Source organism: Pseudomonas sp. Sample_23 (genome assembly GCF_004307595.1).
Lineage (GTDB): Bacteria > Pseudomonadota > Gammaproteobacteria > Pseudomonadales > Pseudomonadaceae > Aquipseudomonas > Aquipseudomonas atacamensis.
Genome location: NZ_RCNX01000083.1, coordinates 213,426 through 271,096, shown reverse-complemented (window position 1 = coordinate 271,096; position 57,671 = coordinate 213,426). Strand labels below are relative to the sequence as shown.

Below are 57,671 nucleotides of genomic sequence, written 5' to 3'. Positions count from 1 at the left end.
TGAACGGCGTCAGTGCCTGGGCGAGGGCGCTGAGGTTCCACTGGCCCACCGGCACCTGATTGCTGAACGAGTAGCGGCCCTGATCATCGGAGTGATTGCAGATGAAATTTGCGTCGAAATCGTCGAGGAAGGCGAACGGGCCGAAGTCGAAGGTGATGCCGAGGATCGACATGTTGTCGGTATTCATTACGCCGTGGCAGAAGCCATAAGCCTGCCACTTGGCGATCAGCTCGGCGTTGCGTTCGACGATTTCGCGAAACATCGCCAGATACGGTTCCGGTTGCTCCAGGCATTCGGGGAAGTGCATCGCCAGCACATGCTCGCCAAGCTGTTTCTGCTGCTCGGGGCGCTTGGTGTAGTAGAAGTATTCGAAATGGCCGAAGCGGATATGGCTCGGCGCCAGACGCAGCACCATCGCCGCGCGTTCCTGCTTTTCCCGCCAGACCGGCGTGTCGGAGCCAATCACGCAGGCGGCCCGCGAAGATGGAATGTTCAGCGCGTACAGCGCTTCGGAAGCGAGAAACTCGCGAATCGATGAGCGCAGCACCGCGCGACCATCGCCCATGCGCGAAAACGGCGTTTGCCCGGCGCCCTTGAGGTGCAGGTCCCAGTGTTCACCGGCGTTGTTGTACACCTCGCCCAGCAGCAGACCGCGCCCGTCACCCAGTTGCGGGGTATAACCGCCGAACTGATGGCCGGAATACACCATCGCCCGTGGCTCGGCGTCGGCCCACAGCTTGTGGCCGCCGAACAGCTGCGCGAATTCTTCGGTTTCGGCGCTGGCCGCATCGAGATCAAGCAAGGCCAGAGCGGCCGGGCTGGCGACCACCAGACGCGGATTGTCGATCGGTTCGGGCAGCACGTGCGCGGAGAACGCGTCGCCCAGGCGGGCAAAGCGGTTGTCGAAAGTCAGTTCGTCGAGGGCTTTCACGGGCCGGCTCCAGCAGAATGTCCAAGCATTCTGCTGGGACCATGTCGGTTAGTCGAGTTTGCTCGGTGGCGGTTCCGGCAACGGTTTCTGCCCGTCGACGATCGGCACGATGGTTTTGTTCTCGGGTTCCACAGGCACCATCTTGTATTCCTGGCCGTGCAGGTTCTTCAGATAAACCTCCATCTGCCGGAACGAGATGTTGATGTGCTGCTTCTTGAACTCGCGATTGATGAAGCGGTTGACCTCATCCAGCACCGGGTTGCGGTCACCGAGATCGCGCACATGCATGCGCAGTTCGTGGTCGAGGGTGCTTTCGCCGAAGTTGAGGAAGTACACGTGTGGCTCAGGTTCTTTGAGCACACGCGGGTTCTCCCGGGCCGCTTTGAGCAGCAGTTCCTTGACCAGGTCCAGATCCGAACCGTAATCGACGCCCAGTTTCAGCGTGACGCGGGTGATGGTGTCGGTCAGCGACCAGTTGATCAGTTGCCCGGTGATGAACGTCTTGTTCGGGACAATGATGTCCTTGCGGTCGAAGTCGGTGATGGTCGTGGCGCGGATGCGGATCTTGCTCACCGTGCCCGAGAGGTTGCCGATGGTGATGGTGTCGCCGATTCGCACCGGGCGTTCGAAGAGGATCATGATGCCGGAGATGAAGTTGGCGAAGATCTCCTGCATACCGAAACCGAGGCCTACTGACAGCGCCGCCACCAGCCATTGCAACTTGTCCCAACTGACGCCGAGGGTCGACAGGGTGGTGACAAAACCAACGCCGGCAATCACGTAGGACAGCAGCGTCGTTGTCGCATAAGCGCTACCCTGGGCCAGGTTGAGCTTGGACAGCACGAACACTTCGAGCAGACCGGGCAAGTTGCGCGCCAGCGCGAAGGTGATGCCGATGATGATCAGCGCGCCGAGCATGTCGCCGATGCTGATCGGCACCATGCTCATGTTGGCGCCAGTGCCGCTGGTGTATTCGTAAAGGGTGATGTTGTCCAGATACGAGAACACCGAAATCAGGTCCGACCAGACCCAGTACAGCGCCGCGATGAAACCGCCGAGCAGGGCCAGACGGATCAGGCGCAGGGACTGCTCGTTGACCTTTTCAATGTCCAGCGTCGGCTCTTCGATCACCGCTTCGCCGTCGCCGGCCTCTTTTGCCGCCTGCCGTTTGGCCAGTGCGCGCTGATAAGCCAAACGCCGCGCGGCAACGCTCAAGCCACGCACGAAGGTCGCCTCGATCACCAGCCAGAACATCAGCAGGTACAGGGTGTTGATCAAGCGGTCGCTGAGTTTCAGCGCGGTGTAGTAGTAGCCGAAGCACACCGCGACAAACAGGGCGATCGGCAGCAGGGTGAACATCACTCCGACGGCTTTGCGGAACAGCGAAGCGTTCTGGTGCGTCGGGCTGCTGATCAGCAGGCGACTGAGCAGCCATGCCATCAAGGCGTAGCAGGTCAGCACCACCGGCATGCCGAGCACGTCATCGGCCAGCGCCGCTGGTTGCAATTCGGCGACGGCCACCACGGCCACCAGCGCCATGACCACAAGGCCCAATCGACGCACCCAGCCCTGAAGGAACTCGACCTGCGGTTTTTCCCAGCGGAAGTGCAATTCCGCCACGCCACCCGGCGCAAGAATCCGGTACGCGGTGTAGAACACCAGCCAGGCCTGGCCCATCTGCAACAGCGCCGCGCCCATGTTGGCGTTCTGCCCGCGCGCGTCGATCTGCAGGGCCAGGCCGCACAGCGCCAGACCCAGCGCCACCGGCATCGCCAGCAGGATGTTGATCAGAATCGCCTGCGGCGTGTGCCACTGGCTGTCGCGCTTGAAGTGGCCGATGTCCTGGTGAACCTTGTTGAGTCTTCCGTATAGGGCCTTGCGGCGCCACAACAGGGCGCCGATCAGCAGCGCCAGAGGCAAGAACAGCAATGGCCGCTGGGTCAGGCCGTCAGCCAGTTCGCTCAGGCTCGACGCCCACGGCAGGGTGTTGACCTGTCGCTCGAGACGTTCGGGCACACCGCGCATCCATTCCACGTCCAGCGGCTTGTTGCTGGGGATCCAGAACATCTGTTCGTCGAGGGTCGCGCGCAGGCTTTGCGCGGTGCTCAGCAATTGTTTCTGGTTGAGCTGCAGGGTGATCGATTCGTTGAGCATCGCGCTCAACTCGCGGTTCAGCCGCTCGAGCAGATCAGCGCGGGTGTTGGCCAGATCGAGCAGGCTCTTGCGCAACTGCGGGGTGACCTGCTCCGGCGGCTGCGTGGCGAGCAAATTGTCGACGTAGGTCGCCGGATTGCTCAGCAGCTCCCGCTGCTGGCTGACATCGAACTGATACAGGCGAATATCGGCAATCTGGTCGGCGAGGTCGCGGTCGACCTTCAAGTGCGGCAGCGCCTGCTTCTGTTTGTAGAGGATTTTCGACAGCAGCAGGCTGCCCTTGAGCACGTTGATTTGCTCGTCCAGTGCCGAATCGCTCTGGGTCAGGGTGTCGAGTTGCTGTTTGGTCTGCAGGTTCTGCTGCGTGACTTCGTTGAGACGGTCGGTGCTCTTGAGCAAATAGTCGGAAAGCTTGAGATTGGTCGCGCTCTCACTCGCCAGCAGGCTGCTGCCGCCGGCCTTCTGCGCTTCGATCGATTGCTGGGTAACGGTTTCCTGCGACTGCGCCAGACGTTTCTGGTTGATCAGGGTTTGCAGTTCCTGGATCTCGCGGTCGAGACGATCGGATTTTTCCGAGAGCAAGTCATGCTGAGCGTTGCCCAGATCCTGCAACTGGGTGTTGCCGGCCAGTTCCTGGCGGCGCAGTGGAATCAGTGCATTGAGTGCGGCGAGTTCGGCGTTCAACTGGTCGCGCTGTTCGGCGGTGACCGTTTTGCCGGTGTCCTTGCCGGATTTGAGGATGGTGTTGATCTGCTGGATGCGCGTCTGGCTGGCGGAAATCTCCGCCTGAGCGCGCTCGGGGCGAGTCTGCGCGGTGATGATCAGGCTGTTGGCTTCGGCCAGGGCTTTTTGCAGGTCGCTCTGCTGGGTCGAGCGATCGGTAAGGATCTGCTCCAGTTGCTGAATCGACTCCTTCGGAAAACGCTGCGCGACCGGCACCGGTGCGGTGGCCTTGAGGCGGCTGAGTTCGCGGGTATTTTCAATCGTCTGCTTCGGCGCGTTGGCCAGCTGACGCTTGAGATCGATCAGTTTCTGCTCGTAATCACGCTGGTTGTTCAGCTGATTGAGGGTGTTCTGCAGCACGGTCTGCAGGGTCTTCTTGTCGGCGTCCGGCAGTTTACTGTCGGCCAGCTTGTCGAGGCTGGCCTGCACGGCATCGCTGGACGGTGGTTCGGCAGCATGCAGCGGGCCGACGACGAGACTGAGGCCCAGCAGGGCCGCGGCGAAAAAGGAGCGCAGGGTAGGCATAGAGACCGGTCAAGCAAGTGAGAGTGGGAGCAGTTTAGAGGAAGAGTCCGGGGCCCGGGCGACTTCCTTCGGGGAATCTGACGCCCACTTTGCCGATCTTGTTCCCGTCCATGACCGCCACCGTCCAGTGGGTGTTGTTCCACTCCACCTGGTCGCCGACGATGGGAGCACCCCCGACTTTTTGCGCAATGAACGCGCCCAGGGTCATGTCCGGATCGATGCCTTCGGCCGGCAAGCCATACAGCGCTGCAACCGCTTTAAGCTGGGCGTCTCCTTCGAGCACGAAGTCGCCGAAGAAACGCAGATCGAGGCCGCGTTGCGGTGCCTGGCTGAACAGTTTGCCGAGGGCCGGCAAGTTGTGTTCATGGCCAATAACACACAGCAAATCATCGACTTCCAGCACCGTACTACCCGACGGATGGAGCAGTTGCTGGCCACGAAACAGCGCCGCGATGCGTGTGCCTTCGGGCATTTTCAGCTCACGCAGGGGCGAGCCGATGCACCATTTCTCCGCGCCGAGCTTGTAAACGAACAGTTCCCACTCGCTGGTGACGTGCACTTCCAGTGCCGCCCGGGAAATCGGCGCGGGTTCCGGCGGCACCGTCACCTTGAGCAGCTTGGCCACCCACGGCAGGCTCGTGCCCTGCACCAGCAGCGACACCAACACGATGAAGAACGCCAGATTGAAATACAACTGCGCTTGCGGCAGCCCGGCCATCAGCGGGAATACCGCGAGAATGATCGGCACCGCGCCGCGCAGGCCGACCCAGGAAATAAAGGCTTTTTCGCGACCGTGGAAGGCCTTGAACGGCAGCAGGCCGACCATCACCGACAGCGGCCGCGCGAAGAGAATCATCCACAGCGCCAGACCGAGGGCGGGCAGAGCGATCGGCAGCAGATCGTGGGGCGTGACCAGCAGGCCCAGCACCAGGAACATGCCGATCTGCGCCAGCCAGGCCATGCCGTCGAGCATATGCAGAATGCCGTGGCGGCTGCGCACCGGGCGGTTGCCGATCACCAGACCGCACAGGTAGACGGCGAGGAAGCCGCTACCATGCAAGGCGTTGGTCAGCGCGAACACCACCAGACCGCCAGCAATGATGAGGATCGGATAGAGCCCGGCGGCGAGATTGATGCGATTGACCAGTTGCAGCATCACCCAGCCGCCGCCCAGACCGATCACGCCACCGATGCCGAATTCGCGGATCAGGTGGGTCAGCAGGCTCCAGTGCAGGCCGGTTTCGCCGCTGGCGAGCATGTCGATCAGGGTCACGGTGAGAAACACCGCCATCGGGTCGTTGCTGCCGGATTCGATTTCCAGACTGGCGCTGACTCGTTCGTTGAGGCCTTTACCGCCGAGCAGCGAGAACACCGCAGCGGCGTCGGTCGAGCCGACGATGGCGCCGATCAGCAGGCCCTGAATCAGATTGAGGTCGAACAGCCACGCAGCGGCCATGCCGGTCAGCCCGGTGGTGATCAACACCCCGACCGTGGCCAGCGACAGCGCCGGCCACAAGGCCACGCGGAAACTCGACACCCGCGTACGCAAGCCGCCGTCGAGCAGGATCACTGCCAGGGCGAGGTTGCCGACCAGATAGGCCGTCGGGTAGTTATCGAAAATGATCCCGCCACCATCGACCCCGGCAGCCATGCCGACCGCGAGAATGATGACCAGAATCGGAATGCCGAGACGTGAAGAAAGAGAACTGACAAGAATGCTTGCGCCTACCAGCAACGCGCCGATCAAGAACAGGCTGTTGATGGTCGTCGCATTCAAAGGCAGTACTCCAGAAGCGTAAAGACGAGGCACAAACTGACCATGCAGTCTGCGTGCCAGCGATTCTAACCTGTTGAAATGTGATGCTGTCAAAAAGCTTTTTTGCAAAATCACCCTGGAAATGCGGCGAATGATGACTGTGGCGAGGGGATTCATCCCCGTTCGGCGGCGCAGCCGTCGTAAAACCGCTGTACGCGGATCCTTAAAGGGAACCGCATACGCTGCTTTTGGGGCGGCTTCGCCACCCAACGGGGATAAATCCCCTCACCACAGGGGAAGCTCCAGTGAGGTGTGTTACAGGCTGAACCGCCCAACCATGTTGTTCAAATCCAGCGCCAAGCGCGACAGCTCATTGCTCGCCGCGCTGGTCTGATTGGCGCCGGTCGCCGACTGCACCGACAGATCGCGGATGTTGACCAGATTGCGATCGACTTCCCGCGCCACCTGCGCCTGCTCTTCGGCGGCGCTGGCGATGACCAGGTTGCGCTCGTTGATTTCGACGATAGCGCTGTTGATGGTGTCGAGTGACATCCCGGCGCCACGGGCGATGTTCAGCGTGGATTCGGCGCGCTCGGTGCTGTTGCGCATCGAATCCACGGCGTGTTCGGTGCCGCTCTGGATGCTGCCGATCATGCGTTCGATTTCGCTGGTCGACTGCTGGGTGCGATGGGCCAGTGCGCGCACTTCGTCGGCCACCACGGCGAAACCACGCCCGGCCTCACCGGCACGGGCCGCTTCGATTGCTGCGTTCAATGCCAGCAGGTTGGTCTGATCGGCGAGGCCACGAATCACGTCGAGCACCTTGCCGATGTCGCGGGATTCATTGGCCAGGTCGCCGATCAGCGACGCGGTGCTCTGCACATCGGCGCTCATGCGTTCGATGGCGCTGACGGTTTCCTGCACCAGATCACGACCGTCGCCCGCCGAAGTGGTGGCGTTTTTCGAGGCTTCCGAAGTGCTGACCGCGTTGCGCGCGACTTCTTCGACGGCGCTGGTCATCTCATTCACCGCAGTGGCGGCCTGCTCGATTTCGTTGTTCTGCTGGGTCAGGCCGCGAGCACTTTCATCGGTGACGCTGTTCAGCTCTTCCGCAGCAGACGCAAGCTGTGTGGCCGAACCGGAGATGCGCTGCAGGGTGTCGCGCAGCTTCGATTGCATCTTCGCCATCGCCGCCAGCAGGCGCCCGGCTTCATCTTCGCCATCGACATGGATCGGCTGGGTCAGGTTGCCTTCGGCGATGGTTTCCGCCGCCTCGAGTGCCTTGGAAATCGGCTTGGTAATGCTCACGGTCAGCAGCCAGGCGAACAGCAGGGTCAGGCCGCTGGCGATCACCAGCAGAGTGACGACCAGATCGAACGACATCGAGTACTGATCCTTGGCGCCCTGATCAGTCTCGGCAATTTGCTGAGTATTGATCTCCAGCAGACGCGCAAGTGCGGTGTTGACGGCCTCTGAGTTGCTCAGCAAATCATTGTTGAGCATCTGCTGCAACTCGGCGATCTGGTTGTTGCGCGACAGGGTTTTCATGCGTTCTTCAAGCTGACGGTACTGCGCCAGCAACTGCACGTACTGATCGTACGCCGAGCGCTCCTCCGGGCTGGAGATCAGCGGCTCATAGGCGCGTTGCGCATCGGCGATCTGGCGGTTGCGCATGTCGAACAGTTCGATGGTTTTCTGCTGCACGTCGGGTTCGCGATTGATCAGCAAACGATAGGACAGCACGCGCAGGCGCAGGGTCAGTTGGGTGAATTCGTCCAGAGCCTTGATCGACGGCACGCTGGCGGTGGCGATGTCTTCGCCGGCCGCGCGGATCTTGCTCATCTGGTTCAGCGCAAACACGCCGAGGATCAACATCAGGCCGCCGATCAGGGCGAAGCCGGTGAACGCCCGTGGGGCGATATTCATATTGCGAAGGGACATGGGCGGATACCGAAAAGGGCCGCATCCATGCGGGCTGAGACTGCTGTATGGGTGACTTATCGGTCATACGACTAAAGTCTTGAGGTGGTGTGCGTATTTGTCGCAGACACGCTTGAGCGACGAAGTGCAGGAACCAGATCGACCAATCACAGTCTTTTAAACTCGCGAGAAGCTTCGCCAACCAGGAAAATCAAGGCCTTGCGCCGGTTTAACCCTGGCATCCGTGGTGACTTTTCTTTATCGTACGCGCCCTTTGAAAAACGCTTGGAAGATCAAAATGTTGGAAGCATCCCTCAGCCAATTGGAACAGCTCGTCAGCGACCTGGTGCAACAGAACCAGACCTTGCTGCAGACCAACCAGACCCTGTCCACGGAACTGGCCCAGGCCAAGGATGAAAATGAAAGCCTGCAACTGAACCTGATGGAGCAGGAAGAAAAACACGGCGCCACCGCCGCGCGCATCCAGGCGCTGGTTGATCGCGTCAACGCCGGTCCCGTCAGCGCATGAACCACGGCACAGCAGGGGTAAAAGTCATCTCCATTCTTGGCGAGGACTATTCGATCAAGGCACCGGCCGGGGAAGAACAGACCCTGCTGGACGCGGCGATGATGCTCAAGGCAGCGCTGGAAGACACCAAGCGCAAATACCCGACGCTGATCGGCGACCGTTTGCTGGTGCTGGCGGCGATGAATCTGTGCTCCCAGCAGATCGAAATGAAAAAGCAGCACAAAGAAGAACTCGAGCGTTATCAAGAGCAAGTCAGCGCCACGGTCGAGACGATTGCCAAGACCATCAATCAGGTTTGACGGGTCGCCAGAATCTCGTCGCCCCTCAACGGAGCGCTCTGTTCAGGGGCGCTTCAGGCGATGACCAGTTCGCAGCGATATCGACCGCCAGACTCGAAAATGTTTTTTGCAGTTATGGTGCGTTTGCGTCCGTTGAAATCAAACGTTTCGTCCTTGCTGGCAGCCCAAAGCATAACGTCATGGGAGATAGGTTGCTCAGACACCAGCGTTTCATCTTTCAAAGACACTTCAATTTTGTAGTCGGGATCGCTGGCGGCGAAGTGTTTTGCGGTCACTACCGCGTCGTTTTGACCTCGTCGTAGCGTATCGCCGATTTTTATGTGCAACAGCAGGAGGTCAAGAGATTCGCTTTCTGTCGACTTTAGCTCGTCCATATCCGTATCCGTTGTGTGGTTTACCATATGAAGGTTCAAGGATACGCGGCCATTGCTTCGGCGGAACCTGTCAGGTTTTACAGGTGACAGGACAAGCGTTTTGTGGGTGTGCAGCAAAGCAACTGGATATGATCAGGCTGAGCTGATGCGTGATCAGGTCCCTGCGCAGGCAAGCCACTCGCACCGGGATCACGCCCAGAGACCCTGTGGGAACGGACTTGCCTGCGAAGAGGGAATAAGCCGCTACGCACGATCGAGATCAGAACCACTCCTCCCGCATCCCCAGACACGTATCATCCCGCGCCTCCAGCAAGTCCAGCTCATGCTGGCAACCCGGCACTTCCCATGTCAGGAAATACCGTGCCGCCTGCAACTTGCCCTTATAGAAGTCGACATCCGCCGAATTGCCTTTGGCCAGGCCTTCCTCGGCGCGGATCGCCTGCTCCAGCCAGCGCCAGCCGATCACTGCGTGACCGAACACTTTCAGGTACAGCGCCGAGTTCGCCAGGCTGCTGTTGACCTTGCCTTGGGCCAGATCGGTGAGCAGGCCGATGGTCACGGTTTGCAAGCGGGCCACGAGTTTTTCCAGCGGTTCGCGCAGGGTGGTCAACGAATCGTATGCAGTGGCACGTTCGGCCGTGTTGGCGATCAATCGAATCAGCTGCTTGAGACCGGCGCCACCGTTCTGCGCCAGCTTGCGCCCGAGCAGATCCAGCGACTGGATGCCGTGGGTGCCTTCGTGGATCGGATTCAAGCGGTTGTCACGGTAGTACTGCTCCACCGGGTACTCACGGGTGTAGCCGTGGCCGCCAAGAATCTGGATCGCCAGTTCGTTGGCTTTGAGGCAGAACTCCGAAGGCCAGGATTTGACGATTGGCGTCAGCAGGTCCAACAGCTCATGAGCCTGTTTGCGTTCGGCTTCGGTTTCCAGCGTGGTGGTGTCATCGAACAAACGCGCGGCATACAGGCCGAGGTCAAACGCACCTTCGACGTAGGATTTCTGCGTCAGCAGCATGCGTCTGACGTCCGCGTGCTGAATGATCGGCACCGGCGCCGTGGTCGGATCCTTGCTGTCCGGCACCCGGCCCTGCGGCCGCTCACGCGCATATTCCAGCGAATACAGGTAACCGGCATAGCCGAGCATCACCGCGCCCATGCCGACGCCGATCCGCGCTTCGTTCATCATCTGGAACATGTAGCTCAAGCCATGGTGTGGCTTGCCTACCAGATAGCCGACGCACTCGCCGTTATCGCCGAAGTTCAGCGCCGTCGATGTGGTGCCGCGCCAGCCCATCTTGTGGAACAAACCGGCGAGCAGCACGTCGTTGCGCTGGCCGAGGCTGCCGTCGTCGTTGACCAGAAACTTCGGCACGATAAACAGCGAAATACCTTTCACCCCCGGTGGGGCGTCGGGCAGTTTGGCCAGAACCATGTGCACGATGTTTTCCGACAGCGGATGGTCGCCACCGGAAATGAAAATCTTGTTGCCCTTCAGGCGATAGGTGCCGTCGGATGCAGGCTCGGCGCGGGTACGAATGTCCGACAGTGACGAACCGGCATGGGGCTCGGTCAGGGCCATGGTGCCGAAGAAACGTCCGTCGATCATCGGTTGCAGGAAGCGCTGTTTCTGCTCTTCGCTGCCGAAGCTCTCGATCAGGTTGGCCGCGCCCATGGTCAGGAACGGGTATGAGGTCGACGCTGCGTTGGCGGACTGAAAGTGCGCGAAGCAGGCTTGCGACAGCAGGGTCGGCAATTGCATGCCGCCGGCCTCGAAGCTGCGTGCGGCGTTGAGAAAGCCGGCCTCGAGAAAGGCATCCACCGCTGGTTTCACTTCGGGAATCAGAATGGCCTGGCCATCTTCATAGCGCGGCTCGTTTTCATCGCCCTTGCGGTTGTGCGGGGCGAAATACTTTTCGGCGATGTTGCGCGCGGTGCCGATGGCGGCGTCGAAGGTCTCGCGATTGTGCTCGGCAAAGCGCTCGCGCCGGGTCAGGCCCTCGGCATCGAGGACTTCGTACAGCTCGAAAGCCAGATTGCGGGAACTGAGCAGCGTCTCGGACATGGCGGCCTACCTGGAAATTGGGGTTGGGCCGAGTCTAGGCGTGCTGATAAAGACTGAACAGGATGATTGATAAGCGTGATGTTGGAGCCGCGCGCGGACTTAACAGGCGCCGAAAACAACTGTGGGAGCGAGCCTGCTCGCGAAAGCGGAGGGTCAGGCAACATTGATGTCGACTGAAACGCCGTTTTCGCGAGCAGGCTCGCTCCCACAGAGTATTGCGTACCAGGCGACCATTGCGGTCGCCTGGATTTACAGCGGTTTAACCGATCGTCATCAAGCTGGCATTACCCCCCGCCGCAGCGGTGTTGACGCTCAATGCCCGTTCGATTACCAGACGCTCCAGGGCAATGTTGGTCTCGCCCTGGGACAGGCCCTGAACGCCAACGATTGCACCGCCACGCTGGGCGATCTGCTGGCAGACGCCGCGCAACTGGTCGGAGTGGCCGTGATGCAGCACGGCATCGAACACCACTTCGTCCTTGTTCCAGTCGGCAACACGCTTGATCCGCGCCTGCACTTCTTTAGGCAGACGGGCGAACAACGCCTTGGTCAGCTCGGTTTCCGGCCACACCGCCGAACCGCCCACCGCCAGCACCGCCGCCAGTTGCGTCAGCAGATCACCTTCAACTTCCGCCAGGCACAGCACGTGTTCGCGCGGCAGGATCGCGTAGCTGTTTTTCTCGCCGGTCGGGCCAGCCAGCACCCGGGTGATGCCGCTCTGCGATTGCGCAGCGTATTGCACGCACAGGGTGCTCAGATCGGCAAACTTGTTGTTGTCGGCCCAGGCTTTCAGCGCGTTCAACGATTGGCTCATGGCATCGCGCAAGCGCACGTCCGGGGCGACGATGGCATCACCGCGAGCGAAGGATTGCTCGATTGCGTCGCTAGGGCGCGTCGACAGCAGGCGGTACAGATACAGCGGGCCACCGGCTTTCGGGCCAGTACCCGACAGGCCTTCGCCGCCGAATGGCTGCACGCCGACCACGGCACCAACGATGTTGCGGTTAACGTAGACGTTACCGGCGTTGACGTTGTCGATCACCTTGGCGATGGTCTCGTCGATGCGCGTGTGCACGCCCAGTGTCAGGCCATAACCGGATGCATTGATCTGGCCGATCAGTTGATCCAGCTCCTTGCGCTTGTAGCGCACCACGTGCAGAACCGGGCCGAAGATTTCGCGTTGCAGTTCGTCGAAGCTTTCCAATTCGATCAGGGTCGGCATGACGAAGGTGCCGCGCTTGACCTCTTCGCTGTCGGCAATCGCCACCTGGTAAACATTGCGACCTTTGTCGCGCATGCCCTGGATGTGCTTGTCGATGCCGGCCTTGGCTTCGGCGTCGATCACCGGGCCGATGTCCACGGACAGACGCTCGGGGTTGCCGAGACGGCTTTCGGCCATGGCACCTTTGAGCATTTCGATGACGCGATCGGCGGAATCTTCCTGCAGGCACAGCACGCGCAGTGCCGAGCAACGCTGACCGGCGCTGTCGAAGGCCGACGACACCACGTCGATCACCACTTGTTCGGTCAGTGCCGAGGAATCGACGATCATCGCGTTCTGGCCACCGGTTTCGGCGATCAGCGGAATCGGACGGCCCTGACTGTCGAGACGGCCAGCGATGTTGCGTTGCAGCAAGCGCGCGACTTCGGTGGAACCGGTGAACATCACGCCTTTGACGCGTTCGTCACCGACCAGACCGGCGCCGACGGTTTCACCACGGCCCGGCAGCAGTTGCAGCACGCCTTCCGGGATGCCGGCTTCGAGCATCAGGCGCACAGCCTGAGCGGCGACCAGCGGAGTCTGCTCAGCCGGTTTGGCCAGTACCGGGTTACCGGCGGCCAATGCCGCAGCGACCTGGCCGCTGAAGATTGCCAGCGGGAAGTTCCACGGGCTGATGCACACCACCGGACCGAGTGGGCGGTGGGCGTCGTTGCTGAAATCGTTGCGCGCCTGCACTGCGTAGTAACGCAGGAAGTCGACGGCTTCGCGGACTTCGGCGATGGCGTTGGCGTAGGTCTTGCCGGCTTCGCGAGCCAGCAGGCCCATCAGCGGCTGGATCTCGCCTTCCATCAAGTCAGCGGCACGTTCCAGAATCGCAGCACGTTCGGCCGGCGGGGTGGCCTGCCAGATCGGCGCGGCGTTCAGCGCGCATTGAATGGCGTTGTCGACGTCTTCGACGGTAGCTTCTTGAACGTGACCGACCACATCGCGGTGATCGGACGGGTTCAGCACCGCGACCGGCGTTTCGTTGCTGGAGGCGCAACCGAGCATCGGCGCGGCTTTCCAGTCGTTGTGCGCGGTGGCGAGCAGGGCGCAGGACAGCGAGGCCAGACGATGTTCGTTAGCCATGTCGATGCCGCTGGAGTTGGCGCGCTCGGCACCGTACAGGTCACGCGGCAGCGGAATGCGCGGGTGCGGCAGGCCAAAACCGCCTTCCACGGTGGCCATCTGCTCGATCTGTGCCACCGGATCGGCCACCAGTTCCTGAATCGAAATCGACTGGTCGGCGATGCGGTTGACGAACGAAGTGTTCGCGCCGTTTTCCAGCAAGCGACGTACGAGGTAAGCCAGCAGGGTTTCGTGGGTGCCGACCGGTGCGTACACACGGCACGGACGGTTCAGCTTGCCCTCGGAAACCTTGCCTACAACCTGTTCGTAGAGCGGTTCGCCCATGCCGTGCAGGCACTGGAACTCGTACTGGCCCGGGTAATAGTTCTGACCGGCGATGTGGTAGATCGCCGACAGGGTGTGGGCGTTGTGCGTGGCGAATTGCGGGTAGATGGCTTCCGGCACCGACAGCAGTTTGCGTGCGCAAGCAATGTAGGAAACGTCGGTGTACACCTTGCGGGTGTAGACCGGATAGCCTTCCAGACCTTCGACCTGAGCGCGTTTGATTTCGCTGTCCCAGTACGCGCCTTTCACCAGGCGGATCATCAGGCGATGGCGGCTGCGGCGGGCCAGATCGATCACGTAATCGATCACGTACGGGCAACGCTTCTGGTAAGCCTGGATAACGAAACCGATACCGTTCCAGCCAGTCAGCTGCGGCTCAAAGCACAGGCGCTCAAGCAGGTCCAGCGACAGCTCGAGGCGGTCGGCTTCTTCGGCGTCGATGTTCAGGCCGATGTCGTATTGCTTGGCCAGCAGGGTCAGCGACAGCAGGCGCGGGTACAGCTCGTCCATCACCCGCTCGTACTGCGCACGGCTGTAGCGCGGGTGCAGTGCCGAGAGCTTGATGGAAATGCCCGGGCCTTCATAAATCCCACGGCCGTGTGACGCTTTGCCGATCGAGTGGATCGCTTGTTCGTACGACGCCAGGTATTTCTGCGCGTCGACTTCGGTGAGTGCCGCTTCACCGAGCATGTCGTAGGAGTAACGGAAGCCCTTGGCTTCGAACTTGCTCGCATTGGCCAGCGCTTCGGCGATGGTTTCGCCGGTCACGAACTGCTCGCCCATCAGGCGCATGGCCATGTCGACGCCCTTGCGGATCATCGGCTCGCCGCTCTTGCCGATGATGCGGCTCAGCGACGAGGTCAGGCCGGCTTCGTTGTGGGTGGAGACCAGTTTGCCAGTCAGCAGCAGGCCCCAGGTCGCAGCGTTGACGAACAGCGAAGGGCTGTTGCCCAGGTGCGGATGCCAGTTGCCGGTGCTGATCTTGTCGCGGATCAGCGCATCGCGGGTGCCTTTGTCCGGGATGCGCAGCAGCGCTTCGGCCAGGCACATCAGCGCCACGCCTTCCTGGGACGACAGGGAGAATTCCTGCAACAGACCCTGAACAATGCCCGCACGACCGCCGGCACTTTTCTGGTTGCGCAGTTTTTCGGCGATGGTCGCCGCGAGCTTGTTGGTGGCTTCGGCCATCGGTGCTGGCAGGCGCGCCTGTTCGATCAGCATCGGCACCACTTCCGGCTCAGGGCGGCGGTAGGCGGCGGTGATCGAAGCACGCAGAACCGATTGCGGCAGGATGCTTTCAGCGAATTCGAGGAAGCATTGGTGAGCGTGATCGGTCTGCACTTCGCCTGCGTCATCGGCGTCTTTGGCGGTCAAACCGTTCAACTCGGTCAGGGTTGCACCACCCTCGAGTTTTTCCAGGTAATTGAAAATTGCCTGCTTGATCAGCCAGTGCGGCGTGCGATCAATCGAGGTTGCGGCAGCCTTCAGGCGCTCGCGGGTCGGGTCATCGAGTTTGACCCCAAGGGTGGTGGTAGCCATATTTTTATCCTCATGGTTGCCACAGTTGCGTGGCATCAGCTGGCCGCAAGATTAGCCGTGCGTTGAATGAGGTGCAACCGGGTGCAACCCTTTTTTTGCCGGAATAATACGCAGCTCGTCAGGAAATAATTTCTGGTACGAAAGTGCTGCTCCTGCTTGGTGCTTTTACTTCTAGCAAAGAGCCATGACTGCCACAAAAGGGAGCAAAAACGGGGCGATCGTCGATTAATCCGACTGGGTGCAACTAATTCTCGCGAAACTGGTTGCACCTTATTTGCTTTGTTGCATAGCATTCGCCGCCAAGGTGCAACCGGGAATAACCCGGTGCATCGGCTGATGGCTTTCCTGGGGAAACATCAGTCTTAAATGCGCGGGATCCCGGATCGTCTGCCAAACGTCGTCGTTTGCGAGCGGTTCACCACCGCCGCTACATAAAAACAAAGCCAGGGCGTAACTCAATGAGCGTAAGCAATCCAACCCTGATCACGTTCGTGATCTACATCGCAGCAATGGTGCTGATCGGCTTGATGGCCTATCGCTCCACCAACAACCTTTCCGACTATATTCTCGGTGGTCGCAGCCTCGGCAGCGTCGTCACCGCGCTGTCTGCCGGTGCCTCCGACATGAGCGGCTGGTTGCTGATGGGCCTGCCGGGCGCCATCTACATGTCCGGTCTGTCCGAAAGCTGGATCGCCATCGGCCTGATCGTCGGTGCCTACCTGAACTGGCTGTTTGTCGCCGGCCGTCTGCGTGTGCAGACCGAGCACAACGGCGATGCCCTGACTCTGCCGGATTACTTTTCCAGCCGTTTCGAAGATAAAAGTGGCTTGCTGCGGATTATCTCAGCGATCGTGATTCTGGTGTTCTTTACCATCTACTGCGCTTCCGGCATCGTCGCTGGTGCCCGTCTGTTCGAAAGCACGTTCGGCATGACCTACGAAACGGCGCTGTGGGCCGGTGCTGCGGCGACGATTGCCTACACCTTCATCGGCGGTTTCCTCGCGGTGAGCTGGACCGACACCGTACAAGCCACGCTGATGATCTTCGCGCTGATCCTTACGCCGATCATCGTCCTGCTGGCCACTGGCGGCGTTGACACCACGTTCCTCGCCATCGAAGCGCAAGATCCGAGCAACTTCGACATGCTCAAAGGCACCACCTTCATCGGCATCATCTCGCTTATGGGTTGGGGTCTGGGCTACTTCGGCCAGCCGCACATCCTCGCGCGTTTCATGGCGGCGGATTCGGTGAAGTCGATCGCCAAGGCGCGTCGCATTTCCATGGCTTGGATGATCCTGTGCCTGGGCGGCACCGTTGCGGTGGGCTTCTTCGGTATCGCTTACTTCTCGGCGCACCCGGAAGTCGCCGGTCCTGTGACCGAGAACCCGGAGCGCGTGTTCATTGAACTGGCGAAAATCCTCTTCAACCCATGGGTTGCCGGTGTACTGCTGTCGGCCATTCTGGCGGCGGTGATGAGCACCCTGAGCTGCCAGTTGCTGGTGTGCTCCAGCGCCCTGACCGAAGACTTCTATAAAGCCTTCCTGCGCAAGTCCGCTTCGCAACTGGAGCTGGTCTGGGTCGGTCGTGCCATGGTGCTGCTGGTAGCCCTGATTGCTATCGCGCTGGCTGCCAACCCGGAAAACCGCGTACTGGGCCTGGTGTCCTACGCCTGGGCCGGTTTCGGTGCTGCATTCGGTCCGGTGGTGCTGATTTCGGTGGTCTGGAAAGACATGACCCGCAACGGCGCACTGGCCGGTATTCTGGTCGGCGCGATCACCGTGGTGGTCTGGAAGCATTTCGAACTGCTGGGTCTGTACGAAATCATTCCGGGCTTCATCTTCGCCAGCCTGGCCATCTACTTTGTCAGCAAGGCGGGTGAGCCGACTCGCGGCATGGTTGAGCGTTTCGAGGCAGCGGAAAAAGACTTCCATCTGAACAAGTGATGGACTGAGCTTCGGCTCATATGAAAACGGCCCGCTTCCTAGAGGAAGCGGGCCGTTTTTTTGTGCCTGTGATTTCTCGAATTCTGTGGAAATCCATTGTGGGAGCGAGCCTGCTCGCGAATGCGATTGATCATTCAATGAATGTGTCGACTGACATGCCGCTTTCGCGAGCAGGCTCGCTCCCACAGGGTGGGTGGCTGGTTTGATTGAATTGTCTGTAGTCGAACGGCCGAATTAACAAGGTCCTTTCAGCAAACCACGTAGGGCAAATCTGAATTTCCCGTCACCTGCTCGGCACCCCTTGCCCCTCATGCAGAATCGCCCGCCCTCACACTGCAGAGAGACATCGGATGTTCGCGCCTGCCAATCAACCGCGTTTCACGTTGACACTCGAAGGCGCCCGGCATGACCTCAAAGTCCTTGAGTTCACGGGCAGGGAAGCCATCAGCCAACCCTTTCGCTTCGAGCTGGAACTGGTCAGCGAGCGGCCGGACCTGGATCTGGAAAGCCTGCTGCATGGTCAGGCGTTTCTGAGTTTCGATGCTCAGGGTTGCGGTATTCATGGTCAGATTTATCAGGTCGGGCAGGGCGATTCCGGGAAACGTCTGACACGCTATCACCTCAGCCTTGTCCCGCGTCTGACGTATCTGGGGCATCGCATCAACCAGCGGATTTTTCAGCATCAGAGCGTGCCGCAGATCATCAAGCAGATCCTCAAGGATCATTCGATCCTGCGCGATGCCTTTGAATTTCGCCTGGGCAGCGAATACCCGGAGCGCGAGTACTGTGTGCAATACGCCGAAAGCGATCTGGCATTCATCCAGCGTCTGTGCGCCGAAGTCGGCATTCATTACCACTTTCAGCACAGCCCCGAAGGCCATCTGCTGGTATTCGGCGACGATCAGACCGTGTTCACCAAGCTGCCCGCGCCAACGTTGTATCTGCCGGGCAGCGGCATGTCGGCGGGGGCGCCGGCGATTCAACGGTTCAACGTGCGCGTGGAAACCCGCACCAGCGTCGTCACTCGGCGCGACTACAACTTCGAAAAACCACGGCTGTCTCTGGAAAGTCGCAGTGACGGCGAGCAGCGTCCGGTGCTGGAGGACTACCTCTTTCCGGGCCAATTCAACGATCGCGAAACCGGCAAACAGCTGACTCGGCGAGCGCTGGAACGGCACGTCGCCGATTACCGTCAGGCCGAGGGCAGCAGCGACGAGTCTTCATTGGTCTGCGGCCATTTCCTGCAACTCACCGAGCATCCGCGCAGCGACTGGAATGATCTGTGGTTGCTCACCTGTGTCGAGCATCGCGGCCGTCAGCCGCAGGTGCTTGAGGAGTCGGTGACCAGCGATGGCGAATCCTTCCAGGGCTACCGCAATACTTTCGTCGCCACGCCGTGGGACGTGGTCTTTCGTCCGGCACTGTGCCCGGAAAAACCGCGCATGTCGGGTTACCAACCTGCCGTGGTCACCGGCCCGAAAGACCTGGAAATCCATTGCGATGAATATGGCCGGGTCAAAGTGCAACTGGCCTGGGACCGCGATGGCGAATTGAACGAGCACTCCAGTTGCTGGCTGCGCGTCGCGACCGGTTGGGCTCACGATCACTACGGTAGCGTATTGATTCCGCGAGTCGGCATGGAAGTGCTGGTCGGCTTCATTGATGGCGATGCCGACAAGCCGCTGGTCATGGGGTGTCTGCCCAATGCGGCGACCCCGGTGCCGCTGGATCTGCCGGCAGACAAGACCCGAAGCGTGTTCCGCAGCCAGAGCAGCCCCGGAGGTGGCGGTTATAACGAACTGCGCATCGAGGATAAAAAAGGCGCCGAGGAAATCTACCTGCGTGCCCAGCGCAACTGGACCCAGCATGTGCTCAACGACCAGCAGCTGCAGGTCGATAATCAGCGCAGTGTGGTGGTCACCGGCACCGCCCGGCATGAACTCAAGGCCGACGAACAGCGCATCACCCACGGCCAGCGCCAGACCGAAGTCAGGCAGGATGATCATTTGTCCGTGCTCGGCGACCGGCAGGTGCGGGTGAACAGCCAGGCCACCAGCGCCTCGGCGCAGATCCATATCAGCGCAGGCCAGCAAGTGGTCATTGATGGCGGCGCGAGCGCGACGATTCAGGCCGGCGGACAGTGGATCAACATCGGCCCCGGCGGAATTTTCAGCAGCGTGCCGATTGTTGTGGGTGGCGCGCCAATGGCGGCAACGAGTGCGGCACCGTTGGTGCCGGGCTTGCCAGAGAAACTGGCCGCTGCGCCGGCGGCGGTTCTCACCGCCGCACAGATCATGAGTCTCAAAGGTGATGCGCCTTTCTGCGAAGAGTGTGAGCGTTGTAAGGACGGTGTCTGTGCAGCCTGAACAATTGACGCCCGAACAATGGCTGGCGCGGCAGCCGCTGCACGCGTCGGAACAACTGTTCGCCATTTTCAGTCGCGCCAGCGACGCCAATGCGTTCAAAGCCTGGCAGGGCACAGCGAATCCAGTCTGGGCCGAGACGATTTATGCCGAGTGGGACGCGGTGATGCCCTATGTGGGAATTGTCGCTGCGGACAGTGAGTTTTTACGTTGGGTGGCGGAAACAGAATCCCGGGATTGGGGATGGTTGGCGGTGTCTTCGGCGGATCTGGATGTGCTGGTCGAACATTTCCGCAGCCTGACTCAAGTGCTGATGCCGGACGGTAAAGCGGTGTTTTTTCGCTTTTGGGATGGTCGGTTTCTGCTGCCTCTTTTGCACTCTGACGAGCTCAATTCCGCGCAATTACTGCCAGTCGTTTCGCGAGCCTTGATCAATGGCCAAGCCATTGAAATCGGGGGCCGTGCGCTGGTTTCGGGGCGGGTCTTTCCGTGGTGGAGCGTGCCGCAATCGCTGTTGGCGCAGACTGATGCAAGCGTACGCATCGCCAATGCTTTGCAATGGCTGAGCGAGGAGCAACCGGCCGTGTTCGAGGCGTTTCCCGAGGCTGTTTTGCGCTGCAAGGTCGGGCAGTTTTTCAAATTATCGATGTCGGAAGATTCGTCACGATCGGCGCTTCTGGAGTTTTTGCTGGCAGAGGCAGAGTGAAATTTCGGGGCAAACGCTTCGGACGTTTCCTTCGAATCGCGGCGGTTTTCATGAACTGGTGCGTGGTGAGTTGCAGGGATAGTCTTTTCGTTGTCGCCACGAGAGTGGTGGCAGGGTGAAGGATTCCCGCATTCATGACGTTACAGTTCGTTGGCTTTTTGCGGCACTTGGTTCAAGTCCGTAAGATCGTTCGCGGCGGCTGTGCGTGGGGCACGCTTCGGCGTGGCCGAGGTCCATGATTGCTCGGTTCCTACTCCCGCGCACAGCTGCCACCCTAACCCGTAGGAAGGTGTGATGGCGGCTCACGTTTATCAATCATGGGGCCCGGAAAATGACCAATATGCATACTGATTCACCCTACGAAAAAATCACGCCTCACCCCGACAACCGCTTCATGGCCCTCACCGGCAATTGCAGCGACATGCCCAGCCTGTTCGTCGACACTCACGTGCCCCTCGACATCCTCATGGACGCTGCCAACCACCGCATCCGCGCCGTGGTCCAGGTCCTGGAAAACATGTGCATGCGCGGCTCGATCGAATGCGACTCCGTGATCCTCAGCGACTTCGCCCTGCTGTGCGCCATCCCATTGCGTGATGGCTGTGATGTGCTCGATGTCATCGGCAAGCGCTTGCGCAGCTTGCCCGCCTGAAGATCGAAAGGCCGCAGCCTTCGGCAGAGTGAGCGCCTATCCCATGTGGGAGCCGCCGAAGGCTGCGATTTTTTGATTGATTGAAATCGGGGGGGCAGTCAGAGATGTAGGCATCTTGGGTTTTGATAAAGCGGTTGAACGCTTCGGAGTTGTAGATCTTCAGGCACGCAAGGAACACCACTTTTTCATTTGAGTGTTTGCTGCGTGAAGGTGTCTGCTGGTAAGCCGCCGATATGTAGCTCAGTGTTTCTTTATAGGGATCGTGCAGCACTTGCAGCGTGTCTTCATCTTGCAGGATGGAATGTAGGCCGTTGCCCATGAATGAATAGGCATTGGCGGACAGCGCAATGTCTTTTTCCAGCGCTGAGCGTTCGTTGAATGGCTTCAGAATGCAGTGGCTCAGCCCGTAGTTCTTTAGTGTCTGGCGTGCCTGTTCAATGTGAGTTTCGTCGGCAAGGGCGAGGTATGGACTTAGAAGGCTGAGTGAACAGATGATGAGATACCGCATGAGTTTTTGACTTCCTGTCGTTCATGGTTAGCCAGTTTAACGCCATAAAAGCAAAGCCCCTCACCCTAGCCCTCTCCCAGAGGGAGAGGGGACTGACCGAGTTGTCTGGGTGATGTACGCCGACCTGCGACTTCAGTGGTGAACTTCGCTTGGCCAAGCCTGAGATCACGTGGATCATTCAGGTCGATGTAATTCGCAAGATCGCCACCGTCAGTCCCCTCTCCCTCCGGGAGAGGGCTAGGGTGAGGGCAGGCTTTTTGTCCGCTCGGCCGCCAACCCCTGACTTGCCGTCCGGTAAAAGGTAAACTTTGCGGCCCTCGCAGGAGCAGCCATGAATTATCGTCACGCCTTCCATGCCGGCAATCACGCCGATGTGTTCAAACACCTGACCTTGACCCGCCTCATAGCCCTGATGTCGCGCAAGGAGCAGCCGTTTGCCTATCTCGACACGCACGCCGGCATTGGTCTGTATAACTTGCAGGGCGATCAGGCCAATCGCACCGGCGAGTACCTGGAAGGCATTGCGCGGTTGTGGGGTCAGCCGGACCTGCCGGCGCTGACCGCTGATTACATGAAGGTGCTGCACGAGATGAACCCGGATGGCCAGTTGCGCTACTACCCGGGTTCGCCGGAGCTGGCACGGCGTCTGACGCGGCCGCAGGATCGGGTGATGCTCAACGAAAAGCACCCCGAAGACGGCGTGTTGCTCAAGGACAACATGGCCGGCGATCGTCGGGTAAAAGTGCATCTGGGCGAGGGTTGGCATGTGGCGCGGGCGATGTTGCCGGTGCAGGAAAAACGCGCGGTGATGCTGATCGATCCGCCGTTCGAGCAACTGGACGAGATGCAGCGTTGCGCGGCGTCGATGAAAGAAGCCATCGGCCGCATGCGCCAGACCGTGGCAGCGATCTGGTATCCGGTGAAGGATCAGCGTGCGTTGCGGCGTTTCTATCAGGACTTGGCAGGCACCGGTGCGCCGAAGTTGCTGCGTGTGGAGCTGCTGGTGCATCCGCTGGATACGCCGAACAGCCTGAACGGTTCCGGGCTGGCGATCGCCAATCCGCCGTGGGGGCTGGAAGATGAATTGCGTGAGTTGCTGCCGTGGTTGTCGAAGAAGCTGGGGCAGACTCAGGGTGGCTGGCAGATGGATTGGCTGATTGCCGAGAGCTGATCGCCGAGCGATCGTTCCCACGCTCCGCGTGGGAATGCCTCAATGGACGCTCTGCGTCCGCTGTCAGGACGCGGAGCGTCCCGGGCTGCATTCCCACGCAGAGCGCGGGAACGATCAGTCGGGGAAGTTGCCCGCAAGGCTCGCAGGCATGCACACGCCGGTGCCGCCAATCCCGCAGTAACCTTCAGGGTTCTTCGCCAGATACTGCTGGTGATACGCCTCGGCAAAGTACACGGGCGGGGCCTGGTCGATCTCGGTGCTGATTTCACCCAGACCGGCCTTGGCCAGTTCCGCCTGATACACGTCTTTGCTTTTCAGTGCCGCATCCAGTTGCTCCGGGGTGGTCGCGTAGATCACCGAGCGGTACTGAGTGCCGATGTCGTTGCCCTGACGCATGCCCTGAGTCGGGTTGTGCAGTTCCCAGAACATCGCCAGCAGCTCTTCATAGCTGACTTGGGCCTTGTCATACACCACCAATACCACTTCGGCGTGGCCGGTCAGGCCCGAGCAGACTTCTTCGTACGTCGGGTTCGGCGTGAAGCCGCCGGCGTAACCGACGACTGTACTGATCACGCCTTCGCGCTGCCAGAAGCGTCGTTCCGCGCCCCAGAAGCAACCCAGACCGAAGATTGCAAAGTCGACGTCCTGAAAGAATGGACCGAGCAGCGGGGTGTCTTCGAAGACGAAGTGTTTTTCCGGCAGGGTCATCGGGGTTTCGCGGCCGGGCAGGGCTTGTTCTTTGGTTGGAAGCACGTTTTTGTTCACCAGAATTTCCGAGCGCAGAACCATGAGCGTTCCTCTCAGTCAGGTTGGAGGTAAAAAGTCAGACCGCCAGTGTGCCGAATGATGCCGAGTTAATCACTACCCAATGTAGGAGCTGCCGAAGGCTGCGATCTTTTGATTTTGCTTTTTAAAAACCAGATCAAAAGATCGCAGCCTTCGGCAGCTCCTACAGGGGGCGGCATGTTATGGCGAGAATGGGGTAGAGGCGTTAGAGACAGAGCGGCCCACGCGGATAGCGCTTGAGCGCTTTGATCAGCTCATCGCCCGGAATCGGTCGGTCGAACAGATAACCCTGGCCGACGTCGCAACGATGCCGGCGCAGGAACGCCAGTTGCTCGGCGGTTTCGATGCCTTCGGCGACGACCTTGAGTTTCAGGTTGTGGGCCATGGCGATCACGGCGGAGGTGATTTCCATGTCGTCCTGGTTGTCGGGGATTTCGTGGATGAAGCTGCGATCGATCTTGATGATGTCGATCGGGAATTTCTTCAGATAGCTCAGCGACGAGTACCCGGTGCCGAAGTCATCCATGGCCAGGGTCAGGCCCAGGCGCTTGAGTTGGTCGAGCTGCAGATGGGTGTCTTCGGTAGCTTCCAGCAACAGCCCTTCGGTCAGCTCGAGTTCGAGCAGACTGGCCGGCAGCGCTTCTTCCCTGAGGATGTTGGCGATCGAGGCGACCAGGTCCGGATCGGAGAACTGTTTCGGTGACAGATTGATTGCCACCTGCAGATTGCCCAGGCCGGCAGCGGTCAGGGATTTGCTCATGCGACACGCCTGACGAGCAATCCACTTGCCGATCGGAATGATCAGGCCGGTTTCCTCGGCGACGCTGATGAACTGGTCCGGGCGAATCATGCCGCGTTCCGGGTGGTTCCAGCGCAACAGCGCTTCCATGCCCAGCAGGCGACCGCTGCGCAGGCACAGCTTGGGCTGGTAGAACACGTCCAGTTCGTTCTGCGTGAGGGCGCGGCGCAGGTTGTTCTCGACGAACAGTTTGTAACTGGCTTCGGCGTTCAGCGCTTCAGTGAACACCTGCAATTGGTGTTTACCGTTGGCCTTGGCCTTGTGCAGCGCCAGGCCGGCGTTGCGCATCAGGGTCTGCGGGTCGCGCCCGTGCAGCGGCGCGCAAGCGAGGCCGACGGAGCCGGTGACGCTGATCAACTGATTGTCGACGAACATCGGCTTGTCGAGGGTCATCAGCAACTGACTGGCGATCTGCTGCCCGGCTTCAAGGTCGGTGTCGTCGAGCAACACGGCGAATTCGTTACTGGCAAAACGCGCCAGGCTGCCACTCGGGCTGAGGCTGTTGCGCAGGCGCCGGGCGAGGCTGATCAACAGTTTGTCGCCGGTCTGGTGACCGAGGCTGTCGTTGATCCGCTTGAAGTTGTCGATGTCCACCAGCAACAGGCTGATCGGCGTATCGCTGTCGCGGGCGAAGCGCTCATCGAGATTGCGGATGAATGCCGGACGGTTGCCGAGGTTGGTCAGGTTGTCGGTGTAGGCCAGGCGCTCGATACGTTGCTGCGCGAGTTTGGTCTGGGTGATGTCTTCGTAGATGCCGATGTAATGCGTCAGCTCACGGTTATCGCCATAGACCTTGGAAATCGACAGCTGGCCCCAGTACGGTTCGAGGTTCTTGCGGCGGCTTTTGAATTCGCCCTGCCAGCTGTTGCTCTGGGCCAGCGCCGAGGGCGCGTCGAACAGCAGTTCGCTGAGGTTTTCCAGCGCCGGCAATTCCGACAGGCGCTGGCCGTGGACTTCCTCGGTGGTGTACTGGGTGATCGCAGTGAAGCTCGGGTTGACGTACTCGACCACGCCGTCACAGTTGACCAGCAAGAAGGCGTTGGCGCTTTGCTCGACCGCGCGCTGAAACAGGTGCAGGGCGCTGGTGGCGGTGCGCCGGTTGTGATTGTTGATTACTTGTGCGAACTGGTCGGCCAGCTCACCGGCAAAGGCGATTTCGTCGGACTGCCAGGCGCGGGTGACGCCGGTCTGTTCCAGGCACAACACGCCGACTACCTGGCCGTCGACGCGAATGCTGGCATCGAGCATGGCGTTGACGTCACGCGGACGCATCGCCTCGGCCATCTCGCGGGTGCGCGGGTCGTGCATGGCGTTGTGCGCATCGATGGCGCGGCTGCTGTGCAGCGCTTCCATGTAATCGGGGAAGCCGCTGATATCGATCGGCTCCGGCAGCAGGTATTCCTGAGTTGCGCGGTGGTAGGCGGAGATCGGCAGCAAGCGCTGGCCTTCGAGGTTCCACAGGCTGGCGCAGTCGATTTCGTAGATATCGCAGGCGCAGCGGGTGATCAGCTCGGCGGCTTCCTGCAGCGAGTTGTGCGTGCTGTAGCGCTGGCGTGCGAGCAGCAGAATCAGATCCTGCTGGGCACGCACGCGCTCCAGATGCTGCAGTTGTTCCTGCTGGGCACGCTGGTTCAGCTCAAGGGCGATTTGCAGGCGCGAGTTCTGGGTTTCCAGATCCACCGAAGGCAGCACCTGGGTTTCGTCGAACACTTCGTCGACGGCCAACAGGTAGCCGCGCAGCAAATGCCGGTTGTGCTGTTTGTAGGCTTCACCCAGTTCGAGCATGTTCAACGCGCCGGCGGCGGTGTGCAGGGTGTAGCGCACCACGTAATGCGCGCTTTTGCTTAGTTGCTGCTGGATCGCGTCATGCAGTTGGTAGCGCGCTTCGGGCTCCATCAGGCTGGCGTAGGGCGAGCCGACCAGTGCGCAGAGCTCGACGGCCGGCAGGCCAAACTGGCGTTCGCAGTTGGGATCGAGGAACAGCATTGCCCAACTGGCTTCATTCAAGCGCTCGAAACGCAGCATGCCGAGCCGCGAGGGCACAGGCAACTGCGTCACTACCTCGGCCGCCATACGGCTGGCGGCATCGGGCTGGCTCTTCATGAAGGAAACTCGCTTGGAAATATGCTGAATGCGCCGGGCTCTCGCCCTCTTGTCTGTTGGCTGCGGCAAGGTTGCATCATTGCGGCACCGACTGACAAGAGAGATGAAGGCCAAGTGCTATAAGAATATGTCGGCTGCAGTGAACATTTCTCCAGTACACAACTGAAATGAGCAGAAGATCGCAGCTTCACGCAGCCCCAACAGGGTAATGCGCCTTGTGTAGGAGCTGCCGAAGGCTGCGATCTTTTGGTGTTTTAACGCAATTTCATACTGATCGACTGCAACTTCTTGCCATCGCGGTCATGGTAATTGACCAATATCTGATCAGCCTCAACGACCACATGCGCAAAATTGTCCTGACTCACCACGGCACTGGTGAGCTCGTGCCGATAATCCCCGGCTGCCGTGCGCACCAGCGGTTGATCGAGGATAAACGTTGAAGCCTTGGCATACGGCAGCAATTTGCTGTTGTGCAACGGCGAGGACACGATGGTGTGCACCTCGAAATCGGTGTCCTCGCTGTGACTCAAGCGACTGGTCAGCGAGCCATGGACGTCGCCGGAGACGAACACCACGTTCTTGATCCGGTGAGTGCGGATGGTTTCCAGCAGGCGCAGACGCTGCTCGGGAAAAGCTTTCCAGGCATCGTCACCGTTGAACTTGCGATCGGGATAGAACATCACGCTGGTCACCACGAATTTCACTCGTGCCGGGCTATGGATCAGCCATTGCAGCAGGGCCTGTTCCTGCTCGATGTCGAGAATGCGCCGGTCATCCTTCGACAAGTTGCGTCGGGTGCGACTGTCGGTGACGAACCAGGCGATATCGCTGTCGCCGAACTGATACCAATAATGCTTCAAGGTATTCCGGTCTATCTGGCCCTCGCTGTTATATGCGTAAACCGGGCTGTGGCTGGCTTGATAAAGTTCATAAGCGGCCATGGCGTTGCGATACAAGTCCTTGTCCGCATCTTTTGCATTGGCGGGCCAGTTATCTTCTATTTCATGATCGTCGAGCATCATGTAAGTCGATGTATTGGACATCAATCGTTGAATATTCGGTTGCGAGAATGCCGTTCGATACTTCTTCAGAATGTCTTTGGCTTCGCGATCCGGTGCAATGATATTCAAATCATCTACATACACTTGATCGCCGGTCATGATCACCGCGCTGACGGGTAGATGACTGCTCTCGACAAGTTGATTGATCGAGCCAAAGATGCGATCGCCCAGTTGCGGCAACGAAGCAATCCCCGCGGTGATCCGCAGATAACGGCAAGATCCGACGATAAAGCCCCGGGGCTGGCTGGCTTGCGCGGTGCGGGTACGAAAGCGGTAGAGCTGTCGCGGCCATTGCAGTGGAAACTCCACCACTGTGTCGATGGTGTGTACCGGATTCATCGGGCTTAACCAGCCGGCTTGATATTCGTATTCACAATCGGCGTCCAGATCCTGTAATACCAGTACGCCCGACATGTCGTTGGCTGGATGCAAAAGTGCAAATACGCTGTTGGACCATTTTTCCGTTCCGGCCTTGCGCGCGCGAACTCCGGCAAATACGCGTTTTTTGTCCTGTTGTTCGCCGCGCATGAAAATGCGAACTTCGTTAGTTGTGGCGTGGCCCACGATGGGGCCGATAGTCGGTTTGAACATGATCGATTCCGTTCGAGATTTTAATAAGATGAATTAAATAAGCGGAGCGCATTGAAGCAACTTTCCTGAGCAGAGGTTAGTTGGCCGGCGGCAGAAAATATTGGCGTTAAGTGGACCAGACCTGTGGCCGATGTCAGCGCAGGTTGTAGGAAAGAGGCGCGATCCGGTTTATTTCAGGCAAAAAAAAGCCCCGTCAATTGACGGGGTTGAGGTACGAGCGTGTGGCGCTCGAAAGGGTGCAGCAAGCGGCCCTCCGTCGCCGGAGGGCCGTTTGGGTTACAGCAGGATGGTGCGGATGTCGCCCAACAGGCTGCCCAGACGCTGAGTGAAGCGTGCAGCTGCAGCGCCGTTGATCACGCGGTGATCGTAGGACAGCGACAGTGGCAGCATCAGCTTCGGCTGGAAGGCTTTGCCGTCCCAGACTGGCTGGATGGTTGCCTTGGAAACACCGAGGATCGCCACTTCCGGCGCGTTGACGATCGGCGTGAAGCCGGTGCCGCCAATGTGGCCGAGGCTGGAAATGGTGAAGCAGGCGCCCTGCATCTCGTCCGAGGACAGCTTCTTGGTGCGGGCTTTTTCAGCCAGCGAAGCCGCTTCGGCTGCCAGTTGCAGCAGGCTCTTCTGGTCAACGTTCTTGATCACCGGCACCAGCAGGCCATCCGGAGTGTCGACGGCGAAGCCGATGTTCACGTATTTCTTGCGGATGATCGCCTTGCCGCTTGGTGCCAGCGAGCTGTTGAAGTCCGGCAGCTCCTTGAGCAGGTGCGCGCAGGTCTTGAGCAGCAGCGGCAGGATGGTCAGCTTGACGCCAGCCTTCTCGGCCACGGCTTTTTGCGCTACACGGAAGGCTTCCAGCTCGGTGATGTCCGCCGAGTCGAATTGCGTCACGTGTGGCACGTTCAGCCAGCTGCGGTGCAGGTTGGCAGCGCCGACCTGCATCAGGCGGGTCATCGGCACTTCTTCGATTTCGCCGAAACGGCTGAAATCGACCACCGGGATCGGCGGGATGCCCGCGCCACCGGTAGCGCCGCCAGCAGCGGCCGGTGCTTCCTTGGCCTTCTGCATCATCGCCTTGACGTAAACCTGCACGTCTTCCTTGAGGATGCGACCGTGCGGACCGCTGGCGCCAACGGCGCTCAGCTCGACGCCGAACTCGCGGGCCAGTTGACGCACGGCAGGGCCGGCGTGAACTTTGGCGCCCGGTTTCGCTGGTGTAGCAGCCGGTGCGGCGGCTGCAGCGGCAGCAGGTGCAGCGGCAGCCGGAGCAGCAGCGGCAGGTGCCGGAGCGCTCGGTGCAGCAGCCGCAGCCGGGGCAGCAGCCGGGGCCGCGCCTTTGACTTTCAGCTTGAGAATCAGGTCGCCGGTACCGACTTCGTCATCCAGCTTGATCGAAACGCTTTCGACCACGCCAGCGGCAGGCGATGGAATTTCCATGCTCGCCTTGTCGGATTCCAGGGTGATCAGCGACTGGTCGGCTTCGACGGTGTCGCCGGCCTTGACCAGCACTTCGATGATCTTCGCCTTGCCGGCCGAACCGATGTCCGGAACGTGGATGTCCTGAACGCTGTCGGCAACCGGTGCAGCCGGAGCAGCAGCCGGGGCTGGCGCAGCGGCAGCGGCAGGCGCAGCAGCCTGAGCCGGAGCGGCAGCCGCAGGGGCCGCAGCACCCGCCACTTCCAGATCCAGAATCAGGTCGCCAGTGCCGACTTCGTCGTTGAGCTTGACGCTGATGGCCTTGACCACGCCAGCGGCAGGCGACGGGATTTCCATGCTCGCCTTGTCGGATTCCAGGGTGATCAGCGATTGATCAGCTTCGACGCTGTCGCCGACCTTGACCTGGATCTCGATGATCTGTGCCTTGCCCGACGAACCGATGTCCGGCACGTGCACTTGCTGTACCGAGGCCGCAGCAGGAGCAGCGGCAGGCGCGGCAGCAGCAGGTGCCGCAGCCGGTTTCTCTTCGGCTTTCGCAGCAGGAGCGGCGGCAGGTGCCGGGGCCGCTTCAGCGGCGCCCTCGACTTCCAGCTCGAGCAGTTCGTCGCCTTCTTTCAGACGGTCGCCCAGCTTCACTTTCAGGCTCTTGATGACGCCGGCTTTCGGGGCCGGCACTTCCATGCTGGCCTTGTCCGATTCCAGGGTCAGGATGCTCTGGTCGGCTTCGATGCGGTCGCCGACCTTCACAAACAGTTCAATTACTTCACCTTCACCGCTGCCGATGTCAGGTACGCGAATGAGTTCGCTCACAAAATGTCTCCTCAGCAGTCCAGTGGGTTGCGTTTTTCCGGGTCGATGCCGAACTTGGCGATGGCTTCAGCCACAACCTTAGGTTCGATATCACCACGGTCAGCCAGTGCTTCCAGGGCTGCCAACACCACGAAATGACGGTCGACTTCGAAGAAATGACGCAGTTTCTTGCGGCTGTCGCTGCGGCCGAAACCGTCGGTGCCCAGGACTTTGAATTCCTTGGACGGTACCCACTGACGGATCTGCTCGGCGAACAGCTTCATGTAGTCGGTAGAAGCAATGACCGGACCTTTACGGCCGTTCAGGCACTCTTCGACGTAGCTCAGCTTAGGCTTCTGGCCAGGCTTGAGACGGTTGCTGCGCTCTACAGCGAGGCCGTCGCGACGCAGTTCGTTGAAGCTGGTAACGCTCCACACGTCAGCGCCGATGTTGAACTCTTCACGCAGGATCTTCGCCGCTTCACGCACTTCACGCAGGATGGTGCCGGAGCCCATCAGCTGAACGTGGTGCGCCGCATCGCGAGTGTCTTCCTCGAGCAGGTACATGCCTTTCTTGATGCCTTCTTCGGCACCGGCCGGCATGGCTGGCTGCTGGTACGACTCGTTCATCACGGTGATGTAGTAGAAGATGTCCTGTTGCTCTTCGGTCATCTTCTTCATGCCGTCCTGAATGATCACCGCCAGCTCGTAGCCGTAGGTCGGATCGTAGGTGCGGCAGTTCGGGATGGTCGCGGCCAGCAAGTGGCTGTGACCGTCTTCGTGCTGCAGACCTTCACCGTTCAGGGTGGTACGGCCAGCGGTGCCGCCGATCAGGAAGCCACGGGTACGGCTGTCGCCAGCGGCCCAGGCCAGGTCGCCGATACGCTGGAAGCCGAACATCGAGTAGAAGATGTAGAACGGCAGCATCGGCTGGTTGTGGCTGGAGTACGAAGTACCGGCAGCGATGAACGAGCTCATGGCGCCTGCTTCGTTGATGCCTTCTTCAAGGATCTGACCTTTCTGGTCTTCCTTGTAGAACATCACCTGGTCTTTATCGACTGGCTCGTAGAGCTGGCCGACGGAGGAGTAGATGCCCAACTGACGGAACATGCCTTCCATACCGAAGGTACGGGCTTCGTCCGGGATGATCGGGACGATGCGCGGGCCGATTTCCTTGTCCTTGACCAGTTGCGCGAGGATCCGCACGAAAGCCATGGTGGTGGAAATTTCACGGTCGCCCGAGCCATCGAGGATGGCTTTGAGAGTGTCCAGATCCGGCGTCGGTACGCTGAAGCTCTGCGCGCGGCGCTGTGGCACGAAACCGCCCAGTGCGGCACGGCGCTCGGCGAGATAGCGGGCTTCGGCGCTGTTTGGCTCTGGCTTGAAGAACGGCAGGTTCTCCAGCTCTTCGTCCTTGACCGGGATGTCGAAGCGGTCGCGGAACAACTTCAGGCTGTCGACGTCGACTTTCTTGGTGTTGTGCGCAGTGTTTTTCGCTTCGCCGGCACCGGTGCCATAACCCTTGATGGTCTTGGCGAGGATGACGGTCGGTTGTTCCTTGTGGTTGACCGCTTCGTGGTACGCCGCGTAGACCTTGTACGGGTCGTGGCCGCCACGGTTGAGTTTCCAGATCTCGTCGTCGGACAGATCGGCAACCATTGCCTTGAGTTCAGGCGTGTTGAAGAAGTGCTCGCGAACGAACGCGCCGTCTTTGGCTTTGTAGTTCTGGTACTCGCCGTCGATGACTTCGTCCATGCGACGTTGCAGGATGCCGTCGACGTCTTTGGCCAGCAGCGGGTCCCAGAAACGGCCCCAGATGACTTTGGTCACGTTCCACTGAGCGCCGCGGAACACGCCTTCGAGTTCCTGGATGATCTTGCCGTTGCCGCGAACCGGGCCGTCGAGGCGCTGCAGGTTGCAGTTGATGACGAAGATCAGGTTGTCCAGCTTCTCGCGGCCGGCCAGGGAGATCGCGCCCAGGGATTCCGGCTCGTCGCACTCGCCGTCGCCCAGGAAGCACCAGACTTTCTGTTTGCCCGGCTGGATGAAACCGCGGTGTTCCAGGTACTTCATGAAGCGCGCCTGGTAGATCGCCTGGATCGGACCCAGACCCATCGATACGGTCGGGAACTGCCAGAAGTCAGGCATCAGCCAAGGGTGCGGATAGGACGACAGGCCTTGACCATCGACTTCCTGACGGAAGTTGTTCATCTGGTCTTCGGTGATGCGGCCTTCCATGAATGCACGGGCGTAAACGCCTGGCGAGGTGTGGCCCTGGAAGTAGATCAGGTCGCCGCCGTGTTCGTCGGTCGGGGCCTGGAAGAAATAGTTGAAGCCGATGTCATACAGGGTCGCACTGGAAGCGAAGCTGGAGATGTGACCACCCAGGTCCGAATCTCGCAGGTTCGTGCGCATTACCATGGCCATCGCGTTCCAGCGTACCAGCGAGCGAATGCGGCGTTCCATGAACAGGTCGCCAGGCATGCGTGCTTCGTGGGTAACGGGGATCGTGTTGCGGTAAGGCGTGGTGATCGCGTAAGGGAGCTGCGAGCCGCTGCGGGTCGCCAGTTCGCCCATACGGGTCATCAGATAGTGAGCACGGTCTTCGCCTTCTTTGTCGAGAACCGATTCCAGGGCGTCCAGCCATTCCTGGGTTTCGACGGGATCGAGGTCTTGCATGGCTTGCTCCAGGGCGGAAAGGCTTCCAGAATCGGTTGCCTGAGTTTGCGACTGGCCTTGTGGGCAGACGATTTAAAATTCTTGGATTGCCGACAGGTTGTTCCGGCGGCGTGTAGTTTTACTACAAATCTTCCGGCATTTCAGCCTTTCGAATGTATAGACGAGTAGTAAAACTACAGATGAAAGGCTTGTGGCCTCCGACTGCGTTGTGAGAATAATCGTTAAGGCGGGTCGATTTCCATCCGAATAAGGTGAAAGTTTGATGCTGGATGCCAAAGAAGAAGAAATTTCAGCTATTTCTAACTTTTGTTCGACAGTCCTTCACGTAGCGGGTTTTCATCATTCACTACAAGCGGCCCTCAATACGCCGATCAAGGATAGACCATGACCCTGCCCGTGCTTGCCGAACTGCCCGCCATTCTCCTGCCGTTGGTCAGCCGATCCGAGCAGTCGTTCCGTACGTCCGTCGCCGCCCTTGAAGACGATCACGGCCTGTCGAACTGGACGTCGGAGCGCTGGGCGCAATTCGCCCGCGTCAGCGCCGCCAGCGAATTTGTCATTGAACAGAGCATTCGTGACCCTTTGATGTTGTTGTCGCTGGTCGCGTCCGGCGAACTTGATCGAGCGTTTGCGCCCGGCGAGCTGTGCGCACAGATTGCCGCCGCTGTGAACAGCGCGCAGAGCGAAGACGAACTCGGCCGCGCCTTGCGTCGCCAGCGCGCACGCCATCAGGTGCGGATCATCTGGCGCGACCTGACCCGCCAGGCCGATCTGGTGCAGACCTGCCGCGACCTCTCGGACATGGCCGACGCCACCATCGATCAGGCTTATCAATGGCTGTACAGCCGCCATTGCGAGCAATTCGGCACGCCGACCGGGCGGCGCAGCGGTGAGCCGCAGCAGATGGTCATCCTCGGCATGGGCAAGCTCGGCGCGGTCGAGCTGAATCTGTCTTCCGACATCGACCTGATCTTCGCCTACCCCGAAGGCGGCGAAACCGTCGGCGTGAAACGCTCGCTGGATAATCAGGAATTCTTCATCCGCCTCGGCCAGCGTCTGATCAAGGCGCTGGATCCGATGACCGTCGACGGCTTCGTCTTCCGCGTCGACATGCGCCTGCGTCCATACGGATCGTCCGGTGCGCTGGTGCTCAGCTTCAACGCGCTGGAGCAGTATTACCAGGATCAGGGCCGCGACTGGGAACGCTACGCGATGATCAAGGCGCGGGTGGTGGCTGGCGATCAGGTCGCCGGCGCGCAGTTGCTCGACATGCTGCGGCCGTTCGTTTATCGGCGCTATCTGGACTTCTCGGCGATCGAAGCGCTGCGCACGATGAAGCAGTTGATCCAGCAGGAAGTGCGGCGCAAGGGCATGGCCGACAATATCAAGCTCGGCTCCGGCGGCATTCGTGAGGTCGAGTTTATCGCTCAGGCCTTTCAATTGATCCACGGTGGCCGCGACCTGAGCCTGCAACAGCGTCCCCTATTAAAGGTGCTGAGCACGCTGGAAGGGCAGGGCTATCTGCCGCCGGCGGTGGTCAGTGAATTGCGCGAAGGGTACGAGTTTCTGCGTTACACCGAACATGCCATTCAGGCGATTGCTGATCGCCAGACGCAGATGCTGCCGGACAGCGCTCAGGATCAGGCGCGCATCGCCTTCATGCTGGGCTTCGCCGATTGGTCGGCGTTCCACGAACAGCTGATGTACTGGCGCGGGCGCGTGGCCTGGCATTTCGCCCAGGTGATCGCCGATCCCGATGAGGAAGAGGGCAGCGAAAGCGAAGTGGTGGTCGGTGGTGAATGGCTGCCGCTGTGGGAGGAAGAACAGGACGAGGAGGCCGCGTGCCGGCAGTTGCAGGAGGGCGGTTTCGTCGATGCCGGCAAAGCCCTCAAAGCGCTGGCCGGTTTGCGTGGCAGTCCGCAATTGCGCGCGATGCAGCGGCTGGGGCGCGAGCGTCTCGATGCTTTTATTCCGCGACTGCTTGCGCAAGCGGTGGAGCATGACAATCCCGATCTGGTACTCGAGCGCGTGCTGCCGCTGGTGGAAGCGGTGGCGCGGCGTTCGGCGTATCTGGTTTTGCTCACGGAAAACCCCGGCGCGCTGCGACGTTTATTGACCCTGTGTGCGGCGAGCCCGTGGATTGCCGAACAGATCACGCGCTTCCCGTTGCTGCTCGATGAATTGCTCAACGAGGGCCGGCTGTTCAAGCCGCCGCTGGCGCCGGAACTGGCGGCCGAGTTGCGCGAGCGGCTGACACGAATTCCCGAGGACGACCTCGAACAACAGATGGAAGCCCTGCGCCATTTCAAACTGGCGCACCGCTTGCGCGTCGCCGCTTCGGAGATTGCAGGCAGCCTGCCGCTGATGAAAGTCAGCGATTACCTGACCTGGCTGGCCGAAGCGATTCTCGAACAGGTGCTGGCCCTGGCCTGGCGGCAGACCGTGGCCAAGTACGGCACACCGCTGCGCACCGACGGCACGCTGTGCGATCCCGGCTTCATCATTGTCGGTTATGGCAAAGTCGGCGGTATCGAATTGGGGCATGGTTCGGACCTGGATCTGGTGTTCATCCATGACGGCGATCCGCAGGCGGAAACCGACGGACCGAAATCCATCGACGGCGCGCAGTTCTTCACGCGTCTGGGGCAGCGGATCATCCACCTGCTCACGGCGCAGACCAACTCCGGCCAGCTGTATGAAGTGGATATGCGTCTGCGGCCGTCCGGCGCTTCCGGGCTGTTGGTGAGTTCCCTCGGCGCGTTCGCCCGCTATCAGGAAAACGAAGCCTGGACGTGGGAGCATCAGGCGCTGGTACGCGCACGGGTGCTGGTGGGTAGTCAGGACGTTGGTCAGGCCTTCGAGAAAGTCCGTGCGCAGGTGTTGGGCAAACCGCGGGATCTGGCCAAACTGCAACAGGAAGTCAGCGAGATGCGCGCCAAGATGCGCGACAACCTTGGCACCCGCAGCACCGCAGCCGGCACGGCGGCGAATGCGTTTGACGCGGGCGTGCCGTTCGACCTCAAGCAGGACGCCGGAGGTATCGTCGATATTGAATTTATGGTGCAATACGCGGCCCTGGCGTGGTCGCACAGCCATCCACCGCTGCTGCGCTGGACCGATAACATCCGCATTCTGGAAGAGCTGGAGCACGAACGGCTGATGCCCGCCGAAGATGCCAGTCTGTTGCGCGAGGCCTATAAGGCCTATCGCTCCGCCGCCCACCGGCAGGCCTTGCAGAAGGACGCCGGGGTGATACCGGGCGACCAGTTTGCCGACGAACGCCGGCAGGTTTTGCGGATATGGCAAGAGATGGGGCTAAGCTGAAAGCGGTTTATGCAGCACCCAATACCCTGTGGGAGCGAGCTTGCTCGCGAAGGCGGAGTGTCAGACGACACCGATGTCGGATGTGATGGCCCCTTCGCGAGCAAGCTCGCTCCCACAGTGATCTGCGGTGAGCGCAGTGATGTGAACAGATGCAAAAACCTGTAGGAGTGAGCCTGCTCGCGATAGTGGAGTGACAGTCGACAGACATGTTGAACGAAATGACCCATCGCCAGCAGCGCCGCTTCCACAATGATTATCGAGGCGGGGAGGCGTAAATGCCTCCCCGGTTCGTTTTTGGAAACCACATGAATATTCTGATCGTTGGGCCCAGTTGGGTCGGTGACATGGTGATGGCGCAGACACTGTTTCAGTGTCTCAAACAGCGCCACCCGCAATGCGCAATCGACGTGCTGGCGCCCGAGTGGAGCCGGCCGATCCTCGAGCGCATGCCCGAAGTGCGCAAGGCCTTGAGCTTCCCGCTCGGCCACGGCGCGCTGGAACTGGCGACGCGCCGGCGCATCGGCAAATCCCTGCGCGGTCAGTACGATCAGGCGATCCTGCTGCCCAACTCGCTGAAATCGGCACTGGTGCCGTTTTTTGCCGGCATTCCGAAACGCACTGGCTGGCGTGGCGAGTTCCGCTATGGCCTGCTCAACGACATGCGCACTCTCGACAAAGAACGCTACCCGCTTATGACCGAGCGCTTCATGGCGCTGGCCTATGAAGCGAACGCCGAGCTGCCGAAGCCGTACCCGCGCCCGACTCTGCAAATCGACCCGGTGACCCGCGAAGCGGCACTGGCCAAATTCGGCCTGACCCTTGATCGCCCGGTCCTGGCCCTGTGCCCCGGCGCCGAGTTCGGCGAATCCAAGCGCTGGCCGTCCGAGCACTACGCCAAGGTCGCCGAAGCGCGCATCCGCGAAGGCTGGCAGGTATGGCTGTTCGGCTCGAAAAACGATCACGCGGTCGGCGAAGATATCCGCGCACGTTTGATCCCGGGCCTGCGTGAAGAATCGGTCAACCTCAGCGGCGGTACCTCGCTGGCCGAGGCCATTGATCTGCTCTCATGCGCTGATTCGGTTGTATCCAACGATTCCGGCCTGATGCACGTCGCTGCGGCATTGAATCGTCCGCTGGTCGCGGTGTACGGCTCGACCTCGCCGGGCTTCACCCCGCCGCTGGCCGAGCAGGTCGAGATCGTGCGCCTGGGCATCGAATGCAGCCCGTGCTTCGATCGAACTTGCCGGTTCGGCCATTACAACTGCCTGCGCCAGCTGATGCCGGACGCGGTCAACGATGCCTTGCAGAAGTTGCAGGGCTCCGTGGTCGAGGTTCATTAACTTGCGGGTATTGCTGATCAAGACTTCATCGCTGGGCGACGTGATTCACGCGTTGCCAGCGCTGACCGACGCTGCACGCGCGATCCCGGGCATCAAGTTCGACTGGGTGGTGGAAGAAGGCTTCGCCGAGATTCCGAGCTGGCACCCGGCGGTCGATAAAGTGATTCCGGTGGCGATCCGCCGCTGGCGCAAGAATTTGTGGAAAACCATCACCGGCGGCGAGTGGAAACGCTTCAAGCAAAGCGTGCGCGCCAATAAATACGATCTGGTGATCGACGCTCAAGGCCTGCTGAAAAGTGCTTGGCTGACCCGCTACGTCAAAGCCCCGGTGGCCGGCCTCGATAAAACTTCCGCGCGCGAGCCGATGGCTGCGCGCTTCTACGATCGTAAACTCGCTGTCGCCCGAGGCCAGCACGCCGTCGAGCGCGTACGCCAGTTATTCGCCATCGCTCTGGGTTACGACTTGCCCAAAGGCCTCGGCGATTACGGCCTCAACGTCGAGCGACTGGTCGAGTTGCCACGCAGGAACGCTTACGTGGTGTTCCTCCACGGCACCACTTGGGATACCAAGCACTGGCCGGAAATCTACTGGCGCGAGCTGACCGAGCGGGTCGGCTACCTCGGCGTTGGCGTGAAGCTGCCGTGGGGCAACCCGCAGGAAAAGGCCCGCGCCGAACGCATCGCTGCCGGCTTCAAACACGCCGAAGTGCTGCCGAAGCTTAATCTGGCCGGCGTCGGCAAAGTCCTCGCCGGCGCGCAAGCCTGCGTGGCGGTGGACACCGGGCTCGGCCATCTGGCCGCTGCGCTGGATGTACCGACGATTTCGTTGTTCGGCCCGACCAACCCGGGCCTCACCGGCGCCTACGGCAAGCTGCAGATTCATCTGGCCAGCGACTTCCCGTGCGCGCCCTGCATGCAGAAAAAATGTACCTATCAACCGACCGAGCAGGATGCCCGTCAGTTTGACCTGATACGCGAGCAGCCTTTGTGCTTCACGCGTGTGAACCCCGAGCGTGTCGCCAGCCGACTGAGCACGTTGTTAATGGCTGAGGAGTTGCGCTGATGCAATTGGCATTTGTCCTGTACAAATATTTCCCGTTCGGTGGCTTGCAGCGCGACTTCATGCGCATCGCCCTCGAATGCCAGAAACGCGGCCATCAGATTCGCGTCTACACGCTGATCTGGGAAGGCGACGTGCCGCCGGGTTTCGAAGTGCTGGTGGCGCCGGTCAAAGCGTTCTTCAATCACCGTCGCAACGAAAAGCTCAGCGCGTGGATGGTCGCGGATCTGGCCAAGCGTCCGGTCGATCGCCTGATCGGCTTCAACAAAATGCCGGGCCTGGACGTCTACTACGCCGCCGACGGCTGCTTCGAAGATAAGGCACAGAACCTGCGCAACTCGCTGTATCGCCGCTGGGGTCGCTATCGCCACTTCGCCGAGTACGAGCGCGCGGTGTTCGCCAAGGACGCGAAGACCGAAGTGCTGATGATTTCCGAAGTGCAGCAGCCGCTGTTCATCAAGTATTACGACACGCCGCTCGAGCGCTTCCACTTGCTGCCGCCGGGCATTGCCCAGGATCGTCGGCGGCCAGCGAATGCCGACGAGATTCGCACCGGTTTCCGCGCTGAATTCAATCTCAAGGACGACGAGTTGCTGCTGGTGCAGATCGGCTCCGGCTTCAAGACCAAGGGCGTCGATCGCAGCCTCAAGGCACTGGCCGCACTGCCCGCCGAATTGCGCAAACGCACCCGGCTGTTTGTAATCGGCCAGGATGACCCCAAATTGTTCCAGATGCAGAGTGCGACGCTGGGCCTGGGCGATAATGTGACCTTCCTCAAAGGGCGCAGCGATATCCCGCGTTTCCTGCTCGGTGCCGACCTGTTGATCCACCCGGCCTACAACGAAAACACCGGCACCGTGCTGCTTGAAGCGCTGGTGGCCGGTTTGCCGGTGTTGGTCAGCGCGGTCTGCGGTTACGCCCATTACATTGCCGAGGCCGATGCCGGGCGAGTGCTCGACGAGCCGTTCGAGCAGGCGCAGCTGACGCAATACCTGACCGAGATGTTGAGCAACGACGCTGCACGGGCGGCCTGGAGCCGCAACGGTCTGGCCTTCGCCGAGACGGCCGACCTCTACAGCATGCCGCAGCACGCGGCGGATGTGATTCTGGCGGAGCACGCTTAATGAAGTTGATGCTGGCTGAACCGTTCAAAAGCCTTTGGGCCGGACGCGACCCGTTCGCCGCAGTCGAAGGCTTGCAGGGCGAGGTATATCGCGAGCTGGAAGCGCGCCGGACATTGCGCACGGAAGTCGACGGCCATGGTTTTTTCGTCAAGATCCACCGTGGTATCGGCTGGGGCGAAATCTTCAAGAATCTGCTGACCGCCAAGCTGCCGGTGCTCGGCGCCGGGCAAGAGTGGAAGGCCATCCAGCGCCTTCAGGAAGTTGGCGTGCCGACCATGACCGCCGTCGCCTACGGTGAGAAGGGCAGCAACCCGGCGGATCAGCATTCGTTCATCGTCACCGAAGAGCTGGCGCCGACCATCAGCCTCGAAGACTTCAGCATTGACTGGGTCAAGCAGCCGCCGGAGCCAACACTCAAGCGCGCATTGATTGCCGAAGTCGCGCGGATGACCGGGATGATGCACCGCGCCGGGGTCAATCACCGCGACTGCTACATCTGCCATTTTCTGCTGCACACCGACAAACCGGTCACACCGCAGGATTTCAAACTCTCGGTGATCGATCTGCACCGTGCCCAAACCCGCGCGAAAATCACTCAGCGCTGGCGCAACAAGGATCTGGCGGCGCTGTACTTCTCGGCGTTGGACATCGGCCTGACCCGCCGCGACAAACTGCGTTTCCTCAAGGGCTACTTCCAGCAACCGCTGCGGCAGATTCTGGCAGAAGAGGCGCCACTGCTGAGCTGGCTGCAAGGCAAGGCCGACAAGCTCTACGCGCGCAAACAGCGTTACGGGGATGCGCTCTGATGGCGGGCTGGACACTTGAGCCGCAGTACGGCGAACTCGCGGAAGATTTCGGCAGCCTCGAAGCGGTGTTTGCGTTACAGGGCGAACGCCTGACCCGCGATCCGCTGTCGGAAGTCGTTCGGGTGCAGCGCGACGGGGTCAATTACTACGTCAAACGCTACGTCGGCGCCGGTAAGGGTCTGCGCCGTTACCTCGGCAAGCCGCGGGTAAAAATGGAATGGCAGAACCTCAAGCGCTTCGCCAAGTGGGGCATCCCCACTGCCGAGGTGGTGGCCTGGGGCCTGGAGCGGCGCGGCGCGGCCTACGATCGGGGTGCGATGATCACCCGTGAGCTGCCCAATACCGAAGACCTCTCGGCGCTGGCCGAGCGCAAGGATCCCCGGCTCAAGGATCGCGACTGGGTCGACGGTGTCAGCCAGCAATTGGCCGGTTACACCCGGACCATGCACGACCATCGGTTTACGCATAACGATTTGAAATGGCGCAACCTGCTGATCGACGATCAGGCGCGCATCTTCCTCATCGACTGCCCCAACGGCGAATTCTGGCGCGGCTTCTGGCTCAAGTACCGGATCACCAAGGACCTCGCCTGTCTCGACAAACTGGCCAAATATCACCTGTCCAACACCCAACGCCTGCGCTTCTACAAGCAGTATCGCCAGTGTGATCGGCTCGATGTCGCCGACAAGAAACGGATTCGCCACGTGGTGAGATTTTTTGAGGGGCGCGAATGACTGATTTTCTTGCCGAACAGGACCGCGCACTGCTGGAGCGCCACGGTCTCGGCAATTTCGACGCACTGTGGGCAAAACAGCTTGAAGCTGTGGATGAGCCCAACACTGCCGGTGGCGGCTGGAGCAGCGTGTTCCGCCTGGATCTTGACGGCCAGGGCTATTACCTCAAGCGACAGAGCAATTACCTGACGCGGACCTTGCAGGCGCCGTTTGGCGAGCCAAGCTTTGCCCGCGAATTTCGCAACATCAGCCGTTACCGCAAGTTGGGCATACCGGCATTGCAGGCAGCCTTTTTCGGTGAGCGCAAGGTCGCCGGGGAAGTGCGCGCCATTCTGCTCACCCGCGCCCTGGATGGCTGGAGCGACCTGGATTCGTTGCTGGCGCGCTGGACGCAGCTCAGTGCCGCGCAGCATTCGGCCGTTCTCACCGCTTGCGGGCTGTTGGCGCGGCGGCTGCACGGCGCGCGTCAGGTGCATGGCTGTTTCTATCCCAAACATATTTTTCTGCGCGCCACCGGCGACGGCTATGAGGCGCAACTGATCGATCTGGAGAAAACCCGGCCGTTGCTGTTCGGCATGCGTGATCGGGTCAAGGATCTGGAGCCGTTGCAACGCCGAGCGCCGCAGTGGAGCGAGGCCGACTTGCGCCAATTGCTTGCGGCTTATCTCGACCAGCCGACTGACAGCTCGTTGCTCGACAGCTGGCTGACCCGACTGACAGCGCGGCGCAGCCACAAGGAGACCCGCTGATGCAATTGTCCGAGCTGGCCCGCTCCGGGCGCGCACCCACACTGCCATTGACCGTTACCCTGGCGGACGCCGCCGGTGCGGCGGATTTACAGTTGCTGAGCTTGCTGCGGGTGTTGCCCGGGCAGCGTTACGTTGGCGCAGGTGTCTGGCGCGGTCGGCCGGTGCTGGCCAAGTTATTGGTCGGCAGCAAAGCTGCGCGGCATTTTCAGCGTGAGCTGCAAGGCGTGCGCTTGCTCGCTGCGCAGGGCATGACCACGCCGCTGTTATTGGCCGATGGGCTGAAGGACGGCGAGGGTGGCTGGCTGCTGTTCGAATTTCTTGAGGGTTCCGAGAGCCTCGGTGATGCCTGGGCCGAGGTCGAGTTTCTGCCGGCGCTGGCCGATGAGCAGGCCGCTGTTCTGGCCGAAGCACTGGATGCTATCGGTCGGCTGCACGGCAAAGGGCTCTGGCAGGAAGACTTGCATCTGGACAATCTGCTGCGCCACGGCGGTCAGTTGTACCTGATCGATGGCGCCGGCGTTCGTGCGGAAACGGCGGGGCAGCCCTTGTCCCGGCAGAAAGTGCTGGAAAATCTCGGCGTGTTTTTCGCCCAGTTGCCAAAATCACTCGAACCGTTCACCGAAGAACTGCTGGTGTATTACCTGCTGAGCAACAGCGAGCATGCGTTGCCGCTGGAGGCTCTGCAGAAACAGATCGACAAGGTGCGCAACTGGCGACTCAGGGATTACCTGATCAAGGTTGGCCGCGACTGCACGTTGTTCGCCGTGCAGCGCGGCGCATTTGCCCTGCGCGCCGTTCGCCGTGAAGAAGAAGCGGCCATGCTGCCGGTGCTTGAGCAGGCTGACGCCTTGCTTGATCAGGGGCACCTGTACAAGACCGGCGGCGCGGCCAGCGTCGGCAAAGTCGAGATAGCCGGGCGGGCTCTGGTTATCAAGCGCTACAACATCAAGAATTTCGCCCATTGGCTCAAACGCTTCTGGCGCCCGAGTCGGGCCTGGCATTCCTGGCGTGAGGGCAATCGCCTGGCGTTCCTTGGCATCGCCACGCCGAAACCGCTGGCGGTACTGGAGAAGCGCTTCTTGTGGCTGCGCCGCAGTGCCTATCTGGTCACCGAATACCTGCCCGGGCCGGACATTATCGAGCGCTTTGCGCCGTACGTGGAAAATGGCCAGGCGCCGGAAGCCGAGTTGCTGGCGCTTGATCAACTGTTTGCCCGATTGATCGCCGAGCGCATCAGTCATGGCGACTTCAAAGGCCACAACCTGTTCTGGCAGACGGATCGCTGGGCGCTGATCGACCTCGACTCGATGTGTCAGCACGCCTCGGTTGGCAGTTTCGCCCCGGCCTACGCCCGCGATCGCGCGCGGTTCATGCGCAACTGGCCTGAAAGTAGCGCGTTGTATCGGGTCATTGATGAGCGGCTGCCGAAAGGAGTCTCCAGCGCGGGGTGATTCCTTCTCACGAGCAGACTGGTTCTTGCAAAGGACCCGGTCCACTGCGAAACGGAGTCTGTGGGCAGTAGCGGACAAAATACAGCGATCTGTCCTACAACTTCTCCAGAAGCCATGAACTGTGCCCTGCTCGGGCTCGATGCTAATTTGCCTGACGATCTCGGAGGGCGAATCTTGAGCATGAAAAAAATTCTGATGCTGGGCGTAATATCTGCGGTGGTCTCAGGCTGTGGCAGTGTCTCGACCGTTTTACAGGGCGACGCCGATGCTGCCCGTGACCTGCGCAAAAAGAAGACCTACTGCCAATCGATTCCGCGCATCTACAGTGGCCTGGCCTTCGATTTTTGCACGCTGAATGCGCCGCCTGATCCTACGGGAATGCTGGCGCCGTTTGTTTTGTTCGATCTTCCGCTGTCCGCCGTGTTCGATACGCTTTCGCTGCCTTACACGGTATATCGGCAGATTACCGATTCAAATCTGAGTATTTACTGGAGCAGAGACGGCTATTGAGTCGTTGAACCTGTTGATTCGGACCAATCGTGCAGGTGGCAATTCGCACAAGGTAATTCCCGTCATGTTTACGCTATAATCCCGCCCTTTAGCTGCCGCTCGCCCTGTGCGAGGGCACATCAATTTTCAAGGCGCATCGCGCCTGCATGCAGACTAAAGAGGCTAGACCCCTGTGGCATTGACGATTCTTGGCCTGTCCGGCGCCCTTAGCCATGATCCTTCCGCAGCCTTGTACATCGACGGCAAGCTGGTCGCGGCGGCTGAGGAAGAGCGCTTCGTACGCGATAAACATGCAAAGAACCGCATGCCCTACGAATCGGCGAAATTCTGCCTCGAGCAAGCCGGCATCAAACCTTCCGACGTTGACGTGGTGGCGATTCCATTCGCCCCGATCAGCCTGTTCGGCAAGGCCCGCTGGCACTACGCCAAGCGCTACTGGTACGCCCCGGATCGTGCTCTTGATGCGATCCTGATGGGCAACCGCCGCTACAAGCGCTATCGCAACAAGATCGTCTGGTGCCTCGAGCAACTGGGCTTCGATCCGAAGAAAATCAAGATCGAGCCGGTCGAACATCACTTGGCTCACGCCTCCAGCGCCTATCACTGCTCGGGTTTCAAAGAGAAAACCGCGATTCTCGGCATCGACGGCAAGGGTGAATACGCCACGACCTTCTTCGGTTACGGCGAAAACGGCAAGATCCACAAGATCAAGGAATTCTTCGACCCGGATTCCCTCGGTGGTTTGTACGGTGCGATCACTGAATTCCTCGGTTTCGAGATGCTCGACGGCGAGTTCAAGGTCATGGGCATGGCGCCGTACGGCGATGCCAGCAAGTACGATTTCTCGCGTCTGGCCTCGTTCGAGAATGGCGAACTGGTGATCAACACCGACTACGCCAACGTCATCGGCCTGCGTCGCTATAAAGAGAAGGGCAAGGGTTTCTACTTCTCGCCGAAGCTGATCGAGTGGCTGGGTCCGAAGCGCGAAGGCGACATCGCCGACGAGCCGTACATCCACTACGCCGCGAGCATGCAAGCGCTGTTCGAGAAGCTCGCGTTGCAGATGATCGACTACTACCTGGGCGACGTGCTCAAGGAAACCGGCAAACTGGCTTTCGCCGGTGGCTGTGCGTTGAACGTCAAGCTGAACCAGAAAATCATCGCCCGCGACGACATCAAAGAGCTGTTCGTACAGCCTGCGTCCGGCGACGCCGGCACCGCGGTCGGCGCTGCCGCTTACGTGTCGCACGCCCGTGGCGTGCCGGTCGAGAAGATGGAACACGTCTACCTTGGCCCGTCGTACAGCAACGAGGACGTGATTGCCGCCTGCGCCCGTCACGAGAACAAGCCGACCTGGCGCAAGCTCGACAACATGCCCGAGCAGATCGCCCAGATCATGGTCGATGGCAACCCGGTCGCCTGGTTCCAAGGCCGTATGGAATTCGGTCCGCGCGCGTTGGGTGGTCGTTCGATCATCGGTTGCCCGAGCGTGGCCGGTGTCGCCGACCGCATCAACCATCAGATCAAGTTCCGCGAGCGCTGGAGGCCTTTCTGCCCGTCGATGCTCGACACCGTCGCGCCGCAGATGATCAAGATCGATCACCCGGCGCCGTTCATGACCTTCACCTTCGAAGTCGCCGAAGAATGGAAAACCCGCGTGCCGGAAGTTGTCCATGAAGACGGTACTTCCCGGGCCCAAGTGCTCAAGCGCGAATACAACCCGCGCTACTACGACATGATGAAGGCGCTGGAAAACCTCACCGGTAACGGCGTGTCGCTGAACACTTCGCTCAACCGTCGTGGCGAGCCGATGATCTGCTCGCCGACCGATGCGCTGAACATGTTTTTCGGCTCTGACCTGCAATATCTGATCATGGAAGACATTCTGGTGGTCAAAGAGGGCGCGAACGCTTATGACTCGCTCGGCTGAACGCCATGTGTTGCAGTTCTGTCACGGCTATGACGGGCCGTTCCTGGACTGCGCACGGCAGTACGCCAGCCTGTTCGCCGGCACCGGCTATCGGGTGACCACGGTGTTTCTGACCGGGGCCGCCGATAGCGAGGTGGCCGCAGCGTGCGCTTCCGATGAAGTGTTGTTCATGGAGTACAGTTCCAAGGCCATTCGGGGCCTGAAACTGGGGGCTATCGGCGATCTGCGCAAGATCGTCGCCTCACGCAATTTCAGTCTTTGCATCGCCCATCGCTTCAAGCCGATCTATATCGCCTTGCTCGGCACCTCGCTGCCAGTGATTGGTGTGCACCACGCATTCGGCGATTACCAGCGTGGCACGCGCAAGCTCTTCGCACATATTTTCCGCAAGCGCCTGAGCCTGCTCGGAGTGTCGGATGCGGTGCGCGACGACATGCGGCGCTGCCTGCCGAAATGGCCGGCAAGCCGAATCCAGACGTTGTACAACCGCATCGATGTGCCTGCACTGCAAGCCCGTCAGGTACCTTCCGAAGAAGCGCGGCAGATCCTCGGGCTGTCGCCGCATGCCTGGATCGTCGGCAACGTCGGCCGCCTGCACCCGGACAAGGATCAGGCCACGTTGCTGCGCGGGTTTGCCCAGGCGCTGCCAGGCCTGCCGGACAACAGTCAGCTGGCCATTCTCGGCAGCGGTCGTCTGGAGCAGGATCTCAAGGCGCTGGCGCGCGAGCTGGGGATTGCCGATCGAGTGCTGTTTCTCGGTCAGGTGCCTGATGCGCGCAACTACTTTCGCGCCTTCGATGTATTTGCCCTGAGCTCCGATCACGAGCCGTTCGGCATGGTGCTGCTGGAGGCCATGGCTGCCGGCGTGCCGCTGCTGGCCACCGCGTGCGGCGGGGCGAAGGAGGTGGTCGAGGGGGTGGGCATTCTGTTTCCACTCGGCGATGCCGAACATCTGGCTCAAGGGCTGCAACACCTGGCCGCGATGGATGAGCCGCAGCGTCGTCAATGTGCACAGATGATGCTCGAGCGACTGCATGAGCATTTCTCCGACCGTGCAGTGCGCGAGACCTTCTGGCGCCTGCCGCCAGTTACCGATCTGGCAACGAGGGGCTGATGCTCAACCGATTTCAAGGCTGGCGCGAACGTGGCTGGTCGCCCGTTGACGCCTCGACCTACGCCACTGCCTGGCAGCGTTATGGCGGCAGTGTCGCGACACATCCGCTGGTCATCGAGCGCCTGGCGAACCTGGCCGGGATCCCGGTGCGTTATCTGGCCTGGCAGCCGCAGGGCGAGGTTAAAGCCGCCATCGCTACCTGGGGGCGCGACCTGGCTCTGTCCAAGGACGTGCTCAAACGCAACGGCAAGAAAGGCCTGTTCGACCTGGGCAATGCCGAGCTGATTCTGCCTGCCGCCGTCGATGCTCAGGCACCGCTGCGTCATCGGGCGCGCTATCTGTCGGCACTCAACGAAGGCCGTTTCAGTGGCCTGAAGTTGCAGGCTGAGCAACTGGCCATGGCCCGCACGCCGGAAGAGTTGTCGAAAAAGTTTCGCTACAACCAGCGTCGAGAGTTGCGTCTGCTGGAAGAAGCGGGCGGTGTGGTGCGAGCGGTCAGCGAGTTTTCCAGCGTTGAGCTGGCCGCGATGTACTGCGATCTGTTTCAGCGCCGCTGGGGCTTTCCGGCGACCGGCGCGGCGCGCATGGCCGAGGTCATCGAGTTGCTGCGCGAGTTGCTGATCGGCTCGGTCATTTTCCTCAACGATGCGCCGATTGCGATTCAATTGGTCTACCGCGTTGAGGCGGCAGAATGGATCAGTGTCGAATACGTGAATGGCGGCGTGGATCCCGAAACCCGCGAGTTCAGCCCCGGCAGCGTGCTGAGCTTTCTCAATACGCAAAGCGCTTGGGAAGACGCACGGGCACTCGGCAAGCCGCTGCGTTTTTCATTCGGGCGCGCTGACCGTGAGTACAAGGACCGCTGGTGCAACCCTGTGCCGGTGTTCACCGTATGAGCCAGACCATGAGCCGCAAACAGCAATTGCTCAAGCGCCATCGACGCAACAAGCGCGTGGCTATGTTGGTCGCGCTGGCCGCCATCATCGCGCTGAGCGTGCTGGTCGTCTGGTGGCTGGCGCCGGTGTTGCTGATTGGCGGCTGGATCGCCCATGAAGCGTGGTTTGCCGATCATCTGTTCTACGCGCCCGGCGACGATTACCTATACAGCTTCCCGCCCTATACGCCGCAGCCGAAGGTTCATCTGCACGGCGAGCAGTTGCGTCTGGATGAAGGTGTGATGCTGGCCGATGACGCTACGCTGATCCTGGCGGTGCAGGTCAGAAGCACATGGCTGGGGCGCTTTCTCGATCCTTGTATCGCGTTGTCGGGCGGCGCCAATCCTGACGTGCAAACCTTTGAGCGCGGTGTCGGCGGCCTGCGCTACCTCAACCTCAGCGGTCAGGCGCAAGCATTGTCCGAAGGAGTATTGCGTCTGCGCGGCCGTTTCTGTCGAGTGTCGGGCGAGCCTGTGCTGTGGGCGCTGGAACACGCTGATTATCGTCGCCAGCGGGTCATGGTCATTGCCCCTCACGCGGATGATGCGGAGCTGGCGGCGTTCGGCTTGTACAGTCAGGCCGATGAAGCCTGGATCGTTACCCTGACTGCTGGTGAAATCGAGGCCGAACACTATCAGCAGATGGGCATGAGCAAGGTCGAAGCCGCGCGGCTGAAGGGACGTTTGCGCGCCTGGGACAGCCTCACCGTGCCGCAATGGGCCGGTGTCCCCCAGGAACGCTGCGTGCAGTTCGGGTATTTCTGCCTGCAACTGGCCGCGATGCGTGACAGGCCGGATCTACCTGTGGGCTCGCGCGAAGCGGACTTGAGCGATACCCGCCTGTTCCGTCAATTCAATCCATTTGTGCTCCCGGGGGACGCCGATGGCGCGCCGACCTGGAACAATCTGCTGGCCGATCTGCGCGAAACGATGCTGCGCGCTCGTCCGGACGTCATCGTGCTGCCGCATCCGGCGCTCGACCCGCATCCTGACCACATCTGCGCGCAGCAGGCTGTGCTTGAAGTGTTGAAAGGTCTGGACTGGCAGCCGACACTGCTCGGTTATGCCAACCACCTGCACGATAACGACCGGTGGCCGATGGGTAATAGTGGGGATGGCGTGGCTCTGCCGCCAGCCTTTGATGCTGGCGTGCCGGTGCAGCCTGTATGTCTGGCGTTGTCCGCAGAGCAGCAGCGTGACAAAGCCATGGCCCTGGGCATGATGCATGACTTGCAGCCGCCTGCGCCGTTCAAGCGTCGCTTGCGTCGCAGCTTGCAGCGATTGCTGGCTGGACGCTCCGGTTCGCCTTATGGCGAAAACGAATTTTTCCGCAAGGCGGTTCGGCGACATGAACTGTTCTGGCGTTTGTAACGACACAGGCGCCCGCGCAAGACTTTCTTGCGGGCGGGCATGTTCAGGTTTGCTCGGGTTGCTGTTGCGGCAAGGAAGACAATGAAAGTTCTATTTCTGGTGCAGAAAGATCAACGGGCCATTCTCGATCGGTTGTACGAGGGTGTCGCCGCCCATTGTGAGTGCGATCTGCGCTGGTTGAGCGGTGACGAGCAGCGCAATCTGCGTCGATACTTTCGCCGCGAAGTAGACGTTTCCCGCTATGACCGCATCGTGTTTTTCCTGCGCTTCAAGCAGGAGATCCGGCAGGTCGGATTTATTCGCACCATCCCCAATCTGGTGATTCTGGAGCACGACGCCTATCAGAATTACATCCCCTGCAAGTACACCGGCAAGTTCAGTGCGCACTATCGGCGTTTGCCGTGGGCACGCGTGATCAGTTCCGGTTTCGTGGTGGCCGAGCGCCTGCGCTCGGAGGGCTTCGACGCCGTGTTCGTGCCCAAGGGCTACGATCAGACGCAATTGCAGGACCTGGGGCGCGAGCGGGATATCGAACTTGCCTTCGTCGGCAGTACCAACAGTGTGGCCTACAGCGGCCGCAAGGCACTGCTGGATGAATTGGGCCAGGTCGAGCCGCTGCTGGTGACGCGGACCAAGTCCGGGGCTGAATACCTGGAAACGCTCAACCGTATCCGCTTTTTTGTCAGCGCGGACGTGGGCATGGGCGAGTTCATGATCAAGAACTTCGAAGCCATGGCTTGCGGCTGCGTCCTGCTGGCCTATGATCAAGGCGCCGCCGAAGCTGCGGCGCTGGGTTTGCAGGACATGCACAACGTGGTGTTCTATCAGACGATCGCGCAGTTGCAGGAAAAGCTGGCCACGCTGCGCGAGGATCCGCAACTGGCGCAACGCATCGCTGACAACGGTCGCGAACTGGCGGTGGAGCAGTTCAGCTTCGCGCGGATCGGTCAGCGCATCGTTGAAGAACTTGAGCCACCGCTGCGTGAGCGGGCGCCGCTGAGTCTGCTGGAAAAAATCCGCCTGAAAGTGGGCATTTGACAAGTGTCATATAGCCAGTGATATTGCTGGCGACTTCTGATTAACGAGATTTCGGTGCAATTTTCCAAAGAAAGCCAGATTACATTGGTGGTTACCAGCTGCGGTCGACTCGATCTGCTCAAGGCCACTCTCGATAGCTTCGACCGGTACAACACGGCACCCATTCGTGAAGTGTTCATCACCGAAGATGCCGGCGACGAAGGCGTTGCCGGGATTCTGCCTGCTCACTGGAAAGAGCATTGCACGGTCTTCGTCAATCGTCCGAAGCTGGGCCAGTTGGCATCGATCGACCTGGCCTACGGGCAGGTCAGCACACCCTATATCTTTCATTGCGAAGACGACTGGGAGTTCTACCGTCCAGGGTTCGTCGAAGACTCGATGACCGTTCTGCAGGCCCGGCCGGAAATTCTGCAGATCTGGTTGCGCAGCTATAATCACGATCTGCGGGTTCACAGTCCTTACATCCATTTGGGCGCGCGCGAGATTGTCGATGGCGTTGCGTGTTATCCGCTGATTTCCGACAAGCCGGAGTGGCAGGGGTTCTCGCTGAACCCTGGGTTGCGTCGACTTGAGGACTATCGGTTGTGTGCGCCTTTCGCCGGCCATGGTGGCGAGAAGGCCTTGTCACAGCGCTACTCACAACTGAACAGGGACGCCTTGATACTCGAGGCAGACGCGGTCATGCACACCGGTTTCGGTCTGCATGTGCAAACGGATGTCGAGCGTGAACGCAAAGCGCGCCGCAATCGCCGCGAACAGATCAAATTTGCCTTGTTTCTGTTGCTGGGAGTCTGCATTGGCTGGTTCATCAACTGAGTTCGAGTACCGCGCAGCTTGTCCCCGCAAATCCGTGCAACGGCTTTCTGCCCTATGAATATTCTCAATATCATGTGGGCCGGTGGCGCTCCGTTCGCATCAATCCATAAAGTGCATCAGCAGATACTCTCTCAGGCTGCGCCGTCGGCGGTGGTCAAAACCTGGCTCCTCCAGGGGCAGGGAGCCGAGTGCGGCGTGGATGTCGGTGAGGTCCGGGAGTGGCGGTTATCGTCAGCCCGCCTGAAGGGCCGGCATTTCTGGCGTTTGGCCAAACCCGTGATGCGGGCGAGGTTTCGCCAGGCGCTCGTGGACAGTGACGCTCGATTGCTGCTGCTGGACGGCATGGGTGTCGCACGCACGTTGTTACCGGTCCTCAAGAAACTGCCGCATATCCGCGCGGTAGTGATCTTCCACGGTTCGGCGCGTTTGAATGCCGGCGACCAGGCTCTATTCCAGGCAATCCCTGCGTCCCGACTGACATTGGTTGCCGTTTCCAGCACCCTTGCCGATTCACTGGCCCGCGATCTGCAGATGCCTGTCACCGCGCTGCGAAGTGCGTTCGATCCTGAGGCGTTTCGCGCTGACCTGTTCACCCGCGAGCAAGCCCGGACACGGTTGGGTTTGCCGCAAGGCGATACGCCAGTATTGGGCGCGGTAGGGCGGCTGGTCTCCGAGAAGGGTTTCGGCTATCTGCTGGATGCCTTTGCCGCAGCACTCGACACCCGCCCGGACTTGCGCCTGGTCATTGTTGGCGAAGGCTCCAAACGCGCGGCGCTGGAGCAGCGCATCGACGCGCTTGGCTTACAGGAGAAGGTCTTGCTGACCGGCCATCTGAACGAAGCAGCGCAGCTTTATCGTGCGTTCGACTGGGTGGCCATCCCTTCGCTGGAAGAGGGCCTGGGTCTGGTCATGCAGGAAGCGGTGATGGCCGGCGTACCGGTGCTGTGCAGCGATCTGGAGGTGTTCAGCGAACAGCTGGGCAGCGCCGGCTGGTATGCGCCGGTCAATGACACGAAAGCCTGGGCCGAGGCCATCGACCGCGCCTTCAATGCCTCATCTCAAGCGATCAATGCCGAGCAGTACCGGATGCTTGCACCGGACGAGGCCTGGTCGAGCTTCAGCCAGGCTGCCCGCGCATTGTTTTCATGACGACAAGACCGCGCGCTCAAGTGCCTGCATCGGAAAGCTGTCGTTCAGCTTTTCGCGCGCAATATAGCGTGCGAAGTGTTGCAGGTTGCGTTTGATCAAGCGCTTTGGCAACGGTCCGCGGGTAAAGCGCATGTCGGCAACATCGATCAGGCCCATGCGGTTGTCTGGCGTGACCACGATGTTGCCAAGATGCAGGGAGCGGAAATAGATGCCCGAGCGATGCAGGCTGCGTATCAGGGCGGCGAGGTCCGGCAACGCCTGCTTCCACTCGAATCCTTGTTTGCTGGCGATCTGACGCAGCGTCTGCCCTGGCAGAGGCTCATACAGCACGGCGGTCATGCCTGGTTTTTCAAGGCGAAAGAACTGGAGGATCTGCAAGGTCGGTACGCCGAGTTTTTGCAGCTCGACGGCATTGTCGATGAACCGCTTCGAATAGGGGCGCAGCAGAGCGGATGAAAAAAACCGCTTGCGACGGAACAGTTTGAGAATTTTTCCATCTTGCAGCAGGTAGACTTTCGGCCCGTAGCTGTCCGCTTCCAGCACTTTGGCAGCGTCGATCATTTGGTCTAGAGCGGCTTGGGAGAGCCGGGAGCATCGCATCGTAGGAAGCCTTGTCGAAAGTGCGGGGTGTAGTAGCGGGCAATGATGCCGAAAAGTTTCGATTTTAACCATGCCGCGTCGCATGGGCGAACCCTTGTCAGGAGCAGATTGATGCAGGAAACACGCTGGGCGCAACTATGGATGGCGACGGGGCTCTTGTGGTTTTTACTGGCCATTGCCTTAGCGCCCACCAACAAGGTTTACCAGCAGGGGCTGGTCGCTCTCGTCTGGTTGCCGGCGCTAGTGCTGGGCTGGTCTGCGCGGCACCGCGTCAGGGAAGTGCTTTACGAGCAACGCTGGATCTACCTGCCGTTGCTCGGATTGCTGGTCTGGTCGCTGATCAGTCTGGCATGGACAAACGCACCGGAAACGGGTCGCGAGGCCAAGCGTCTGTTGTACATCGTGGTGTTCCTGCTGTTTTTTCCGGTGTTTGCCAGCGGACGCCCCGAGCGGTTGATTCGCCTGATGCAGTGGGGCGGGCTGGGATTGGCGGTGACGGCGCTGGTGGCGATTGTCAGGTTCTACGTCATTGACGGCAACGTCTGGTCTGCGCGGGTGGAAGGTCTGGGTGAACTGGCGCATCCGATCCTCGGCGGCTATGTCATCGGCCTCGCGGCCGTGTGGCTGGCCCTGTGGGCGCCGCGTGATTTGATGCGGCAAGGGATCTGGGCGCTGGCGTTGACGGTGCTGGTTGTTTTTGTCCTGATGAGTCAGAGCCGCGGTGCGGCGTTGGCGCTGTTTCTGACCATCCTGGCCATGCCGATCTGGTGCCGTGACCGCCACAGCCGAATCGTCGCAGCCGTGGCACTGGTGGTGGCGATTGCGGCGCTGTGGCTGTTCGAGCCGTTGGTGCTGGCGCGCGGGGTCTCGTATCGTCCGCAGATTCTGATGGCTTCTCTGGATATGATCGCCAAGCACCCCTGGGGCGGGCTGGGTCTGGGTGGGGACTATCGGGTGCTCTGGTCTGGAATGACCTTCGATCACGCCCACAACCTGTTCACCCATGTCGCGATCGTGCTGGGTCTGCCGGGACTGCTGTTATGGTCTGCCGTCTGGTTCGGCGTGATTTTCCAGGCGTGGAAAGTTCGGGAAACGCTGTATGCCCGCGGTGTTATCGGTATCTGGCTGTTCTCGACACTGGCGATGCAGTTCGACGCTGCCAGCCTCACCGGCACCCCGCGCGCCGAGTGGTTCATCAGCTGGCTGCCGTTGGGGCTTGCCAGCGTTTTGGTATGGGCGCGGGCCAATGGCGGCGCTTGTGATAAAATTTCGCGTTCTTCTTAACCAGTGAGCTCTACGATGACTGACGCACCGCCCAAAGCGGAACAGGAATCCAGCCTGAAAATCTACTTTCGGCTGTTGGGGTACGTAAAACCCTATATCGGTCTTTTCCTGCTGAGTATCGTGGGCTTCGTGATCTTTGCTTCCACGCAACCGATGCTGGCCGGGATTCTCAAGTATTTTGTCGATGGCCTGAGCAATCCCGAAGCGGTGCTCTTCCCCAATGTGCCTTATCTGCGAGACGTGCAGCTGTTGATGGCTGTGCCGTTGCTGATCATTTTGATCGCAGCGTGGCAGGGCCTTGGCTCGTTTCTCGGCAACTATTACCTGGCGAGGGTTTCGTTGGGGCTGGTGCATGACCTGCGTATCGAATTGTTCAACAAACTGTTGGTACTGCCCAACCGCTATTTCGATACCCACAACTCGGGTCATCTGATCTCGCGCATCACCTTCAACGTGACCATGGTCACCGGCGCCGCCACCGATGCCATCAAAGTGGTGATCCGCGAAGGCCTGACCGTGGTTTTCCTGTTCGCCTATCTGCTCTGGATGAACTGGAAGCTGACCTTGGTGATGCTGGCGATCCTGCCTGTGATCGCGTTCATGGTCGGCAACACCAGCAAGAAATTCCGCAAGCAGAGCAAGAAGATTCAAGTGGCAATGGGCGATGTCACCCATGTCGCCTCCGAAACCATTCAAGGCTATCGCGTCGTGCGCAGTTTTGGTGGCGAGGCTTATGAGCAGCAGCGTTTTGCGGCGGCCAGTCAGAGCAACACCGACAAACAGTTGCGCATGACCAAGACTGGCGCCGTGTATACGCCGATGCTGCAGCTGGTGATCTACACCGCCATGGCCGTGCTGATGTTCCTGGTGTTGTTCCTGCGCGGTGATGCAACGGCCGGTGATCTGGTCGCGTACATCACGGCAGCAGGTTTGCTGCCGAAGCCGATCCGGCAATTGTCCGAAGTCAGCTCGACCATTCAGAAAGGCGTGGCCGGTGCTGAAAGCATTTTCGAGCAACTCGACGTTGAACCGGAAATCGATACCGGCACGATCGAGCGTGATCGGGTCAGTGGCCACCTGGCGGTGAACAACCTCAGCTTCACTTACCCGGGCACCGAACGGGAAGTGCTGAAAAACATCAGCTTCACCGCGTCACCAGGTCAGATGATCGCACTGGTCGGGCGTTCCGGCAGCGGCAAATCGACGCTGGCCAGTCTCATTCCGCGCTTCTATCACCACGAGACCGGCGAAATTCTGCTCGATGATGTCGAGATCGAAGATTATCGCCTGCGCAATCTGCGCCGCCATGTAGCGCAAGTGACCCAGCACGTGACGCTGTTCAACGACACCATCGCCAACAACATCGCTTACGGCGATCTTGCAGGCGCGCCTCGCGAAGATATCGAGAAAGCCGCCAGGGATGCATTTGCCATGGACTTCATCGCGCAGATGCCTCAAGGCCTGGATACCCAGGTGGGCGAGAACGGTGTGTTGTTGTCTGGTGGCCAGCGTCAGCGTCTGGCGATTGCCCGGGCGCTGTTGAAAAACGCCCCGCTGCTGATCCTCGACGAAGCGACTTCGGCCCTTGATACCGAGTCCGAGCGGCACATTCAGGCAGCACTCGACCATGTCATGAAAGGCCGCACCACGCTGGTCATTGCCCACCGTTTGTCGACCATCGAGAAGGCCGATCTGATCCTCGTCATGGATCAGGGCGAGATCGTCGAACGCGGCACTCATGCCCAATTGCTTGCTCACAATGGCTATTACGCGCGGTTGCATGCGATGGGGCTGGATGCTCCGGCCGAAGACATTGCCTGATCTGCGGACCAGGGTGAGCCAGCCTCACCCTCGTGTATTCCCGGTGCGCGCGATCCTGTTAATATCGCGCCCCTGTTCATTTTGTATGTGGGTTGCTCCATGAAATTGTCGATGCCGCGATTCGATCAAGCCCCTGTCTTGGTGGTCGGCGATGTCATGCTCGACCGTTACTGGCATGGCGGAACCTCACGGATTTCCCCTGAGGCACCGGTGCCGGTGGTCAAGGTCGAGCAGATCGAAGATCGCCCGGGCGGTGCCGCCAACGTGGCGCTGAACATTGCCGCGCTGGGCGCGCCGGCATCGCTGGTGGGCGTGACCGGCGATGACGAAGCCGCCGACAGCCTGAGCAACAGTCTCAAGGGCGCCGGCGTGCGCGCCTTGTTCCAGCGCATCGCGCACCAGCCGACCATCGTCAAGCTGCGGGTCATGAGCCGGCATCAGCAACTGCTGCGTATCGATTTCGAAGAGGTGTTCGCCACCGATGCGCTGGCACTGGCCGCGCAGGTCGACGAACTGCTGGAAGGCATCAAGGTGCTGGTGCTGTCGGATTACGGCAAAGGTGCGCTGAAGAATCATCAGACGCTGATCCAGGCCGCCCGTGCCAAAGGCATTCCGGTGCTGGCCGATCCCAAGGGCAAGGATTTTTCGATCTACCGCGGTGCCAGCCTGATCACGCCGAACCTCAGCGAGTTCGAAACGATCGTCGGTGGTTGCGCCGATGAGCACGAACTGGTGAGCAAGGGTGCCGTCCTGATGCAGGACCTCGACCTCGGCGCACTGCTGGTGACCCGCGGCGAACACGGCATGACCTTGTTGCGCCCGGATCATCCGGCGTTGCACCTGCCGGCCCGCGCCCGCGAAGTGTTCGACGTGACCGGTGCCGGCGATACGGTGATTTCGACATTGGCGGCAGCCATTGCCGCTGGCGAAGAACTGCCGCACGCCGTGGCGCTGGCCAATCTGGCAGCAGGTATCGTCGTCGGCAAGCTCGGTACAGCAGCGATCAGCGCCCCGGAGCTGCGCCGCGCCATTCAGCGCGAAGAAGGTTCGGAGCGAGGTGTGCTGGGTCTTGAGCAACTACTGCTGGCGGTTGACGATGCCCGTGCGCACAACGAGCGGATTGTCTTCACCAATGGCTGCTTCGACATCCTCCATGCCGGCCACGTGACCTATCTGGAGCAGGCCCGCGCTCAAGGCGATCGTCTGATCGTCGCGGTCAACGATGACGCCTCGGTCAGCCGCCTGAAAGGCCCAGGCCGGCCGATCAACAGCGTTGACCGACGCATGGCGGTACTCGCCGGTCTCGGCGCGGTGGACTGGGTGATCAGCTTCTCTGAAGGCACGCCGGAAAACCTGCTGCGCGAGGTCAAGCCGGATGTGTTGGTCAAGGGTGGCGATTACGGCATCGATCAGGTAGTCGGCGCCGATATCGTCACCGCCTACGGC

General features: G+C 60.4%; 41 protein-coding genes (2 of these 41 cut by a window edge). 27 read left to right on the top strand and 14 right to left on the bottom strand.

All coding sequences use genetic code 11. From position 1 onward, the window contains the following. The 4 genes from selO to D8U82_RS21165 form a co-directional block, all read right to left on the bottom strand. A protein-coding gene (gene selO, locus D8U82_RS21180) for a protein adenylyltransferase SelO (protein ID WP_130902909.1) crosses the window boundary here: on the bottom strand, nt 1–931 show its 5' portion. The gene continues 533 nt to the left of window position 1, outside the view; 931 of the gene's 1,464 nt are visible here — the first part of the coding sequence; its start codon is at nt 929–931; its stop codon lies beyond the left edge, outside the window. Nucleotides 932–979: 48 nt separating this feature from the next. Beyond that, on the bottom strand, nt 980–4,333 hold the full coding sequence (mscK, locus tag D8U82_RS21175; protein ID WP_076565278.1) for a mechanosensitive channel MscK: 3,354 nt from the start codon (nt 4,331–4,333) through the stop codon (nt 980–982). A gap of 34 nt (nt 4,334–4,367) precedes the next feature. Then, a complete protein-coding gene (locus tag D8U82_RS21170; protein ID WP_024011302.1) occupies nt 4,368–6,110 on the bottom strand; it encodes a potassium/proton antiporter in 1,743 nt (580 codons plus the stop codon). A 294-nt stretch (nt 6,111–6,404) separates the two neighbouring features. After that, nucleotides 6,405–8,030 carry a methyl-accepting chemotaxis protein gene (locus D8U82_RS21165; protein WP_130887667.1) on the bottom strand — a complete coding sequence of 542 codons (1,626 nt, stop codon included), beginning with the start codon at nt 8,028–8,030 and terminating at the stop codon, nt 6,405–6,407. Between the two features lie 277 nt (nt 8,031–8,307). On the opposite strand from D8U82_RS21165, the gene D8U82_RS21160 reads away from it, so the two are divergent. Next, nucleotides 8,308–8,538, top strand: a complete 231-nt coding sequence (locus D8U82_RS21160) for a hypothetical protein (protein ID WP_122508526.1) — start codon at nt 8,308–8,310, stop codon at nt 8,536–8,538. Continuing rightward, the gene (locus D8U82_RS21155) at nt 8,535–8,837 is read left to right on the top strand and encodes a cell division protein ZapA (RefSeq protein ID WP_130887668.1); all 303 of its coding nucleotides are present in this window, start codon (nt 8,535–8,537) and stop codon (nt 8,835–8,837) included. Before D8U82_RS21160 ends, D8U82_RS21155 begins: the two co-directional genes overlap by 4 nt. Before the next feature lie 53 nt (nt 8,838–8,890). Here D8U82_RS21155 and D8U82_RS21150 read toward each other — a convergent pair whose 3' ends face one another. The 3 genes from D8U82_RS21150 to putA all read right to left on the bottom strand — a co-directional run bounded on the left by D8U82_RS21150 (nt 8,891) and on the right by putA (nt 15,486). Next, nucleotides 8,891–9,211 carry a hypothetical protein gene (locus D8U82_RS21150; protein ID WP_130902908.1) on the bottom strand — a complete coding sequence of 107 codons (321 nt, stop codon included), beginning with the start codon at nt 9,209–9,211 and terminating at the stop codon, nt 8,891–8,893. A 259-nt stretch (nt 9,212–9,470) separates the two neighbouring features. Next, nucleotides 9,471–11,273, bottom strand: coding sequence for an acyl-CoA dehydrogenase (locus D8U82_RS21145; protein WP_130902907.1), 1,803 nt, complete (start codon nt 11,271–11,273; stop codon nt 9,471–9,473). Nucleotides 11,274–11,532: 259 nt separating this feature from the next. Then, nucleotides 11,533–15,486, bottom strand: a complete 3,954-nt coding sequence (gene putA / locus D8U82_RS21135) for a trifunctional transcriptional regulator/proline dehydrogenase/L-glutamate gamma-semialdehyde dehydrogenase (RefSeq protein ID WP_130902906.1) — start codon at nt 15,484–15,486, stop codon at nt 11,533–11,535. Between the two features lie 458 nt (nt 15,487–15,944). Between putA and putP the strand changes: the two genes are divergently transcribed. The 4 genes from putP (at nt 15,945) to D8U82_RS21110 (ending at nt 21,150) form a co-directional block, all read left to right on the top strand. Then, a complete protein-coding gene (putP, locus tag D8U82_RS21130) occupies nt 15,945–17,429 on the top strand; it encodes a sodium/proline symporter PutP (RefSeq protein WP_016772011.1) in 1,485 nt (494 codons plus the stop codon). A 350-nt stretch (nt 17,430–17,779) separates the two neighbouring features. Beyond that, nucleotides 17,780–19,795: a type VI secretion system tip protein TssI/VgrG gene (tssI, locus tag D8U82_RS21120; protein ID WP_130902905.1), complete on the top strand. Its 2,016-nt coding sequence runs from the start codon at nt 17,780–17,782 to the stop codon at nt 19,793–19,795. After that, nucleotides 19,785–20,498 carry a DUF4123 domain-containing protein gene (locus D8U82_RS21115; protein ID WP_130887675.1) on the top strand — a complete coding sequence of 238 codons (714 nt, stop codon included), beginning with the start codon at nt 19,785–19,787 and terminating at the stop codon, nt 20,496–20,498. The genes tssI and D8U82_RS21115 overlap by 11 nt, the downstream gene beginning before the upstream one ends. Before the next feature lie 331 nt (nt 20,499–20,829). Continuing rightward, the gene (locus D8U82_RS21110) at nt 20,830–21,150 is read left to right on the top strand and encodes a hypothetical protein (RefSeq protein WP_122751665.1); all 321 of its coding nucleotides are present in this window, start codon (nt 20,830–20,832) and stop codon (nt 21,148–21,150) included. Here the strand turns inward: D8U82_RS21110 and D8U82_RS21105 are convergent. Next, nucleotides 21,116–21,658, bottom strand: a complete 543-nt coding sequence (locus D8U82_RS21105; RefSeq protein ID WP_241668075.1) for a hypothetical protein — start codon at nt 21,656–21,658, stop codon at nt 21,116–21,118. The genes D8U82_RS21110 and D8U82_RS21105 overlap by 35 nt on opposite strands. 331 nt (nt 21,659–21,989) lie before the next feature. Between D8U82_RS21105 and D8U82_RS21100 the strand changes: the two genes are divergently transcribed. Continuing rightward, complete coding sequence (locus D8U82_RS21100) at nt 21,990–22,829, top strand: 23S rRNA (adenine(2030)-N(6))-methyltransferase RlmJ (RefSeq protein WP_130902904.1); 840 nt, start codon at nt 21,990–21,992, stop codon at nt 22,827–22,829. 114 nt (nt 22,830–22,943) lie between these two features. Here D8U82_RS21100 and msrA read toward each other — a convergent pair whose 3' ends face one another. The 5 genes from msrA to aceE all read right to left on the bottom strand — a co-directional run bounded on the left by msrA (nt 22,944) and on the right by aceE (nt 33,070). Continuing rightward, nucleotides 22,944–23,618: a peptide-methionine (S)-S-oxide reductase MsrA gene (gene msrA / locus D8U82_RS21090; RefSeq protein WP_130902902.1), complete on the bottom strand. Its 675-nt coding sequence runs from the start codon at nt 23,616–23,618 to the stop codon at nt 22,944–22,946. Between the two features lie 202 nt (nt 23,619–23,820). Continuing rightward, nucleotides 23,821–26,517 carry a GGDEF and EAL domain-containing protein gene (locus D8U82_RS21080; protein WP_130902901.1) on the bottom strand — a complete coding sequence of 899 codons (2,697 nt, stop codon included), beginning with the start codon at nt 26,515–26,517 and terminating at the stop codon, nt 23,821–23,823. Nucleotides 26,518–26,771: 254 nt separating this feature from the next. After that, nucleotides 26,772–28,169: an alkaline phosphatase D family protein gene (locus D8U82_RS21075; protein WP_125926302.1), complete on the bottom strand. Its 1,398-nt coding sequence runs from the start codon at nt 28,167–28,169 to the stop codon at nt 26,772–26,774. A gap of 276 nt (nt 28,170–28,445) precedes the next feature. Next, a complete protein-coding gene (gene aceF / locus D8U82_RS21070; RefSeq protein WP_130902900.1) occupies nt 28,446–30,413 on the bottom strand; it encodes a dihydrolipoyllysine-residue acetyltransferase in 1,968 nt (655 codons plus the stop codon). Nucleotides 30,414–30,424: 11 nt separating this feature from the next. Continuing rightward, nucleotides 30,425–33,070, bottom strand: a complete 2,646-nt coding sequence (gene aceE / locus D8U82_RS21065) for a pyruvate dehydrogenase (acetyl-transferring), homodimeric type (RefSeq protein ID WP_024011316.1) — start codon at nt 33,068–33,070, stop codon at nt 30,425–30,427. 262 nt (nt 33,071–33,332) lie between these two features. On the opposite strand from aceE, the gene D8U82_RS28620 reads away from it, so the two are divergent. The 17 genes from D8U82_RS28620 (at nt 33,333) to D8U82_RS20980 (ending at nt 52,520) form a co-directional block, all read left to right on the top strand. Next, the gene (locus D8U82_RS28620) at nt 33,333–33,458 is read left to right on the top strand and encodes a hypothetical protein (RefSeq protein WP_256205860.1); all 126 of its coding nucleotides are present in this window, start codon (nt 33,333–33,335) and stop codon (nt 33,456–33,458) included. Beyond that, nucleotides 33,455–36,394, top strand: a complete 2,940-nt coding sequence (gene glnE, locus D8U82_RS21060) for a bifunctional [glutamate--ammonia ligase]-adenylyl-L-tyrosine phosphorylase/[glutamate--ammonia-ligase] adenylyltransferase (RefSeq protein ID WP_130902899.1) — start codon at nt 33,455–33,457, stop codon at nt 36,392–36,394. Before D8U82_RS28620 ends, glnE begins: the two co-directional genes overlap by 4 nt. A 305-nt stretch (nt 36,395–36,699) precedes the next feature. Continuing rightward, the gene (waaF, locus tag D8U82_RS21050; protein WP_130902898.1) at nt 36,700–37,734 is read left to right on the top strand and encodes a lipopolysaccharide heptosyltransferase II; all 1,035 of its coding nucleotides are present in this window, start codon (nt 36,700–36,702) and stop codon (nt 37,732–37,734) included. 1 nt (nt 37,735) lies between these two features. Continuing rightward, entirely contained in the window at nt 37,736–38,797 is a 1,062-nt protein-coding gene (gene waaC, locus D8U82_RS21045) for a lipopolysaccharide heptosyltransferase I (RefSeq protein WP_130902897.1), read from the top strand. Then, nucleotides 38,797–39,918, top strand: coding sequence for a glycosyltransferase family 4 protein (locus tag D8U82_RS21040; RefSeq protein ID WP_130902896.1), 1,122 nt, complete (start codon nt 38,797–38,799; stop codon nt 39,916–39,918). Before waaC ends, D8U82_RS21040 begins: the two co-directional genes overlap by 1 nt. Then, on the top strand, nt 39,918–40,724 hold the full coding sequence (gene rfaP / locus D8U82_RS21035) for a lipopolysaccharide core heptose(I) kinase RfaP (RefSeq protein WP_076565307.1): 807 nt from the start codon (nt 39,918–39,920) through the stop codon (nt 40,722–40,724). The genes D8U82_RS21040 and rfaP overlap by 1 nt, the downstream gene beginning before the upstream one ends. Then, nucleotides 40,724–41,458 carry a lipopolysaccharide kinase InaA family protein gene (locus D8U82_RS21030; RefSeq protein WP_130902895.1) on the top strand — a complete coding sequence of 245 codons (735 nt, stop codon included), beginning with the start codon at nt 40,724–40,726 and terminating at the stop codon, nt 41,456–41,458. The genes rfaP and D8U82_RS21030 overlap by 1 nt, the downstream gene beginning before the upstream one ends. Further along, nucleotides 41,455–42,207 carry a lipopolysaccharide kinase InaA family protein gene (locus D8U82_RS21025; RefSeq protein WP_024011323.1) on the top strand — a complete coding sequence of 251 codons (753 nt, stop codon included), beginning with the start codon at nt 41,455–41,457 and terminating at the stop codon, nt 42,205–42,207. The genes D8U82_RS21030 and D8U82_RS21025 overlap by 4 nt, the downstream gene beginning before the upstream one ends. Beyond that, entirely contained in the window at nt 42,207–43,658 is a 1,452-nt protein-coding gene (locus tag D8U82_RS21020) for a lipopolysaccharide kinase InaA family protein (RefSeq protein ID WP_130902894.1), read from the top strand. Before D8U82_RS21025 ends, D8U82_RS21020 begins: the two co-directional genes overlap by 1 nt. A 174-nt stretch (nt 43,659–43,832) precedes the next feature. Beyond that, nucleotides 43,833–44,168: a YceK/YidQ family lipoprotein gene (locus D8U82_RS21015; RefSeq protein ID WP_130902893.1), complete on the top strand. Its 336-nt coding sequence runs from the start codon at nt 43,833–43,835 to the stop codon at nt 44,166–44,168. 172 nt (nt 44,169–44,340) lie between these two features. After that, entirely contained in the window at nt 44,341–46,098 is a 1,758-nt protein-coding gene (locus D8U82_RS21010; protein WP_056787479.1) for a carbamoyltransferase, read from the top strand. Beyond that, nucleotides 46,082–47,212: a glycosyltransferase gene (locus D8U82_RS21005; protein ID WP_125926294.1), complete on the top strand. Its 1,131-nt coding sequence runs from the start codon at nt 46,082–46,084 to the stop codon at nt 47,210–47,212. The genes D8U82_RS21010 and D8U82_RS21005 overlap by 17 nt, the downstream gene beginning before the upstream one ends. Further along, the gene (locus tag D8U82_RS21000; RefSeq protein ID WP_130888132.1) at nt 47,212–48,108 is read left to right on the top strand and encodes an antimicrobial resistance protein Mig-14; all 897 of its coding nucleotides are present in this window, start codon (nt 47,212–47,214) and stop codon (nt 48,106–48,108) included. The genes D8U82_RS21005 and D8U82_RS21000 overlap by 1 nt, the downstream gene beginning before the upstream one ends. 8 nt (nt 48,109–48,116) lie before the next feature. Continuing rightward, entirely contained in the window at nt 48,117–49,517 is a 1,401-nt protein-coding gene (locus D8U82_RS20995; protein ID WP_130902985.1) for a PIG-L family deacetylase, read from the top strand. Nucleotides 49,518–49,598: 81 nt separating this feature from the next. Further along, the gene (locus D8U82_RS20990) at nt 49,599–50,555 is read left to right on the top strand and encodes a glycosyltransferase (RefSeq protein WP_130902892.1); all 957 of its coding nucleotides are present in this window, start codon (nt 49,599–49,601) and stop codon (nt 50,553–50,555) included. Nucleotides 50,556–50,609: 54 nt separating this feature from the next. Then, entirely contained in the window at nt 50,610–51,371 is a 762-nt protein-coding gene (locus D8U82_RS20985; RefSeq protein WP_130902891.1) for a glycosyltransferase family 2 protein, read from the top strand. Nucleotides 51,372–51,425: 54 nt separating this feature from the next. Then, the gene (locus D8U82_RS20980) at nt 51,426–52,520 is read left to right on the top strand and encodes a glycosyltransferase (RefSeq protein ID WP_024011333.1); all 1,095 of its coding nucleotides are present in this window, start codon (nt 51,426–51,428) and stop codon (nt 52,518–52,520) included. Here D8U82_RS20980 and D8U82_RS20975 read toward each other — a convergent pair. Then, a complete protein-coding gene (locus D8U82_RS20975) occupies nt 52,515–53,081 on the bottom strand; it encodes a lipopolysaccharide kinase InaA family protein (RefSeq protein ID WP_016771986.1) in 567 nt (188 codons plus the stop codon). The genes D8U82_RS20980 and D8U82_RS20975 overlap by 6 nt on opposite strands. A gap of 150 nt (nt 53,082–53,231) precedes the next feature. Between D8U82_RS20975 and D8U82_RS20970 the strand changes: the two genes are divergently transcribed. From D8U82_RS20970 to hldE, 3 genes are all read left to right on the top strand, one after another. After that, nucleotides 53,232–54,404 (top strand): O-antigen ligase family protein, encoded by a 1,173-nt coding sequence (locus D8U82_RS20970; protein ID WP_130902890.1) that lies wholly within the window; start codon nt 53,232–53,234, stop codon nt 54,402–54,404. Nucleotides 54,405–54,419: 15 nt separating this feature from the next. Continuing rightward, nucleotides 54,420–56,225: a lipid A export permease/ATP-binding protein MsbA gene (gene msbA, locus D8U82_RS20965; protein ID WP_016771984.1), complete on the top strand. Its 1,806-nt coding sequence runs from the start codon at nt 54,420–54,422 to the stop codon at nt 56,223–56,225. Nucleotides 56,226–56,324: 99 nt separating this feature from the next. Then, nucleotides 56,325–57,671: the 5' portion of a bifunctional D-glycero-beta-D-manno-heptose-7-phosphate kinase/D-glycero-beta-D-manno-heptose 1-phosphate adenylyltransferase HldE gene (hldE, locus tag D8U82_RS20960; protein ID WP_016771983.1), read on the top strand. 75 nt of this gene lie beyond the right edge of the window; 1,347 of the gene's 1,422 nt are visible here — the first part of the coding sequence; the start codon lies at nt 56,325–56,327; the stop codon falls past the right edge of the window.

Coding starts and splice junctions, on each gene's coding strand:
- mscK (WP_076565278.1), bottom strand. CDS start 4,333: ATGCCTACCCTGCGCTCCTTTTTCGCCGCGGCCCTGCTGGGCCTCAGT.
- D8U82_RS21165 (WP_130887667.1), bottom strand. CDS start 8,030: ATGTCCCTTCGCAATATGAATATCGCCCCACGGGCGTTCACCGGCTTC.
- D8U82_RS21160 (WP_122508526.1), top strand. CDS start 8,308: ATGTTGGAAGCATCCCTCAGCCAATTGGAACAGCTCGTCAGCGACCTG.
- D8U82_RS21155 (WP_130887668.1), top strand. CDS start 8,535: ATGAACCACGGCACAGCAGGGGTAAAAGTCATCTCCATTCTTGGCGAG.
- D8U82_RS21150 (WP_130902908.1), bottom strand. CDS start 9,211: ATGGACGAGCTAAAGTCGACAGAAAGCGAATCTCTTGACCTCCTGCTG.
- D8U82_RS21145 (WP_130902907.1), bottom strand. CDS start 11,273: ATGTCCGAGACGCTGCTCAGTTCCCGCAATCTGGCTTTCGAGCTGTAC.
- putA (WP_130902906.1), bottom strand. CDS start 15,486: ATGGCTACCACCACCCTTGGGGTCAAACTCGATGACCCGACCCGCGAG.
- putP (WP_016772011.1), top strand. CDS start 15,945: ATGAGCGTAAGCAATCCAACCCTGATCACGTTCGTGATCTACATCGCA.
- tssI (WP_130902905.1), top strand. CDS start 17,780: ATGTTCGCGCCTGCCAATCAACCGCGTTTCACGTTGACACTCGAAGGC.
- D8U82_RS21110 (WP_122751665.1), top strand. CDS start 20,830: ATGACCAATATGCATACTGATTCACCCTACGAAAAAATCACGCCTCAC.
- D8U82_RS21105 (WP_241668075.1), bottom strand. CDS start 21,658: ATGCGGTATCTCATCATCTGTTCACTCAGCCTTCTAAGTCCATACCTC.
- D8U82_RS21100 (WP_130902904.1), top strand. CDS start 21,990: ATGAATTATCGTCACGCCTTCCATGCCGGCAATCACGCCGATGTGTTC.
- msrA (WP_130902902.1), bottom strand. CDS start 23,618: ATGGTTCTGCGCTCGGAAATTCTGGTGAACAAAAACGTGCTTCCAACC.
- D8U82_RS21080 (WP_130902901.1), bottom strand. CDS start 26,517: ATGAAGAGCCAGCCCGATGCCGCCAGCCGTATGGCGGCCGAGGTAGTG.
- D8U82_RS21075 (WP_125926302.1), bottom strand. CDS start 28,169: ATGTTCAAACCGACTATCGGCCCCATCGTGGGCCACGCCACAACTAAC.
- aceE (WP_024011316.1), bottom strand. CDS start 33,070: ATGCAAGACCTCGATCCCGTCGAAACCCAGGAATGGCTGGACGCCCTG.
- D8U82_RS28620 (WP_256205860.1), top strand. CDS start 33,333: ATGCTGGATGCCAAAGAAGAAGAAATTTCAGCTATTTCTAACTTTTGT.
- glnE (WP_130902899.1), top strand. CDS start 33,455: ATGACCCTGCCCGTGCTTGCCGAACTGCCCGCCATTCTCCTGCCGTTG.
- waaF (WP_130902898.1), top strand. CDS start 36,700: ATGAATATTCTGATCGTTGGGCCCAGTTGGGTCGGTGACATGGTGATG.
- D8U82_RS21040 (WP_130902896.1), top strand. CDS start 38,797: ATGCAATTGGCATTTGTCCTGTACAAATATTTCCCGTTCGGTGGCTTG.
- rfaP (WP_076565307.1), top strand. CDS start 39,918: ATGAAGTTGATGCTGGCTGAACCGTTCAAAAGCCTTTGGGCCGGACGC.
- D8U82_RS21030 (WP_130902895.1), top strand. CDS start 40,724: ATGGCGGGCTGGACACTTGAGCCGCAGTACGGCGAACTCGCGGAAGAT.
- D8U82_RS21025 (WP_024011323.1), top strand. CDS start 41,455: ATGACTGATTTTCTTGCCGAACAGGACCGCGCACTGCTGGAGCGCCAC.
- D8U82_RS21020 (WP_130902894.1), top strand. CDS start 42,207: ATGCAATTGTCCGAGCTGGCCCGCTCCGGGCGCGCACCCACACTGCCA.
- D8U82_RS21005 (WP_125926294.1), top strand. CDS start 46,082: ATGACTCGCTCGGCTGAACGCCATGTGTTGCAGTTCTGTCACGGCTAT.
- D8U82_RS21000 (WP_130888132.1), top strand. CDS start 47,212: ATGCTCAACCGATTTCAAGGCTGGCGCGAACGTGGCTGGTCGCCCGTT.
- D8U82_RS20995 (WP_130902985.1), top strand. CDS start 48,117: ATGAGCCGCAAACAGCAATTGCTCAAGCGCCATCGACGCAACAAGCGC.
- D8U82_RS20990 (WP_130902892.1), top strand. CDS start 49,599: ATGAAAGTTCTATTTCTGGTGCAGAAAGATCAACGGGCCATTCTCGAT.
- D8U82_RS20980 (WP_024011333.1), top strand. CDS start 51,426: ATGAATATTCTCAATATCATGTGGGCCGGTGGCGCTCCGTTCGCATCA.
- D8U82_RS20975 (WP_016771986.1), bottom strand. CDS start 53,081: ATGATCGACGCTGCCAAAGTGCTGGAAGCGGACAGCTACGGGCCGAAA.
- D8U82_RS20970 (WP_130902890.1), top strand. CDS start 53,232: ATGCAGGAAACACGCTGGGCGCAACTATGGATGGCGACGGGGCTCTTG.
- msbA (WP_016771984.1), top strand. CDS start 54,420: ATGACTGACGCACCGCCCAAAGCGGAACAGGAATCCAGCCTGAAAATC.